Below are 42,080 nucleotides of genomic sequence, written 5' to 3'. Positions count from 1 at the left end.
TTCCGCGCGCACCGTCACGTCGACCTTGGGCGCGTCGGCCAGGGCATAGGGCTCGTGGAACCAGTTCCACCACACCCCCGCGGTGATCCCGACGACCAGCAGGCCACTGCCGAGCGAACCAACCAGCTTCCTCATATGCACCTTCCTCCAGTACCAGTTGGACTTGACGAGGTGAACGAGCAGTCGGTTCCCGCATACTGAGACGACCGGCCGGCTCCGGAGCCGCTGCGCTGATCGTGTCGGGGACCGGTATGGCGCGCGGAGGGACGGGTGTGGCTCACGGTGCGACGCCGTTGCCATGACGGCGCGGAGGGGGAGGGTGGAAGGCGTCGTGGTGAGCGGGGACCGGCCGGTGTTGTGGGCTGAGGCGGTCAGGATGGCGGCGGGGTGCGTGGTGGTGCTCGCCCTCACGTGGGCCGCTTTGGAGTTGGTCGACAGGAAGTCCAAGGTGGCCGCCGCCACGGCGGCAGGCCGCTTCCAGAACTTCAAATTTCCGTACAACCGCCCCCACCGGTGAGGGATCTGATCACGTGAGTCAAACAGACTCCACGATCATTGGGCCCTGCGCTGAGACGGACTGCGAGGAACGATCGGCGCCCGGCCCCTTTCTCCACCTGGGGAACGCATGCGTATACGAGCCACTGTGGCCGCCGTCTCCGGCGCCCTGGCCCGCACTGCCCAACTGCTCGTCGTCCTCGCCCTGTTCGCCGCAGCGGGCGGGACCCTCACTGGCTGCGGCCCGGTGGCGGAGGTCCGCGCTCGTCAGGTCGCCGACGCCTGGGACGGCTCCGAGGCCGCCCGGGCTTGGCGGAAGGGCTACCACCCGATCGGGGAGGCTGTCGACCTGCCCGAGGGCGCCTTCCATGACATATCCGACAAGCAGGCCTACGAGGCCCAGAACTTCGTCCTGCGCGGCCAACTCCCCGTCGCGCCGGGGAAGAACGGCCGGGTGAAGTGGGAGGGCGGGGGCTCGCTCGCGTTGCCGCTGATGGAGGCGCGGCAGGCGTATGAGGCAGTAGCCCGCGGCGGCAACGACGGACCACACTTGACCGTGACCGGGGCGAAGCTGGGTGAGATGACCCTGGCCACCAGCCGCGGCCCGGCGACCGTCCCGGCCTGGCTTTTCACCCTGGACGGCTACGACACTCCGCTCAAGCTGGCCGCCGTCCGTCCCTCGAAGCCTCTCACGCCGCCGGTCAAGCCGGTCGCGGAGGGGTCCGGCGACTCGTTGCAGCTGGTCAGGACCGCGAGGGGCGGCCGGTCCGTCACGGTGCTCGCCGGCCACGGGGCCTGCGACGACGGTCCTGTCGTGGACGTGCTGGAGACGGACGGGAGCGTGGTGCTGTCCGCTTCCGTCGTCGGGACGAAGGAGGGTCCCTGCACCGCAGACCTGCTGCTGGAGGAGGTGACGGTGAAGCTGAACCGGCCACTCGGCGACCGTGTCCTCCTGGACGCGTTCACCGGCCGGCCGGTGCCGTACGAGCGGGGGGATTGAGGAAGGCCCCGACCGCCACGCCGGCGAGCGCGAATGTTGGCGCGATCCAAGGTATGAGCCCGGCCAACTGGTCCCCCCGATAGTCCGAGTGCCGCAGGTGGAGGGTAGCCCAGGAGCCCCTAGCTGGGCCGTCTCTGGGCCGTCCGAGGCCGCTCGGCAGTGGCCAACAACGACCAACGATGACCGCTGAAGTGCCCGGGCTCACCGCCCGGACCAGCGGAAACGCAGGTCACCAAGATCCCCGGCAAGACCCAGGGCAAGAAGACAGGTCTTGAGTCATCCATTGAGACGGTGAGCGCGGCAGGCATCGTCAGTGGTGCTGTCTAGAGTGCGCAGCATCAGCGCTGGACCGAACACCCAGGGGTGGGACATGAAGGAGCCCGAGCGGTTCGCACTGCTGCGGATCACCGGGAAGTACGGCGGCAGTGTTGTGGTCGAGTTGAACGACTCCTATGCCCCGGGCATCCCGGACGTGAAGGGGCAACTCCTGGTCCACAACGATTTCGTGGCCGGTGTCCTCGACACCTATGTGGATCCAAGAGACCTGGCCGGCTGGGCACACGTATTGGACGAGGTCACCGCGGGGCACGACGCCGTCTGGCGTGAGGCTGCGCGAGTCGCCGAGATCGGCATCCGCCTGAATTGGCGGGAGGACGACCACGATGGGATCACGGTCACCATCGCAGACCAGCAGACCACCAGGCTGGCCCTCTCCCTCGAAGTGGACCGCGGCTGGATCGACGAGCAGCGTGCCCTGCTCAAGAGGCTCGGCACCGTCTGGGCGCACCTGATCCCGACGGACTGAGGAGCTTCAGGCGGCAGCCCGTGCCACAGGCGTGCCAGATACAAGGGTCAGCCACGGTCAACGGGGGTGTCTCGCGGTCGAGTTCTCGGTGGCCTGACCAGGTATCGAAGCTCCAGGTCAGCGCCCCCACTCCCCCGCCTCTCTCCTAAAGCGGGTGTTGCCGTCCGGATCTGTGCCGACGGTCACAGCGAACGGGATACCCGTAGGCGCATACTGGGTCATGACAAAGCCTGCTGTATCGAAGCGTCATCTGCCGACCAGCCCCTTCGAGGCCCCGGTCACGCTGGCTCCCGAGCACTTCGCCGTGGGCGACCAGGTCACACACGACATGTACGGCCTCGGCCGGGTGATCGGCATCGAGGACGGAATCGCAGCGCTCGTGGATTTCGGCTCGGCGCAAATGCGGATCTTGAGCCCGTACGCCAAGATGACCAAGCTGTAGGACCGCTGTGCCCGGTCACGGCACACCAGGCCCCGTCAGGGACCTGTAACGAAAGAGAGACCTCTCATCGATCCGACATCGCTGTTCTCCGCCCTGGAAGGGCAACCCCGCCACTCCACGACAGCATCGCCGCCTCCGGCGACCAACCCCTTCCAGGCCCCGGCCTTCGGGGAAGACGAGACCTTCCCGCTCGAGGATGCACAGGAGCCCGCCTCGGGCATGCGTGCGGCGCGACCCAAGGCGGCTTAGCTCCCACGGATGACGGTGGCTTCGACAGCCGGCCGCGGGCCGTCTCCGGTGCTGCGGTGAGGAGTGCGGCCGCCTCGGTTTCCCTCTCATTCAGCCCCGTGCACCGTCGTTCAGCCGAGACCGTGTGCCGGGCCTTTCCCGTAGGCCGGCTGCCCATGAACACGGGTGAACGCCCCTGCACACAGCCAGGCCACCCACCAACACAGTTGGAAAGCGTGCGCTTGGCCGTCTGTGCTGTTACCACGATCGATCGTGCAGTCGAGGCGGACGATCGGGTGCGAACCGAACCATCTTGGTTGCAGGGTCATCCAGCGGAGCGGAGAAGCGCACTGGCCACAGGTCCTCAGGCCCGAGGTAGCGGGTCAACTTCCGGACTGCCTTGGCCCGGTCGAGCGGCACAACCTCAGCCACGCCTTGGCATGACACAGAGAACACTGCACCCGCGGACGGGTCACATGTATCGATCACCAGCGCGACGCGCGAGTCCTCGGTGAGAAGCTGCTCCAGTCGGGAGTACGAGCCGGTGAGCCACCAGAACGCGCCGTCCTCCCAGAGGAACCACACCGGCCGGACCTCAGGGCCGTTGGTCGCTACGCGTGCGACCAAGGGTTGGGATAAGAACTCGTTCACGTCCATGCGTCAAAGGTTGCTGTACAGCAGCGAAGTACAGCAACCCCAGCAACTGGCAGCACCCCACACCGGCCCTCATGGGCCTCCCGGCAGCCTGTATGACCTTTAATGACCGATCTCTGCAGAGCCACGGATCAGACGGTCTCTGACATCCACGGCTGACATCAACGACGCCGGACGGAGGCGTACGCCAACGTCTCTGTCCGGCCGTCGCACCAGTTGCCGACAGCAGTCGGAGCGGGCCCGGATCGAACTCCTAAAGCGGTGCTCGCCGCCAGGCCGCCCCGCCCAAGACCGAACGTCGACCTCAGTCGGGATCAGCCCACGGTCCGCTGGTTTCACGTCACCAGATGAGGACTCCGCCTCCCATCGCGAGCCCTCGCCTCGCCGCATCCTCGATAATTGCCAACCGGTCGGAGATCGCGGCCCTGTAATCCGTGGTCGTCCGCACGGGTTCTATACCTGCAACGATCTTCTCCAGGTTCTCGCGAAGCAGGAGGCACTCGCGCAGGAGCGCTGGGACCTGCTCGGGATCGACCTGCAGGTCGGCGTCGGCCAGGACCGGGAAGAAGCTGGCCCCTAGCGACCGCACCATTTGCGAGCCCCACACGCGAGTGCGCCAGCTCTCGAAGCCCGCGGAGTCGGCGCATCCGTCCGGAACATCCTGTATCTGCCTCTCACCATTCGCGCCAACAACGAAGACATCTACCGACAAGCTCATGAGCGCAGTGGATCACAGCCTTGACGGGGCGGTCCAAGGGGTTCGTGGCCGTCGGGGCTGTAGTCAGCGCGACCGGAGATCAGCCGAACCGGTGAAGTGCAGAGAAGCGGCCATCACCCGCGGCACCCCCCGCTCGGGCCGTCTCTGGGCCGTGCGGGGATGCTCAACGATGGCAGAGACCCGCAACCCGGGTGTCGGTGGCTGCACGTACGGTCTGCGCATGACTGATCAGTGGTGGGCGGGCGTACGTCAGCGGGTCGAGGCGGCGGGCGCAGGGCCTGGGGGCGGCAACGTGTTCGGGGGATTGGGGCACAAGTGGGTCGTGGAGGAGCCGCTCACCAGAGGCGAGCTTGCTGAACTCGAGGCTCAGATAGGGGTGCGGCTACCGGAGGAGTACCGGGCCTTCCTGCTCCACGTTGGCGCGGGTGGCGCGGGCCCCGCGTACGGCCTGTTCCCGGTTCGGCGCGTGCAAGGCCGCTGGCGTTGGGAAGGCGACGGCGCGGACCTGGCCGACCTGACGAGGCTGGCCGAGCCGTTTCCCGACCAGGGCGCGGACCCGAAGCTGCTCGACGACCTCCTTGCCCAACGTCCCGAGGAAGAGGACTTCGACGATATCGAGGACTTCGACGACGCCATCGAGGCGTGGGACGAACGGTGGGATGCCGTCATGTTCGCTCCCGATCGCACTGCCGGTGCGATCGTGATCTGTCATCTGGGGTGTGCCCTACGGGAGTGGCTGATCATCAGTGGCAGCCACCGCGGCACGATCTGGTCCGACGGCCGGGCGGACGACGTCGACCTCGTGCCGCTCCTCGATGACGACGGGAAGCCGGTGACCTTCGCCCGTTGGTACAGCGACTGGCTGGAGAAGGCCGAGCAAACCGCCCTGTCGGCACCGTAGGCCCGTCGCCCTGTGCTGCTGAGCATTGCCGGGCCGCGGTTCGCCCGCAGCTGGTCGACGGCGGCCACCGCGGCGGGGCAGACTCGGAGCAGACTGAAAGGGGCACGCGATGACCGCACAGCCGATCCACCCGCACGAGCCGGAGCGGGTGCCGCGTAACGCCGAGGGCATCGCGGCCGCGCTGTCGGGCGAGCGCCGCATGGAGTTCTACCGCGAGCTGCTGGCCGCCGCGCCCGAGCAGGCGGAGGGCGTCCTGCGCCGCTGGTGGTGCGAGGCACAGCTCGACACCGACCCGGCAGGGGAGCGGCTGACCGCGGCCGCCCTGGACGGGACGCTGTCCACCACGGCGGTCTCCGACCTGATCGAGCGCCGCCGCGCGGCGGGCCTGCCCGTTGAGTGAGCCGTACGGCGAGGAGCCGGAGGGCCTGCCCTGCGTGCTGTCGGAGGAGGTCACCGAACTCCTCATGGACAAGGCCCTGCCCGGCGCGGTGTTCGGCGCGATCGTGGCCGCCACCGTCGTGATCAACGAGACGAGGGGCGAGGTGCCGGGCAGCACCGCGTCGGCGAAGTGGCCGCAGCAGCGGCGCATGCCGCTCGGCGCGGACGGCTCGCTCGGCATCGCCGAGTACGTCATCGTCGCCGACGCCGATCCGCCGCACATCGTCCTCACCCGCATCCAGCTCTACTGACCCGACCCGACCCGGGGCCCGGCGAGACACCCGTCCGCCGGGCCCTTCGGCGTTCACGGCGGCGCCGGCGGGCGGGGGTTCGGTGGTCGACCGATCATCGGGCCGCCTCACCTCTTAAGAGGTGAGTTCGTGATGCGGGTGGCGGCGCGGGTGCGGGTTCAGGCACGCGGGGGCTCCGCCCCCACACCCCGGGCCCTCCACAGAGGGGAGGGGGCTCCGTTTTGATCTTGCGGTCCGTGGGTGGTGCTGGGTGGGTGGGGTCGGGGGGTTCCCTCCGTGACTGGACCCCCGAGGGGACCACGGCCCGCGCCGGGCCGCCAGGCCAAGCCGCCTGCGGCGGTCGCGCGAGCGCGAGCCTGGCACCCCGACACGGCCCGCGGTCGGCTGCGCCTGCCCAGCCGCGGAGGGAACCCCCCGACCGGCCCGTCGTGCGGCGTCCGCCGGGGGCAATTCCGGGCCGATCCAGCGCCGGAAAACCCGCCGAAAAACTCTTCTGGCCTGCGGTTTTCTGCGTTTGAGAGTTGACCTACACCCAAAAACTTGAGAGTATTAGTTACGCCGGAAGGGGGCGGGAATCCCCACCCGGCACTGGCCCCGGGCCACACCGAGAACACTCAACCAACCGAAGGAATCGCCGTGTTCGACTTCTCCACGCTCGACCGCCTCGCCCTGAACGGCACCGACGTCGTGCTCCGTCCCGTCTTCGACCCCCGCCTGCGCACCTTCTCCGTCCAGCTCTGGGAGGGCGGCGAGCCCGGCGGCATCCACGGCCTGGTCGAGCACTTCCGGTACGCCGACGAGCCGGTCGACTCGATCGACGCCTTCCTCGCCGAGCACGGCGTGCGCGCCACCACCGACCAGGAGGCCGCGCTCCTGTACGCGGGACTCGTCCAGGCCAAGGGCGGCCCGGACTGGGCCCTCCTGCTGATGTCCATCGGCGCCGACGAGGCCGACGAGCAGGCCTGAGTCACCCCGCATGCGGGCGGGGGCGGGAATCCCCGCCCGCACGCGGGCCCCGAACACCGAACCACCTCAACAAGGAGCACGACCATGAGCGCCACCACCTTGAAGACCCGCATCGGAGAGCCGGACATCGAGTGCCGCTACCCCGTGATCATCGGGCAGGATCGCGTCATCGGGCAGGCCTACCGCTGGCACCGTGACTGGCTGGTCGTCACCACCGAGGGCGAGCACAACCTCCGCCGCCCGCCAACCGGCACCAAGGGCATCGACATGGCCGCCGCGTACCTCGCCGAGGAGTACGCCGCCGGTCGCGTCACCGCCGTCGCGCTGGAGCAGCTCCGCGCCGAGGCCCCGAAGCCGCTGCACGGCCCGGTGCCCCTGCTGCACCCGCGGATGCCCGCCAGCGCGCGCAATATCGCGGGCGCCCACATCGCGTTCGCCGGACTCACCGCGCACCGCTGGAGGGCCGTGCTCCACGGCTTCCCGGGGTCGGACAACCCGTGGTACCTGCGCTGCGAGCTGTGCGGCTGGTCCGGCGTCCGCTACTGGAGCCACCACCGCGGGCGCAACGGCCACCCGCCGAGCATCTACCGCCACGACGGCGGGTGCATCGGCGAGGAGAAGGTCCGCGCGCTGATCCCCGCCTACCAGAAGTAGCCCGCCGACCGCCGGGCCCGGATCTCCCTCCGGGCCCGGCGCCACCGGCCACACCAGACCGCCGGGCGCCGGCGGGGCGGGAATCCCGCCGCCGCCCGGGTCACACCGAGGAACCTCAACTCCCCTGGAGGGAAGCCGACATGACCTTCTTCGAGCCGACCGAGCAGGCCCGCGCCGCCGCCGCCCGCGCCACCGCACTCGCGGGCATCGCCCGCCGCCGCACCCTGTTCGCCTCTGCCTGGAACGGCCGCGCGCTGCACGTGCTCGCCGACCTGCTCGACACCGTCGCCCTCTCCTTCTACGAGGAGGCCCCGGCTGTCGACGGCATCCCGACCGACGCCGACCTCGCCCTTGCCACCGCGGAGGTTGTGGCCGTCCAGACTCCGGGCACCGGCTTCCCGGCCCAACTCGGGCAGTACGTCACCCACGCCGTGACCCGCCGCCCGCTCGTGGTCCGCAACCCCTTCGGTCTCGAAGACGGCGACCTCACCGCCGACGACACCCGGCTCGTGACCGCACTGGAGACCCTGCACGGCCACCTCGCCGCCGCGGCCACCGAGGAAGTCGCGCAGGCCCTGCTGGAGGCGGTGTTCGCGGTGCACGACAAGCGCGCCGACCTTGCCCAGCTCGCCCGCGGCTGACCGGCCCGAGTGACCGGCGCCAGTCCGGCGGGGGAGCGGGGCGGGAATCCCGCTCCCCCGCCGGGGCCCGGCGCGACCACACCGAACCACCTCAACGAGGAGATGACCGTGACGAAGAAGTCCTCCACCCCGCCGTGCGCCGCCGGGTGCGCCGCCGCCCAGATGGAGCTGTTCGCCGCGCCAGCCGTCGCGCCGGCCGCGCCCGCGGAGTCCGCCGAGTTCGACTTCGACGCCCACGACGTCGTCATCGTCGGCGACAGCGGCGGCAAGGACTCCGGGGCCACCGTGCACGAGGTCTGCACCCGGGCCGACAAGGCGGGCCAGCTCCACAAGGTCCGCGTGCTGCACTGCGACCTCGGGACCACCGAACGGGGCCACCTGGTCGAGTGGCCCGGTGCGCTCGAAATCGCCCGCGCGCACGCCGAGCAGTACGGCGTTCCCTTCGCCGTCCGCCGCAGCAAGCTGTGGGGCTCGCTGTGGCAGCGGATTCGCTCCCACGGCAACTGGCCGGGCCACTTCGCGCGCTACTGCACGAGCGACACCAAGACCGCGGTCGGCCGCGACTACGTGGACGAGGTCGGCGCCAAGCTGAGGCTGGGGCGCCCGGTCCGGGCCGGATACGCGATGGGCATGCGCGCCGAGGAGTCGAGGGCCCGCGCCAAGAAGCCGACCCTGGAGCGGAACCGCATGAGCGGCAAGGGGACGCTGCGGGTCGTAACGACGTGGCTCCCGGTCCACCGGCTCAGCACCGATCAGGTCTGGGAGGTCCACCGGAAGAACGGCATCGAGCACCACGAGGCCTACGACCAGGGCATGCGGCGCCTGAGCTGCCGGGCCTGCCCGCTCGCGCACACCGACGACCTGGTCCGTAGCGCGCAGCTCAACCCGGAGCTGTTCGCCGAGTACACCGAGGCCGAGGCCGACATGGGCCACCAGTTCAAGAAGTCCATCAGCCTGCGCGAGATCATCGAGCGCGCCCGGAGCTGACCGGCCCGGAGCCGGACATCGAGAGGCCCGGCGGGGCGCAAAAGCGTGGGAATCCCGCCGGGCCGTGCGGTCCGGCCACCGAGGGCCCTCAACAGGCCCAAAACCGAACCGACACCATCGTATCCACGACCGACACCACCAGGAGCACGCCAGTGAAGACCGTCGACGGCCGCCAGTGGGCGAACCGCGAGGACCTGATCGCGCACAGCGGCTACAGCCGGGACACCCTGCGCAAGCTGTGGAGCGACCGCAAGGCCAACGGCCACCCCGCGGACCGCGACATCGACGGCGTCATGCACTGGGACGTCGAGGTGTGGGACGACTGGTTCAAGGGGCACTGCAAGCGGCCCCGCGACCTGTCCGGCGTCGACCGCACCGGTGACCCGGACGAGCCGCTCCCGCCGGCGGGGCAGGCGCGCGTGCTCGGCGTCGACCCGGCCCGGATCACCCAGTACACCAAGAACCCGCCGCCGGAGTGGCCGGACCCGGTCCACACCGAGCAACTGCGCACCCGCACCCGCGAGTACCGCACCCGGGCCCAGCTCTGGGCATGGGTAGACAACCCGGTCAGCGGGTTCGGCACCAAGGGCGGGCGCCCCTCCGGCCCCGACCCCAAGAAGCGCGAGGCGAAGGCGAAGGCGCCCGACCCGCGCGTCCGCCTGGCCGCCGAGGCGCTGGCCGCGCTGCCCGGCCGGAAGGCCGGCGAGGTGGCCGCTGCCCTGGCCGAGCGGCACGGCCAGTCCGTCGACACCTGGAAGCGGCTCATCACCCAGGCCCGCAAGCTGGACCAGCAGTAGGCACCCCGCCCGGCACCGGCCAGTGCACCCCGCGACCCGGGGCGCGCTGGCCGTTGTCGTACCCGCCGCCGATCCGCCCGGCGCAATCCCACCTCTTAAGAGGTGAGTTCGTGGTGCAGCCGGTCGGCGCGCACCGGTCCAGACAGCGGGGGCTCCGCCCCCACACCCCGGGCCCTCTCTCGGAGGGGGCGGGGGAAGCGCGGTGAACTGCGGGCCGGTGGGGTGTGATCGGTGGCGGGGTCGGGTGCCTCCCTCCCCGGACGGGCCCCCGGAGGGGACCACAGCCCGCGCCGAGCCGCCAGGCCAAGCCGCCTGCGGCGGTCGCACGAGCGCGAGCCTGGCACCCCGACACGGCCCGCGGTCGGCTGCGCCTGCCCGACCGAGGAGGGAGCCCCCCGACCGGCCCGTCGTACGGCGTCCGCCGGGGGAGTGGTGGGCGGCACCTGAAACCCCCTCAAAAATGCCTCTGACCTGCGGTTTTATGGGGTGCTGGGGGTTGACCCACACTCCAAAATTTGAGAGTATTAGTTACGTCGGAAGGGGCGGGAATCCCGACCGGCACCGGCACCGGCACCAGGCCCACACCGAGAACCCTCAACGATCAAGGACGGTCATAGTGAGCACCCCTGTGCGCAACGCCGCCCCCAACTGGCTGCACGATGACGCGGCCGAGCAGGAGTCGAAGGACGCAGCCGACGTCGCTGCGGCATCCGGGCACCCCGCACTTGCCGAATGCTGGAAGGCGGCCGCCCTGCTCACCGAGTACGCCAACGGCAACCCCGGCGACGACCAGGCCGAGCTGTGGCGGTTCGAAGCCACGGAGCGGATCGTGCAGTGCGCGTCCGCCGTGGTCGAAGGCTACGACGAGCGAGTCGAGGAACTCGCCCGCGAGGCCCGTGGCGAGCGCGCCGCCATCGCTCTGGGCCGCTTGGACAACCAGGGCCCGGTCACCGCCGAGCGGATCGCCACACTGGACGACGAGACCCGCCAGCTCCTGGAGTGGTACGCGCGCCCCTTCCCAATCGAGTGGCTGTTCGCCCCGGAGCGCGACACCTTCGGCCGCATCCTCCGCAAGCGCGTGATCGTGCTGTTCCACGGCCCCGGAGGCCTCTCCCTCGGACTGCGCGACATCCTCGGCGCGGACGCCGACATCATCGGCGTCGACCTGGACGGCGGCGCCGTCGCCACCGCCACCGCCGCCGGATTCCGCGTCATCCACGCCGACGTGACCGCGCTGGACCCGGAGAACCCGGCGCTCCAGCACGTGAGCATCATCGCCCTCACCCCGCCCTGCCAGGCGTTCACTCCGAGCGGGCTGGGCAGGGGCCGCTACGCCGCCGCCATCGACGTCATCTGCCGCGTCATCTTGGAGGCCTCCGCCGCCGCCGGGTTCCTACCCTGGGAGCACTCGCCCACCGGCTACGCACCGCGCTCCGGCGACACCTGGGACGAGGTCCGCGAGCCGCTCGCGCAGCTGGAGGACCCGCGCGCCGGACTCATGGCGGAGGTCATCATCTGGCCGCTCGGGATGCTCGCCCGGCCCGGCAGCATCCTGGAGTGCGTCATGGTCGAGCAGTCGAGCGCCCTGCCCCGGCAGATCGAGGACGCGTTGTTCACCGAGCTGAAGCAGGCCGGATGGCACACCACGGAGGCCTGGACGCTGGACGCGGTCAACTACGGCGCCTCCCACCGCAAGCGCCGTTTCATGGCCGCCCACCGCGGCGCCGAGAAGCCGTTCGTTCACGTAGTCCCGGCCGAGCCGATCCCCACCCCGACCTTCGCGCAGGTGGTCGGATGGCCCACCGGCCGCACGTACCTGACGCGCGGTCACCGGCCCATCGACCCCACCACCGGCCGGGCCAAGGGCGGCGGCAGCCGCAGCGCCGACCTCCCGTCCACCTGCGTCACCGCGACCGCGTACGGATGGGCCGACTCCGAGACCGGCGAGACCATCAGCCAAGCCGACATCGGCCGCCTGGTCGGCTTCCCCCGGGACTACCCGTGGACCCACGTCGGTCGGGGCCGCGGCGTGCGCAACGTCGCCCAGCAGGCGGCGGACGCGGTCTGCCCGATGGTCTCCGCCGCGATCTTCGGACGGATCCTCGGAGACGCCAACTGGGAGACCAAGGTCCGGCACTACGTGCACCAGCTGTACGGCATCGACACCGGCACGACGATCGCCGAGCCCGAGCAGCTGCACCTGTTCACCGAGGAGCCCGCACCGACCACCAAGGCGGCGTAGAAGGAGCCGCCACCGTCAACACCGAGGCCCCGGCGGGCCGCTGGAGACCAGCGGCCCGCCGGGGCCTTCTGGCCTCCTTCGGGTACGCGACCCGGAGACCAGTGTTCCCGGTGCTCACGCACCGGTACCGTCCTGAGTGCGACGTCAGAACGGAGTCCATCATGGCGCACGACGCTGAAAATGCGCTGCGTTCGTTCGGCCAACGGGTACGAAACGAGCGCGAGCGGAAAGGGCTGACGCGACCGGTGCTCGCCGGTCTGGTCGGCCGCAGCGCGGAATGGGTCAAGGCGATCGAGATCGACCGACTCGGCATGCCACGCCTGCCGCTCCTCCTGCGCCTCGCGGAGGCGCTCGGCGTGGACGACCTTGCCACCCTCACCGGTGACGAGCGACTGGCAGCTGCCACCTACACCAAGGCCGCCCACCCCGCACTGCTGCGGGTGAAGGAGGCACTGACGACCTACGACCTACTCGCCCGTGACGAGGAGCCCGCGCCGGCCGCAGCGCTCGCCACCCGCGTACAGAACGCGTGGCAGGCCTGGCACGGATTCGGCGACCACCGCAGCCGCGTGGCCAACGTGCTGCCCGCGCTGCTGGCCGACCTCCAACACGCCACCCGTGCCCACGAGGGCAACGACCGGCGACGGGTACAGGTACTGCTCGCGCAGGCCTACCACCTCGCCCAGCTCTACCTGTCTTTCCAGCCCGCGCCGGAGCTGGTGATGCTCACCGGCGACCGGTCCATGACCATGGCCCAGGACGCCGACAGCCCGCGCGCGATGGCGGCCTCCGCGTGGTACCTCAACCACGTCTTCCGTGACGCCGGAGAGCGCCACGAGGCGCGCGTGGAACTGGCCATGAGGTCCATTCAGCTGCTCGACCCGGAGCGCGGTTCGGAGGACATCGCGCTCGGGGGCCTGCTGAACCTGGCCGCCGCCCTGTCGTACGCGAAGGTCGGGCAGAAAGGCAGCGCCGAACGGCACTGGGACCGCGCGGACGAGGCTGCCCGCCGACTCGGCGACGGGTACGCGCACCCGTGGCTCGTGTTCGGCCGGGGCATGGTCGACGCGTACGCGATCACCATGAACAACGACCTCGTGCGCGGCGGTGCGGCGGTTGACGCGGCCACGCACATCGACCTCGGCAGCATGCAGAGCGCCACACGCCGCAGCTTCCACATCATCGAGACGGCCCGCGCGTACAGCCTGGAAGGGGAGTCGGTCGCGGTCGTGCACCTGCTGAAGAAGGCCTACGAGACCAGCCCCGAGACCGCCTGCTTCAACCTGTTCGCGCGGGGCGCGGCCGCCGAACTGGCGGAGAACGGCAGCGCGATCATTCGCGACGACGCCCGAGGCCTCGCGCGTCAACTCGGGGTGGCGGCGTAGGGGTACAACTTGTACCCCTCGGAGAGGGGGTAGCGACTGTACCTGTCGCTACCCCCTCTGCCTTTTACGGTCGGTGCTCGACCATCCGCTACCCGAGGTCTGGGGATGCCCGACATGACGACCACAGCCCGCCGGTCGGGATATCCCGGCTACAGCGAGACGATGACCCGCACCCCGGAGGCAGCCAAGAAGGCGCGGCACCTGGCACGCGTCGCCCTGTGCGCGTGGCACATGAGCGAAGCCGTGGACGACGCCGAACTGCTGCTGTCCGAGCTGTTCACGAACTCGGTTCGGCACGCCCGAGGCGAGAGCGTGCGCGTCATCATTAACCGCCCCGACGAGGACCGGGTGTACGTGGCCGTGGTCGACCGCGCACCACACCGGTTACCGAAGCTACGCAACGCGAGAGTGGAGGACATCGGTGGTCGCGGGCTGGCCCTGGTAGACGGGCTGGCGGACCGGTGGGGGTACGACCTGATGGGCCCCAGACTTGAGCCGTGGGGCAAGCGCGTCTGGGCAGAGATGAAGGTGAGCCGATGACTGAGACCCACACATTGCCGTCGGTCGGCGACGAGGTGATGGACGGCAAGACCCGGGTCGTCGTGACCGATATTCGCGGCGGGGTCGTCTGGCTCCGGCCCCGCTCCGGCGGCGGTCCGGAGTGGCCGGCGGAGGACCCGCGCAGGCTCACCGTGCGGCGGACCCGAGCCGAGATGATCGAGGCAGGCGAACTCTAATGACCCGCCCCCGCAGCGGTGGGGCGTAGCCTGCACTCGCGAACCCCGTTGTCCGCGCCACCCCCGTCGCGGACAACTTCCGGAAGCGGTGCCCCGGATCCCACCCGTGAGGGTTCCGGGGCACCGCGCTGTGTGTTCCACGACGAAGGGCCCCGCGAAGCGGGGCCCTGTCTCTACGTACTCGCGCGGTCAGACGGGCGTACCGGTGGCGACCGGAGCCGGTTGCGTTGGGGGCAGGACCTGCGTGGGCACCGTGACCGCCGGTGAATCCGTCTGCGGCGCGGCCGAGGAGCTCTGGTCTGCGGGCTTCTTCGCCGCCGAGCCCTTCCGCCGGGAGCGCACCCGCGGCCGCCTTACCGGCTCATCCGCGCCCAGCTGGGCGAGTTCTTCCGGCGTCCAACCCGCGCCCTCTGCCTCCACGTAGGCCTTGCCGTACGACGCATCCAGAGCAGCCAGTTCCTCCAGCAGCGCGCTCCGCTTGGCCAGGACCTTCACCAGGGGCCCGATGGCCTGCTCGCGGTTCGCCTGGAGTGCCTTCATCCTCTGCACGATCTCATCTGCGCTTGGCATGCGGTGATCGTAGCGCGCGCCCTTCCGGCGGCAGCAGTCTGCGCAATGAAGCGCCGCAGCTCACACCGCTTTTGACCGCGCATCGCCCACCATCGTCAGCTTCATCTGGTGCAGTAACCGGCGGAAGCGAGTTAGTGCTTACTGGGCCCAGTAAGCGGAGACCAGTGGCCGAGCTGCACTAGGGTTGGCGGCCGCTGATCTTGGATCCGGGCACGGACCGGTCGGGAGGGAGGGGGGCTGTCTTGGGTGAGCCGTCGCCGGCGGGGAGCGGACCGCGTCGTCGTGTGCGACGCCGGGAGCGAGAGCCCGGAGGGGTCCGGGCGACCCGCATCAAGGTGAGCTTCAATGACCCTGAGTTGGCGATCGTGCAGGAGGCCGCCGAGCGGGACAATCAGGCACTCGCGTCCTGGGTTGGCGATGCCGCCCTGGACGTGGCGACGGAGAAGGTCGTGCCGGTGTCGGCCGACACCAAGGATGTGCTGCAGGAGCTGATCCAGTCGCGTGGCCAGTTGCGGCGCATCGGTAACAACCTCAACCAGGTTGCGCACATCCTGAACGCCGACGGCGCCGTGACCGACGCGCAGATCAAGGCGGTGCTGGAGTACGTCCAGACGGCCGTGCGGCGGGTGGACGAGGCCACTCTGCAGCTGATGCGCGAGCGGCGGCCGCGGCTGTGATGCCGAAGAAGGCCAGGGAAGGAAATGACACCTCGGGCTTGCTGCACTACCTGTACGGTCCGGGCAAGCGGGACGAGCATGTCGACCCTCACCTGGTGGCCGCATGGGACCCCTACATCGAGGACCCGGCGCGCTCGCCGGACATGGCCCTCACCGACCTTGCGCTGATTCTGGACGCGCCCGTGCACGCCCTGCTCGGGAAGAGACCCGCCAAGCACGTCTACCACGTGGCGGTGCGCAACCCGCCGGAGGACCGGCAGCTGACGGACCCGGAGTGGGCGCGGGTGGCACGCGAGCTGATGCACGCCGCCGGCATCGACCCGCACGACGACGACCAGGGCTGTAGGTGGGTGGCCGTCCGGCACGCCGACGACCACATCCACATCGTGGCGACCGTGGCCAGACAGGACGGGCGTCAGCCTAACCTGCGTCAGGACATCGTGAAGATGCACGACGTCGCCCGACGATTCGAGGTCGAGTTCGGGCTGCGCCGACTCACCCACGGCGACAAGACTGCGCGGAAGTGGTCGAAGACCGGGGAGACGGAGAAGGCGACTCGGCGCGGCCTGCAGGAGACTGCCCGCGAGACGCTGCAGCGCGCCGTGCGCGAGGCGGCCGCGGCCGCTACGAGCGACGCCGATTTCTTCACCCGGCTCGGTGCGGCCGGGGTCCGGGTGCAGCAGCGGATCGCCCCGGACGGCAACGTCACCGGCTACTCGGTGGCACTGCCGGGCGACCGCGACGGACGCCAGCAGCCGGTGTGGTTCTCCGGCTCCCGGCTGGCCGCGGACCTGTCGCTGCCACGGGTGCGCGAGCGGTGGCAGCAGGCCGCTGCCATTCGACCGATTGCGCCGGCGGAAGCCTGGAAGGTGGCGGAGACCAAGGTGAGGCAGGCGGCCGCATACCTGGGTGCCGGAGGGCTGCACCAGGGCGCCGGGGACGTCGCCGCGCTCGGCGACCTGGTCGTGGTCGCCGCGGTCATCTCACCCCGCCTGGTGCGCGACCAGATCCGCGACGCCGCGCGCGAGTACGAGCGAGCCTCCCGGGCTCCGGCGGCGCGCAGTCTGGAGGGCCAGGCGCGCGAGCTTTACCGCGAGTCGGCACAGGTGCTGTCGAGGTCGGTGGCGGCCGCGGGCCGCAGTGATACGGCGGCCGCGCTCGGTTTCCTGCTCGCCCTGGTGACGGCGGTGGAGGCCTCCCGGACGTGGCACGAAGCGCAGGAGCACCGGTCCCAGGCGCACGCCGCCGGGCGAGCCGGGAGGCTGCTGCGCGAGGCCGTTGAGGTGACGGCGGGCGCGGCCGCGGCCCGGGAGTACACGCCGCGTCAGAGGAAGGCGACCGCAGCCCGGCCGAGGAGTGGACAGCGGCTGGCGGCCGCGGGCGAGCGGCCGATGGCGGGTGTCGTCCAGCAGGCCGTTCCCTCCCACGCTCAGGCCGTTCTGGCGGACTCTGCCTGGCCCGCCCTGCGTACGCGCCTGGCGCAGATCGAGCGTGACGGCGAGGACCCTGCGGATGTGCTGGCCGCGGTCGCCGCCCGCCGGGAGTTGGGCACGGCGGATTCGGTGGCGGAGGTGCTTACATGGCGCCTGGACGGGTGGCGGAAGCAGCGCGGCGCGGCCGCGGCCGCCACCGGCAAGAACCCGTCGACCACGCCCACGGGCGGCGCCGGACGCACCGGACCGGCCCGCAAGACAGGGGCGCCCGCACCGACGCGGCGGCCGCCCGGAGACGAGCAACGCAAGGGTCCGAAGCGGACCCGCTGAACGAGGGGAGCACAGCATGGGGACACCCACGCCGGAGGGTGAGCCGTTCGCCGCGGCGGCGGGCGAAGCGGTGCAGACGTCCGTCATGGCATGGCGTCTGGTCATGGCCGTGGCGGATGCCGTGCGCAGACGGCAGCAGCGGCGGCAGAAGGGCAGGGAGGAGAATCTGCCGCCTGCCGATCAGGCGGTGCGCGAGGCGGCCACGGAGGTGACCAAACTGGTCCCGTCCGACATCTCCACGGCGCTGATGGCCGGGGCGGACTGGCCGCAGATGGCGCAGCAGCTGGTCGCGCTGCGCCGCGCGGGCGTCGACCTGGGCGAGTTCCTTCCCCGGGTCGGCGACATTGCGGTGACGGTGCGGGACGCGGTCGCCGACAACGCCGCCCGGGTCGACCGCGAGGGCACGGGGGAGTGGGAGCGGGTGCTGCGCGAGACCCTGCCGGCGGGCCCGGTGCGGGAGGCGATCCTGTCCTCAACGACGTGGCCGGACATCGCGGCGACGATGGCGCGGCTGGACGAGCGCGGGGTCGACGTCCGGCAGGTCCTCGCGTCCGCGCACAACGAGGGCGTCGGCGTCGACCAGGCCGTGGCGAGGGTGCTGGCAGCGGATGCGACACCGGCCGCGAGCCGGGACGCGGTCCGGTCGTACGGACCACTGACAACGGGGCTGGATCTGCCCAAGGATCTGGACCTGTCCGACCGGACGCGAGCGCTGCGGCAGCTGGCCATCTCCCCGGCGGAGAACGAGCGCTACGGCCGCTGGGTGATGGAAGCGATGCCGGGCCGCGAGCGGGAAGCGACGCTGATGCTCTCGAACCGCCAGTGGCCCCTGGTGGCCGCACGGATGGCGCAGATGGAGACCGAGGGCAAGCCAGTGCGCGAGCACCTGACCCGCCTCATGGGAGACACCTCGTGGGAGCAGGGGCCCACACCGCAGATGGGCTCACGGCTGGTGGAGGCCGCCCATGATGCGCTGCGCCGGCCGCTGGGTGAGGCGGTCGCGTCGCGGGCGAAGGTGAACACCACGGCGGCCCGTGCACAGTCGGCGACGCTGGACCCTACTAAGCGGCAGGCGGCGGACAAGAGCGCGGCGCCTGCAGAGGCCGGAGTCCCCCCGCACCGGCAGCAGAACGGGCCCGCCCTCAGGCGTGGCAAGACCCGCTGAGAAGCTGTTTCCCTCGTCGGCCCCGTACTCTGTGCGGGGCTGACGGTCTTTCTGGGGAGCGTGGGGCCGCCCCCTTCTGACGCTCGCCGTGACATCCGGCAATCCAGAGCGCCTGGATTGCCGTGGTGAGCTGCCTCGGGGGCGTGCTGGTGGCCGCCCGTCCGGCGGTGACCGACGGACGATCGCCCCGCCGGAGCAGGGATCAGACCTCCAGACCCAGAGCGCCTGCGATCTCCTCCAGAGACATATTGTTCCTGATCAGCTGGAGCACCATGTTTCCGTAGACGTCGACGTAGTTCTGGCACTCGGTGCGATCCATGGGCGCGGCCTCGCACAGCTGCTCCATGGCCTCGATGATCTCTTGGTCGGACGCCGCCGGAGCCGCCCCCGGCCCCTCGTCGGCCATCGCCGGGGTGGCAAAACCACCGGCCATCACGGCACCGGCAAGAACTGCAGCAACCATCGTGTACTTCACGTCAGGAATCCTCTCCGAAGCAGTGCTCTGCACGGTCATGCCACCCGAGCGCTGACCGCCCGGAACGACGTACGTGCCAGGGCCGAAGCCCTGGCACGGGAGTGCGGCGGCCCGGCACCCGCGCCGCGCCGCCTCGCAGGCGAAGCGAGTGGGCTCGGGCGCTAGAACGTCGCGGCCAGTTCCCGCACCATCCTGCGGAGCGTCTCCGGGTGGGCCCCGAGACGATGGTCGGTCTCGTATCCATGCTGGAAGGAGACGAACGTGGGCATGGCACTGATGCGGTACCGCGCGGCCAGCTCCGGATTGCGATCGACATCGATGGACAGGAACGTGACGGTCCCGTACTCCACCGAAAGGTGCTCGAATTCGGGCTTGATGTTGTGGCAGGGGCCGCACCAGACTGCCGTGAACATCGCGATGACTCTCGGATTCGTTTCGAGCAGCTCCTCCAACTGCTCGGCGCTGGTCACCTCGATCACCGCTCCCCGATACCTCCGGGCGGCGGGAGCCTCAACGCTTCCCTGCTGCGTCGCCCCGAACGCCGCTCCTTGGCCTGCGGGGCGGGGTGCGGCCGGCGATGCACTGGCATACGGGGCAGCAGCAAGGGTCATGCCCAGAACAACGGCGGCGGCCCGGCACAGTCGACGCCAACGTGGTGCTGGTGGCCGGAGGACGGTGGAAGCGGGGGTCTGGCGATCTGTGTTCATGCGGCCAACGAGTACCGGTTCACCTGGCACAACGTGAGGCAAAACGATCTTGACTCACGCGGACGGGGGGCAGCAATCGCCCCAACAGCCCAGGGCGGTCGCACGACCTGGGCAGCGTGGCGGCTGCGCTCATGGCACTTCTAGGCGCTGCGCGGCTTGCGGGCCGACTTCTTCGCCGCGGTCTTCTTCTCCGTCATCTTCTTGGCCGGCTGCTTCTTCGCAGCCTTCTTCTTCGGCGCGGGCATCTCGTGCACGTCGGCCTCCCCGCGAGAGGCCTTCGCTTTCTGCACGGACGCGTTCAGTGCGGCCATCAGGTCCAGCACCTGCCCGGGCTCGGTCTCCGGCTCCGTCGCCGCGGGCGGCTCCCGGTGCTCGCGCTTGGCCTCGATGATCTCCTGGAGCGCCTCGGTGTACGTGTCGCGGAACTCTTCGCCTTCGAGGTCGTCGCGCACCATCGTGTCCATGAGCGCCAGGGCGCCGTCGATCTCACCCTCGTCGATGTCCACGGGCGGCGGGTACAGCTCCTCCGGGGAGCGGATCTCGTCCGGCCAGCGCATGGAATGCAGCACCAGCACGTCATCCCGCACCCGCAGCAACCCCAGCCGCTCCCGACCCGACCACGCGTACTTCGCCACGGCCACCTTCGACGAGCGGCCCAGTGCCTGCACCAGCAGCTTGTACGGCTTCGCGGCCACGGCGCCGTCCGGCGCCAGGTAGTAGCCCTCTCCGATCCGGATCGGGTCGACGGACTCCAGTGGCACGAACGCATCGATCTCGATGGCGCGAACTGTCGGCAGCGGAAGGGCCCGCAGTTCCTCGTCCGTGACAGGGATGACCTGGGTCTTCGACAGCTCGTAGCCCTTGCCGATCTCGGACTGCTGGACCTCGCGGTCGTCGATCTCGCAGATCTTCCTCACCCGCACCCGGCCCATGTCCTCCAGGTGGTACTGGTGGAAGCGGACGCTGTGGTCCTCCGTGGCGCTGACCACGCGGATCGGCACCGTGACCAGGCCGAAGCTGATCGCACCGCTCCAGATGGTTCGGGGCATGGCAGACCTCCACAACGGGCCCCGAGCAGCATCAGCCTACGAGCCGCTCAGCCGGCGCGCACTCAAGGAAGCGCCCACCCCGTGAAGGGGTGGGCGTCGTCATGCCCGCTCTACGATCGGTACACGTGGCACACACCTTTGAAGAACTCGTGGGCATGCAGCGGGCGGCCGACACCGCGAACGCCCAGGTCCAACAGCTCCGCGACCAGTACGGCCCGCCGACGCAGTACGAGTGGACCGAGACGCAGACCGCGACGTACGAGACCGCTTGGCGCGCCTGGCGCGACCTCGCCCGTGACCTCCAGGCCGCGGTCACCGAGTACGCGAGGGAGCAGGGCCAGGCCCGCAACGAAGCCGAGGCGGATGTGAAGAAGCACGCTCGGCACCCGGAGTAGGCAGCGCAACGAAAAGAACGAAAAGGGGGGCTGCTCCGTCGTAGCACTGAGAGGTCGAGGGGCCTTCGGTGATGCCGGGCGGAGGGCGGGAGATGGAAGCGAAGCCGCGGGTGCGGAGATGGACGAGGACTCTGGCGGTGGCGGCGGTCCTGGTGGTCGGGGGGACCGGCTGTGAGGGTCTCAAGGCGAACGGCGCCTCCGATGCGAAGTGCGGGTCCCTCGTGAAGTACGAGGGGCGGTCCTACCTCGACGTGAGGGGGCGGTCCGTGACCGACAAGAAGTTCACAGTCGGCAAAAACCTCGGTACCGGCCTGCTGCCCGGGTGCGACGAATCGGGCGAGGTCGACGGCACGGAGAATCCGGAGAAGGTGACCGTCTACGAGGTCGAGGGCATTGATCCGGCGGTCGCCGTGGCGGCGGGGAAGACCCCGGGCGACGCCGTGCTAGTGGCGGTCCAGGACGCAGATCTCACGTCGCTGGACGCAGCTTCCTGACGGCAGTTAGGGGCGGGTGGCGCCGTAGTAGTCGCGCTCGGGCATGGCGGAGGTGAAGGGCGCGATCTCTACGTTGCGTCCCGTGCGTGGGGCGTGGATGACGTTGCCGTCACCGGCGTACAGGGCGACGTGGTAGATGGCGCCGGATCCGCCGTGGCTCCAGAACAGCAGGTCGCCGACCTTGAGGTGCTTGCGGGAGACCGGCCGGTCGGACGTGGCGCCGTACTGGGCGGCCGCGGTGCGCGGCAGTCTCAGGTCGGGCCAGTAGGAGTACTGCACGAGCGAGGAGCAGTCGAAGCCGACGGTCGAGGAGGCGGAGCACTTGCCATTGAGGTAGCCGTTGCGGCCGTCGCAGAAGCCGGTGGACGGTCCCAGCGGTCCGCCGCCGCCCCAGGAGTACGGGGTGCCCAGCCGCGTGGCTGCTTTACGCGCGGCGTCTGCGCCGTTGCCGGTGCCGGAGATCTGGACCAGGCCGGGGCCCTGGAACCGCGGCATGGAGGCCAGGATGACCTCCACGTAGTGGTACGTCTCGCCGCCCGCGAACTCCTTTGGTGGCACCCCTTCGTACCGCTGCACGGCGCCCCACCCGGCGTTGTAACCGGCCAGCGCCAGGCCCCGCACGTCCCCGCTGTACCCGCTGCCCTTGGCCTGCTTGATCAGCGAGCACATCATGCGCCCCTGCGCCATGACGGCATCGCCGACGTCCCACGGGCTGGCTTCCCCGTTCCCGTCGTCGTCACGGCCCCAGGTGGCCCAGGTGCCGGGCATGAACTGGGCCGGTCCCTGCGCGCCGGCGTGGGAGACGGTGCTCCGGTCGGTGCTGAATCCGGACTCCTGGTTCAGCTGCGCGGCGAGCAAGGCCGGGGTGAGTTCCCGTTCCTTGCAGGCGGCTGCCGCTTTGAATATCCAGGGCCGGAACTCGGCGGGTACACCCCGCAGTCCTCCCCCTCCGTCGGATATCTGCTCGGCGTGAGCGTCCTCGTCGACAAGCACCATGCCCATCAGGCCGATGATCGCTACGACGAACAAGACCGCTATCGCGGCGGTAGCTCTGATGAGCACCTTCACGCGGTATCCCCCCGGTTCCGGCGTCTATCGCCGGTGCGTCTGTGCTGCGACTTTCTGCCGGACCAGATCACGGGACGCCCGCCGGGCGTCCGTCCATTGAGCGAGCGTCAGGCCATAGGCGGCCGCCCAGCGCGATGGTGAGCGCACGCCGGTCACGCCGCGTTCGACCTGGGAGACCATCTGGCGGACGACCCCGAGGCGGGCGGCCATCTCGGACTGGCTGCGGCCGAGGCGGCAGCGTACGTCGCGTAGGGTCTGCACCGAGCTGGGCAGAGTGAGTTCTTCGACCGAGACTCCGAGAGCCCGGGCGATGCCATTGGCGACACGGGGGCGTGGCTGGTGCTTGCCGGATTCCACACTGCGAACGGTGTTGGGACTGACCCCTGCGGCGACCGCGAGGTCCTCAACCCCGATACCGGCTTCGAGGCGCAGGGCGCGAGCTCGCGCACCGTCGTACAGCGACACCTGTGACCTGACCTCCGGCTACGCACATAGCGCTACTCATGTATGACAGAGAATCACGCTAGCCTCTGTAGTCCCACGAGACCAAGATCGTGGGGGACAAACGCCTGCAGACAGGGGGGAGTTGCAGCGTGTTCACTCATTCCGAGGCGCCAATTCCACAGGCGCACGGGCCGGTTGCGCTCCGGTTCGCGCTGATTCCCGTGCATGGATACGGCATTGCAGTGGCGACCGTTGCCCGGATGCTCGACCCCGAGGGCACGGGCACCGCCCGCATGCTGCACCCCCAGGAGCCCATCCCGTATGGGGCGCGGCCGGTGCTGCTCGCCGAGACCACGGTGTACGGCGCGGTGTGCGTGGAGCACATGCTGCGCAACTGGACGTCCTCACTGCCGCGTCCATGGTTGGTGTTGATCTCCGACGCCCCTGCTCGCCCCGTACCGGCCGCTCGGTACCGCTTCAGGGCCCTGCAAGCCCGGCTGGCGGGGACGGCGACCGTGCCGTACCTGCCGGTTCTGCGGGCGGTCGAGGGGGCTGATGAGGCCCTGGAGCACAAAGACGTGATGGCCGCGGCGCAGAAGCTGCGGCAGACGATGGAAGGGAAATGACTGACATGCAGTTGGCCACGGAGCTGGTCACGCTCGCCGGCATCATTCCCGGCGCCAAGCCCACGCAGATCCCGGGCTTGTCGGGGCCCGTTTCCCAGATCTTCGGCTACGGCCTGTGGCTGCTGATCCTGGCCGGTGTCGGGGGCGTCGGCTTCGGTGTCTACAAGCTGGCCGTGGCGGACAAGAGCCGCCACGGCGGCGGCAGTGAGCCGTTCAAGTGGATGGGCGGCGGTGTGGCCGCGATCTTGTTGGCCGGTTCCCTGATCACCATCCTCAACGGGATCGCAGGCTAGGAGCGGGCGTGTCACGGACGAGGGGAACGTGGAACACCCGGGGCACGTGGCTCGCGGGCGCAGCACTCGCAGCCGTGCTCGCTCTCACGGGCTACGCAGTGATCCGTGGGGGCGACGGAGACTCGGACACGGCGGGCAAGGGCGGTTCAAGCCCGAACGTATCCAGCTCTCCCAGCGCCGTCCCGACCTACCAGGTGCCGGACGACTGGACCGAGCCGGACCGCTGGGCGGCACTTCCTCGAGGTGCGCGGACCGACAAGCACGGCAGTGAGGTCGGCTTCCCGCAGAGCACCGAGGGCGCCCTGGGGATGGCGGCGGCCGCCAACCGAATCAACATCGAGAACGGGCGCAGCACGGTCGACGAGCAGCTGCGGATCTACTACTCGTACGTCGACAAGGCAGATCAGTCGTCCAACAACGCCAAGCTGATCGAGCAACAGGCCCTGCAGACGGACAAGAACCTCGCCCAGCAGATGAGCGTGAAGCCCGGCAGTCCGCTGCCATCCGGGGCGTACATGCGCAACACCGTGATCGGCTACAAGGTCATCAAGAAGTCGAGCGATGAGGTCAGTGTGTGGCTGCTGGCCCGCGTCACCCAGAAAAACGGCGAGATGGCCAAGGAGTCGAGCTCGTACACCCGCACTCTGAACGCCGTGGTGTGGGAGGACGGCGACTGGAAGCTGTCCGGAGCGGCCACTACGCGCGCCCAGCAGGACGCCGCGATGCAGACTGAGCCGAAGATCGTCGCGCCAGGCGACGAGGACTTCAACGACGCCGGGTGGACCGCGATCCGTGAGGCGTCGTGAGGCGTCGGCTGGCGGTTCTGCTGCTGGCGCTGGTCGCGGTGTTCGGGGTCTCGGTGTCCGTTCCCCAGCCCGCGGCGGCTGCGGACGGGATCATAGGCGGAGCCATCAACGGGGCATGCCGGATCGCCACGGGTCCCATTCTCGGCACCATCACGGGAACCATCACGTCGCCCGGTCGGGCGGGCTCCATCACCGGTGACGGCCCCTTGTGTGACAAGGTCGGCCAGGTCGGCGCCAAGGCGGTCAGTAAGGCGTGGAAGGCGGTCTGGGACAGTGTTCTGGGCGACGTCATCAACTCCGCCGCGGACGTCGTCAGGTGGGTCATCAAGAAGGTCATAACGGTCGCGCTTCTTGGCCCCTCGCTGGATTTGAAGGCGACCGGGCTGTTCGGCGAGAAAGCCACGCTAGCGGGCATGCTGACCTGGCTCGGACTGGTCATCGCCACATTCGGAGCGATGTGGCAGATCGGCAAAATGGCGATCACTGGGCAGACCAAGCACGTCGGACGCGCGCTGCTCGGCTGGGTCGAGAGCACCATCCTGTCCGCCGTCGGTGTGGGCCTGATCGCCCTGCTGGTGACGGCTGGGGACGCCCTGACCAGCGGTCTGGTCAACGAGGTCTTCAAGGACGGTCAGGCCTACCAGCGCATCGCTATGGTGATGGTGCCCAAGGGCGTCAACAATCCGGTCACCATGCTTTGCATCGTCGCGGTGCTGGCGCTGATCGGCTTCGTGCAGCTGGTCCTGATCTTCCTGCGGCAGAGCGCCATCCCGATCCAGTGCCTGCTGCTGCCCGTGGCCGGCGGCGGCCGCGTCGGCGGGGACGCCACCCGGCAATGGGCCCCCCGCCTGATCACCTCCATCTGCGTGGTCATCGCCTACAAGCCCATCCTGGCTGTCATCATTTGCGTGGGATTCGCCGAGTTCGGGCAAGCCCACACTCTCGCTGAGTGGCTGCGCGGTTGCGCCACCCTGGTCCTCGCGATCGTCGCGCCGGGACCGCTCACCAGGATTTTTGCCCCGTTTGGCGAGGTCGTGGGGGCAGGACTCGCGGCCGGTGGCGTCGGCGGTGCACTGGGCAGCGCCGCGGGCTACATCGCGGGCGGTCAGGGCCGCGACGGCAAGGACGGCGGCGACGGCGGCAAGGGCGGCGACGCAGACGCCCCCACCTCCCCCGTGAAGCACGCCCAGTACGTCGAGCAGAGCATGGGCCCACAGGGGGGCCGAGAGAGCGAGGCGGGCGGTGATGCCCGGGCTCAGGCGGCCCGGAACGACTCCAACCGCGTGCCCGCCCAGGCCGCGCCCGAAGGCGCGGGGGCCGGAAGCGGAACGGGGAGCGCGGCGGCGAGCGGCGCAGGGGGCGCAGGGGCGGGAGCATCCGCCAGCCGGTCCGCAGGCGCGGGCGGTGCTGCGGCCGGCGGCGCAGGTATCGCCATCCAGGTCCTGGACGGCGTCAACAACACCGTCCAGGGCGCGAGCGGCCAGATCGGAAACGGGGGCAACCAGCAGTGACCACCCACGAGGTGCCGAAGACCTTGATGGTCGACGGTTTCCGCGTCCGCCAGTCCTTCGGCTTCGGCGGCCTGTCCAAGGGCGCCACGATGGTGGCCGCCGCGGTGCTGGTAGCGGACGGCATCATCGCCACCCAGGCGCCGATCACCCTGCTCGTGACCTTGCCGCTCACGTCTATGGTGCTCGGGCTGGCCGCTGCTCGCCGTCACGGCATGTCCGCCCTGGCCTACTACTGGGCGAAGCTGTCGTGGCGGCGGGCCTCCCGCATCGACGCCACCAACTACCGGCGCGTGCTGCTGCCGCACCCGTACGCGCTCGACCTGCCCGGCGTCGGCGCCTCCTCCACCCTGATCAAGGCCCACGATCCGACCACCGGCAAGAACGTGGGCATCGTCCACGACCGCGCGAGCGGCCGCATGACCATCACCACCCTGCTGGCCCCCGGCGGCAGCCTGATGGCCCCCACCAGCACCGTGCAGAGCAACCTGCGCACCTGGTCGAGCGTGCTGGACGCGATGAGCACCGACGACCAGATCAAGGGCGCCTCGGTGACCATCCAGATCACCCCGGGCGCCGGCGAAGCACTCGGCGACGACGTGAGGAGCCGCCAGGACCCGGGCGCCCCGCAGCTCGCCAAGACGATCATTGACGAGCTGGTGCGCACGACCCCGCACGCCACGGCCAGCGTGGCGCCGTGGATGAGCGTCACGGTGGACCCCACCGCCTCCGCGAATGCTCCCACCGAGCTGTCCGACCAGGTCGCGGAGGCGCTCAAGGTCGTCGACAGCTTGGACCTCTCCGGCACCGGCACCGACATCGAGCGTCGCTGCACCGACGTCGACCTGCGCCGCCTGGTCCGCTCCGCCTACGACCCGGACGTCTTCAACGCGAGGGACAAGGACTTCGAGGAGCTGTCCTGGTCGGAGTGCGGGCCGCAGGCCGCCGACGACGAGTGGACGGAGTACGCCCACGACGGCGGCGTCAGCATCTCCTGGGTGCTGCGCGAGATGCCGCGCCGCCCCATCCCCTACAGCGTGCTGCTGCCCCTGCTCGCGCCCGGCCGGTTCCAACGCAGGATCACCCTGGCCTACCGGGTGCTGGACCCGCATGAGGGCGAGGCGGTGCTGGAACGCGAGATCAGCCACGCCTACCAGCGCGCCCAGGCGACCGCCGAGGTCAAGGGCCGCGCCAAGTGGTCGCAGAAGGCCGACACGGCACGAGCCGAGCAGGCCGCCGCCCAGGTGGCGGGAGGCTCCCAGGTCGCGGACTGGACGCTCATGGTGACCGTCACCGCCCGTAGCACCGCCGAACTGCCCGCCGCTCGCCAGGAACTGGAGCGCGCGATCAAAGCCACGCGCGGCATCCGCATGCGCCCGGCCTACGGTGCGCAGGCCGCCGTGTTCGCGGCCGGTCTGCCGCTGGGCTACAACCCGCTGGTGAAGGACTGAGTGATGGCACGCAAGCCCAAGCCGCCGGCGGTGACCACACCCCGGCGGGTGACCCACGTTGCCGATCAGGCCCCGACCCGGGAGGAGCGGCGCGAGGAACGGCGGCTGCGGAACCGGTTCGCCCCCCGGCTCGGGTGGGGCGGCCGGTTCGGCGGCCGCGTGCCGGTCGAGGACTCCGGCACCGTCTACACCGGCCCCACCGCGCAGGCCGGGGGCATCTATCCGTGGCTGCTCGGGTCCGGCCTGCCCCCGCGCGGTGTGCCGGTCGGCCGCGATGTGCTGACCGGCGAGCTGGTGTGCATCGACCCGTCCGGCTGGACGGGCAAGCTGACGACCAACCCGGGCGTGTGGGTCATGTCCCAGCCCGGCGCGGGTAAATCCGCGCTGGTCAAGCGGCTCTGCCTGGTGTACTCCGCGTACGGGCACATGGTGTGCGTCCCCGGCGACGTCAAGGGCGAGTACAGCACGCTGATCTCCGAACTCGGCGGGTCGGTGGTGCGGATCGGCGACGGTATCGGCCGCATCAACCCCCTGGACTCCGGCCCGCTCAAGGGCCGGGTGCAGTCACTGCCCGCCGAGCGCCGGGAGGCCCTGCTCGACGTCCTCAACGGACGCCGACTGGAGACCCTGGTCGCCCTGCTGTCCACCAAGCACGGGCTGGGCCGGGCCCCGGACGAGATCGAGCGCAGCGCGCTCGACACGGCCGTCCATGTCGCCTCCGACGCGCAGGCCTCCGGCAGTGACCCCATCGTCAAGGACGTCGTCGACGTCCTGCGGGCCGCGCCGGAGGAGCTGCGCATCAAGCTGGCCGCGCAGGGTGAGCGGTACCAGGACCTGACTCGCTCGGTCATCGCCGGGCTCGACAACCTCATCGGCGGGCCGCTCAAGGGCCTCTTCGACGGCCCGACCACGACGCCGTTGGACATCAACGCCCCCGCGGTCTCCGTGGACATCTCCGCCCTGCGGGCCCGCGGCAACGACGTCGTGTCCGCAGGCATGATCGCCACCTGGGCGTACACCTACAGCTCGATCGACTCCGCCCGCAGCATCGGCCTGATGGACCGCAAACTGGTGCTGCCCATGGACGAGATGTGGCGGGCCCTGCGCTCCGGCCCGGGGCTGGTCGACGCCATGGACGCGATTTCCCGGCTCAACCGGACCACCGACGACGTCACGATCTACGTGACGCACTCCCTGCTCGACGTCGAGGCCCTGCCCACCGAGATGGACCGGGCCAAGGCCCGCGGCCTGATGGACCGCTGCGACACCTGGGTGCTGGGTGCCAGCACCACCGAAGAACTCGGGCGGGTCACCGGCAAGCGCATGCTGACCGAGCAGGAGGTCATGATGGTCAGCTCCTGGGCGTCAGCGACGTCGACCGGGCTGGACATCGACCCGACCTACGACGAGGACGACACCCGGCCAGTGGAGGAGGAGACCACCCGGCACCCCGGCCGCGGCAAGTACCTGATCAAGCTGGGCACACGGCCGGGCATCGCGGCCGCGCTCGAACTGACGTCGACCGAGCAGCGCTTGTACCGCACGGACAACAACCGGCGCCGGACGACGACCACGGGGGGCGGCAGCCGATGATGACCGAGTCCGACCGCGCGTGGGCCTTCGGGGGCATCCTGTTCGGCGGCGCGGTCACCTTGTCCGCCGCCAGCTGGGCCGGAGCCGCCGCCGGCGCGGTGCTCACCGGCGAGGACGTCGCCCCCGCCTCCCCGCTGACCGTCTACCGCATGGTCACCGACTGGTCCGGCGTGTGGGCGCACTCCCAGACCGCGTCCGCCATCGGCGCGGCCCTGGTCGACGTCGCCGTCGTCGCCCTCATCGTGTGGGGGCTGCGCTGGGCATTCCGGTGGTTCCGCAACCCGTCCAGTCTGGCCACGCTGCACCAGGTGCGCGAGCTCACGCCGCAGCCGGCGGCGCGCACCGCGACCCGCCTGCGGACCAGCCTCAAAGACACCGAGCCCAAGCAGGTCCCGCCCCGCGACAGGGGCGTCCTGCTGGGTGACCACCTGCCGTCCGGGGTGGAGCTGCGCGGCTCGGACGAGGACACCTACGTCGCCATCATGGCGCCCCGCGCGGGCAAGTCGACGTCGCTGGCCATCCCCGTCGCGGAGGAGGCCCCGGCGAGCCTGCTCATGACCTCCAACAAGGCAGACGTCTACGCCGCCACCCTCGCCTCCCGCTCGCGCGTAGGCCACGCCTGGATCCTCGACACCCAGGGCGTCGCCCAGGCCGAACGGGAGATGTGGTGGGACATGGTCGCCCAGGCGGAAACGCTGGAGGGCGCCGAACGCCTCGCCTCCCACTTCGTCACCCAAATCACCAGCGAGCAGGCCGACCCGTTCTGGTCCCAAGCGGCAGGCGACCTCCTGGTCGGACTGTTCCGCGCCGCATGGCACGACGGCGGCAGCGTCCGCGACGTCATGAAGTGGCTCTCCGACCCCAACGAAAAGGCCCCCATGCGGGTCCTCTACAACCACGAACCCGTGCTCGCCGAACAGGTCGAGAGCAGCATCAACATCGCCGAAGAGACGCAGTCGGGCATCTACCAGAACGCCCGCACCGCCGTCAGCGCGCTGCGCGACGAGAAGGTGCTCGCCTGGGTGACACCGGACAAGAGCAAGCCCCGCTTCGACCCCGAGCACTTCGCCACCAGCCGGGACACCTTGTACCTCCTGTCGAAGAAGGGCGGACCCACCTCCGCGGTCGTCGCGGCCCTGGCCGACGCGGTGTTCACGGCGGCCGCCGAGGCGGGGGAGCGCAACGGCGGCCGCCTGCCCGAGCCGATGCGCGCGGTGCTGGACGAGGCCGCCAACATCTGCCGCATCGCCGACCTGCCCGACCTGTACTCCCACCTCGGATCCCGGGGCATCACCCCGTTCGTGATCCTCCAGTCGTACAGGCAGGGGGTGAAAGCGTGGGGCGAGGTCGGCATGGACGCCATGTGGTCGGCCGCCACGAAGAAGCTGATCGGTGTCGGCCTGGACGACGCGCGCTTCGCTGGCGACGTCTCCACCCTTGTCGGCGCCCACTACGTCGACCGCGGCTCGTACTCCAAGAGCAAGGAGGGCTACTCCTACAGCGTCGGCGAGCAGCGCGAGCAGGTCCTGGACCCCGCCGAGATCCGCTCCATGCGCAAGGGCACGGCCCTGCTGATGTCCACCGGCATGCCCGTCGCCCAGATCGCCCTGCGGCCCTGGTACGAGGAGCGGGCCATGGCCCACATCGGCCCGCAGATGGCCGCCGAGGAGAAGGAGATCACCGGGCGGGCCGTCCTTGCCTACGAGCAGAGGAAGGCAGCCCGCCGTGGCCGATGAGGAAGTGCCGGACTTCGAGGTCCCGGTCGGCCTCTTCCAGGACCTGGAAGACCTCAAGGCCCAAGTGGCCCGGCTGACTGCCCAGGTCGAGACGCTCACCGAGGACAGCGACGCCGAGCCGGGCGAGGTCTCCGCCGAGGCGGAGCCGGACGCCGGCGAGGAACCCGCCGACGAGGACGAGTGGCAGTACCCGCCGTTCATCCTGCTGCTCGATCCGCCGCTGTACGACGACGAACTACGCGCCCTGATCGAGTGGGTGGAGGGCGTCCTCGTACCCGGCTACCTCGCCGAACCGTCGGCCGACGCCCGCTGGTGCCACCTGTGGTTCGAGCACACACCGGCCGTGGCCCGGCTGCACGCGCTGTGGCTCGCCTGGCAGGAACTGACCGACCCCGCCACCTGCGGCCACACAGGGCCGTCCGTGTGGCACCGCGACCACCTGGACCCGTGCATGCGCGAGCTGCGCAGCTCCAGCGGTCCCTTCGCGGGCTGCACCAAGGGCGAGCACCAGATCGACCACCGGATGCCCGGCACCGTGCCCAGCGCCTGGCGTCAGGAGACCAGTTGACGAGAGGACTGATCCCAGCGGCCGCCCCGGCGGCCCCCGGCCGGGGCGGTACTGGCATCAGATCCAGACGGCGCCGGCGACGCACGCGGCCAACGAAGCCCGTGGCGTGGACGATTGCTCTGCCAGCCAGTACCACAACAAGCACTTCCGCAAGACGGCCGACGAGTTGGGGCTCGTCCAGCGGGCCGACGTCGGCACGAAGTGGAAGAAGAAGTACGGGTTCGCCGGCACGGAGCTGGGGGAGGAGGCCGCGAAGACGTACGCCGAGCAGATCGCCGCGCTGGACAAGGCGATCCATGCCACCCGCGCCCGACATTTACGGCACTCGCACCCGCGGGGGCGGCGGCAGCAAGGGAGGCACGACGGACGGCGCGGACGCCGAGGTCGACACCGGTGAGGGCGGCGAGGCGCCCACCGGGAAGGAGAAGGAGGACCGCAACTACGTCAAGGCCGTGTGTCAGTGCACCCCGGCCGCCGTCATCCGGGTGGCTTTGTCGATGAGACAGAACACCGCATGTCGATGAGTCCTGGCAGCGGTTCCTGTTCCGTGCGGCGGAGAATGTCGATGAGTTTTGACACCGCTTGAGGGGTCCGCCAGGGCGTGTACGCCGCCAAGCCGCACGGGGGAGTCGTTGCCGAGCTGGGTGACGGCGGTGGTGAAGCGCTCGGTGTGCAGGCGGGTGGTTTCCCGCAGGGCGCCGTCCTCGTCGACCCGCTGGCGCCGGTAGGCCACGACGAGGGCTACCAGGGCGCCGGCCCCGGCGACCACCCCGAAGGACAGCTTTACCAGGTCGAACAGCGTCTTGGAGTCGTGCTCGGGTTTGAGCCCCGGGGCGCCAAGCAGGTCCCATCCGGTGTAGAACACCCCGGCGGTCACCAGCACCGCGGCGGTGAAGGTCAGCGTGAGCACCCGGCCGACCGGCCACAGGCGCAGCCGCCGTTGTTTCCGCCCGGTGTCGCAACGTAGGTACTCCCATACCCGATCGGGTGCCGTCGTGTGGACTCGGCCCCAGGGCCGGTTCGTGCCGATGCGAGATCTCGCGAATTTCGGCAGTGGCCCGCTGGCGTGCTCCCATGGACGACGACCGGCCAGTCACCCGACGCCCAGCGGTTCTTCACCAGATGACGTCATTCAGCTCCGCACAGTTGTCGATCACGCGTACGATCTTGCGACGGCCCCGGGAGGCGCCTGCAGGGCCGGTGAATGGGAGGGGAACCATGTCCAGCATGTCCAGACGATCCCTGCTCGGATACTCCGGGACGACCGCCGCGGGTGCAGTCCTGGGCGGCGCGGCGGCGGCGCAGCCGGCCCCGGCCCAGGCCGCCGAGCCCCAGGCCGTGCAGGCCCAGGCGAAGACCGCCTCGGCCGACTTCCCCGTGGGGACCCTCTTCGAAGGCAGGGTCGACAAGAGCACCGGCGCTGAAACTCCCGCCAGCCTGCAGATCAAGTTCAGCGTGAGGACCGAGGAGACGCCCGCCCAGGCCCCCTACGACATCTCCCCGCAAGAGATCGCCGACCTGCTCAACGAACTCGCCGCCCGCAAGGGCTGGCCAACGATCACCTTCTACGGCACCCCGGCACCCGCCCGGCTGAACTGACGCATCCTGTCAGCGGCCCCGCACCGTTCACCGGCACCACCACGGACCGGTCGGCGCGGGGCCGTCCCGCGTCCATGCCCCATGCGCCGACTTCGCCCACACCCGCGCCAGTTCCGCTCTTTAGCCGCCGGCGCCTGCGTGTCGACCGGGCCCGTCCTCGCCCAGGGACGTCCAACGCCTCGTTCCACAAGCTCCGCGGGCTTTGGCAGTGCGTGGGCGCGTCGCCGAGACCGTCTTCCCAGCGGTCCGTGTTCGGGTTGGCTGCGTAGGTCTTAAGCGAGAGCGCATGTTGATGGTTTCGGGCAGCACCCGGGTCCCTTCGTCGTGCAGAGCACAACCATGGTCCCGAAGCAAGCATCCAGGCGCTCTCAAAACTCGGCGACATCACTCTCCCCGTGAACGAGGGTGCTCTCGCCGCTGAGCTACAGGTGCTCTCGTAACTCACCAACAAAGCCATCCGGGTCTCCCCGAAGACCTTGGAGCGACGCAACATCATGTGCGGCGACTGCATGGAGCCCTTCGCGCTGGAGGACTAAGAAGGTGGTCTTTCTGGCCAGATAACCCGCGCGCCCCACCGCGACCGCAGAGGCGTGATCCACCGCTACCTTGCGGCTGGTGTCTGAGCCAGGACTCCGAGGCCGTGTTCGCTCTCCTGTCACTGCCGGGAGATGATGAGCCAGGGCCGCCCCTCGACGGAGGGACGGGTGGGCCGCCAGTCCTGTCTATGCTCAGGCCCATGGCACTGGAATGGGAACAGATCATCGTCGACTCCGCCGACCCCGTCGCTCTCGGGCGCTGGTGGGCCGAGGCTCTCGGCTGGGTAGTGGTCGACGAATCCGAGGAGATCATCGAGATCCGGCCTGAGCCGGACCAGATGCCGGGGCTGCTCTTCGTGCCTGTCCCCGAGGGCAAGACGTCGAAGAACCGGCTCCACCCCGACTTCCGCCCCGACGACCAGGAGGCCGAGGTCGCCCGGCTGCTCTCCCTCGGTGCCCGGCGCGCCGACACCGTGCAGGACGAGCAGCACTGGGTGACCCTCCTCGACCCGGAGGGCAACGAGTTCTGCGTCCTGAGTGAGCGGAAGAGCTGAGCAAAAGCACTGGCGGAAGCGCTGAGCGGAGGCCGGGCAGTTGTCCGGGGCCCCGACGTCCCACACAGCAACACGGACAGAATTGACACGGAAGCCGGATGGCGGTGGCGCGGCGCACCCGAGCGGGCCGGCACCGCCGGGTTCGTGCCGCGCGAGTTCCTGTTCTCCTGCCCGGACTGTCCTGCGGTTCTCTGACCTACGCGGCACGACGTCGCGACGGTCGAACTCTCCGGCCTTGATGGCATCGGCCAGCGTGGTCCACTGGGCAGGCGTCACGGTGACGATGATGTCGGGCCGCTCGCGCCATGACTGCGATCAGCGCTGCGGCGAAGCGATCAGCGAGGACTCGAACTGTGGAACCGGCGTCGCCGCCACCGGAAAAGCGGGGTGCACAGCACAGACCACGCAAATGTCACGGTCAGGAACTTGAAGGCGTTGCGCGGAACCATGTCAGTCCAACCGATGATCACCGCGAAGAAGCACCAGACGCTGAACAGCAGCCAGTTGATCAGCAGCTCCTGCCACCACGGGCGGGTACTCAGCCATTCCCTCATGGCGGCCATCATGCACGATCAGCCGCAAGGCGACTCCAGTGAGTCGCCAGCAGAGGCGGGCCGGATGGCTCACCAGCGGATCGGCTCGGCATCACCGCCGACGCACAGCGGGCACGCGCGCAGCGTTGAACGTTCCTAGCCCAACCTCGCCGCGCGTCCAACCCTGCTCCCGCGTTGACGACGCCAAACTCCTGCGCAATCTCCAGCGTGGACGGCACGCGGCTGCCCGGCGGATAGGTGCCAGCTTCAATGCGCCGGATGATCTCCGCTGCAATCTGTCGCCACAGGGCTCGCACCCTACGGTGCGAGCCCTCACGCACGCGCTACTACCTGCTGCGTCCGCGCCGCTGCTCCGGGCCGTCCGTTCCATGCCTCGGTCCAGTCCGGTCCGCGCCAGGCGCCGATGCCCCCGGCGTGGGGGGCTTCTTGCGTGTAGTGGCGCTGCGTGAACGGGCGGCCGCGGAGGATGGACGCGGCGGTCCGAGCCGTGTGCCAGCTGCGGAGGTGAGCAGCGGCCGCGCCTGGGCCTCGATCGCCGCGAGCCGGGAGGGCCACTCGCCGCCGAGGTCGCGGCCGGCGTCGCGCAGCCGCAGCTGCGTCGTCACGAACCCGTCGCTCTCGGCGTCCGTCCACGGCCGGGCCCGCTCACCCTCGAGGCTCTGCCGCAACGCCGGAGAGCTCGCCCAGGTCCCCAAGCCGTCCAGGGTGTTGCTGTAGCGAGGCTTGGCCTCGCCGCGCCGGTAGACACTGGCCAGGTCGACCAGCGCGTCTGCATCGACGCGATCGGCCAGGTCCAGGATGCCGCGGTAGGACTCATCGGCGTTGGCCTGCACGGTGAGCCGCCCCTGGCCGCGGTCGGCGAGCTGCTCGAAGTACCGGGCGACGATGCCCTGATTGCTCATCGCCTGCGGCACCCCCATGAACAGGCCCTCGACCCGTGCCCCGGCAGCCCGGTAGGCGCGCATCTTCTCCCCCACGGCCCCGGCGTTCTGAGAGGTCTCCTGGATGATCGCGTGCAGGCCGTGGTCGCGTACGTACTGCTCGGCCTGCGCCATCCAGGCCCGCCCGTCGGCGCGGGTGTAGGCGGCCATGAGGGTGTCGTCCTGGGCCATTAGCGCCGCATACGCCGGGTGGTAGGGCTTGTAGAGGTCGCTGTCGACGTCCACGAAACCGCCGTGTCGGTTGAGCTGGGTGGCCACCATCTCGGTGACCCGGCTCTTGCCGGCGCCGGGCTGGCCGACGAGGAAGACGACCGTCGGCGTGTCCTGCGGGGTGCGGCCCTGTAACAGGTCGGGGGCGATCCGCTCGCGGAAGATCCGCTCGTTCTCCTCCCGTGGCAGCCGGTGCCGCTCGACTTCTGCCGGGTCGATCATGCGATGCCCGCTAGGGTCTCGCGGGCAAGCTGCGCGTAGTGCGCCCGGGCCGCCGCGATCTGCTCGAGGTCGGACGAACGCAGGCCCTCGCGCGCCCGGGCCAGCTGGGACTGAGCGGCGCGGGCGGCCTGGATGACGTCCGGGTCCGGCGAGGGTTTGGCTTCCTCGGCGGCGATGACGGCGCTGTAGGCGCCCACGGCCCCGTTGATCGCCTCGATGGCGGCCTCGTACGCGGCCGTCTCCTCGTTGGACCACTCGTACGGATCCAGCTGGCCGGTAATGGAGATGCCGTTCGGCATGCGGTCCCCTTATCTCTCTGTGCTGGTCATTGTCTGCTGTCCCGCCCTGGCGGTGCAGGGATCAGGCCGTTCCGGAACCGCTGCTGGCCGTGTCCTTGGCGGCGAGCAACTCGGTGTGCTCACGTCGGAGGCCGCACCGGTGCACTGCGGTGCTCGTCGTTAAGTTCCGGCTCGGCACCGGTCAGTTCCCCGTACAGCTCGGCCGACTGTTCCTGCACTACGGCGGGGCGGCGCCAAGCCGGGTGGCGTGGTCGGCCGGACTGTTCGTGGTGATCATTTCGCAAACCCGCAGTTCCGGGACGGGAGTTGGCGGCAGAGATACGCAGACGCGCCATGCGCTCCCGGTGGCGCAGCCAGTCCCGCCACACATCCCGCCGGTGCTCGGATTCCTGCGGCAGCAGGGCCGGCAGGACACTGGCCATGGCACCAGCCACGGCAGCGAGCACCACGGCCCACTCAGGGACGCCGATATAGGACGTGGCGGCCAGGGCCAGGGCCCCGCCGCCGAGCGGCGGGGCGATCCGGGTGACGAGGCGGCGCGCGGCCGGGCGGGTGGTCATGTCCGTGGTCCTTCGGGCTCGGAGGGCGTACGCGCCGGGTGCGCGTGCGGGGCGGAGCGTGCAGCAGTCCCAGCCCTTGTGTCGCGGGCGGCGGATCTGACAGTGCCGAAGAGTGAGGGAAAGCAGGGTTAGCGGCGCAAGCCCCGGCGGCGAACCCCGCGTTGCCACCGGGAAATCTGAATTCAAGGCGTTGTGACCTGCGGATTTTCATCTCCGTACGGCTTGAATGGCGGTCGTTGCCCCGCTAGGGGGTTAGCGGGGCACCTTCTCCTCGTCGGCTGGATGCTGCGGGCTGTGCGCCCTCCCTGCGGCCCGGGACGGTCTCGGGCTGCAGGCCGTGTGCGTCTGCAGGGCGCGGACGCTGGGAGAGATCAAGCCGTGGTGGCGTAGACGGCGCGGTCGGGGTCGGTCTTGACGAGGAGACCGGACGCGGCCAGATCCCTAAGGATCTGACGGGCCCGCTTGTCGCTCGCCTCGTGGCCTGCATCGCTGAGCGCGGTGACGGCACGCCGGGTGTCCCAGGTGCCGCCCTGCGCCCGAACGGCCTTCTCCAGGGCGGCGACCTGCGTAAGGCGTTGTTCTGCCCACGTTTCGGGCTCGGTCTCGACGTTTTGGATCGCGGTGAAGAAGACCGGCACGAGGTCCTCGTCCATGGCGTACCCGACGACCTTGCCGAAGCCGGGTCCGTCGGGGGTGATTGGCGGGTGGATGTCCTCGGGCCACAGACCGCGCATGGCGCCTCGCTGGAGGAGCCGCTTCAGGGAGGCACTGTGCCCGCGGAGGCTGGTGGTTTCGTCGTCGCGGAGGTCTTCGGAGGCGACGTAGCCGTCGCCCGCGACGGAGAGCTTGACGATGCGGCGGGCGCGCTTGGGCAGGGACCGGTAGTACTGCTCGGCTCGTTGCACGGTCCAGGTGGCGTCCAGCTCCACGTGGGTGGCGTGTTCGGCGAGGAGGGCGAGGAGGCGATTCTGGAAGTCGCCCGTGGGCTGGTCGATGGTCACGGTGATCTTCAACAGGTCTCCCTTTGTATTGAACGTGAATGAACGCCGATCTAACGAGGCCACCGTAGCGGAGGGCGGCTCGTTCGCCAGCGTCTGTCCACGTTCAATGTAAGGAGATCGATACAGCACCACCGACGGGTGTGCCGGCCGACCGTGATCCTGAAACTGAGCGTGCGAGTTGGCCCGTGAGTGCTTGAGTTGGTCCCGATGAGCGTTGCAGATGGCCCGCAGGGCATCGGCGACCTGCCTCACCTGCGAGTTTGCTGATCTGGGAGCTGGATTCCTGGACTGCGCTGCGGGGAGACTGTGCACATGCAGCTCCCCGCCGAAGCTCTTGCCGCGACTGCGCTGATCGAGGTCGTGCGGATTTCCGCCGTTCCGGCCGAACGAGGCGTCCCTTACCCCGGGAGGACGGTTGCCCACTGGGCCGGGAACGAGGCCGACGATGCCCTGTCGTTGATCGGGAGCCTGCCCCGCAGCGAACAGCATCGCTGCGGCTTCTCTCCAGGCTGGAGCGTCCGCGCGTACGGGGAATCCCTTGACCTGGCACTGTTCGAGGCGGCGTTCTGTTTTCGCTGCCACGAGGTCCGTATGCATGGGACGGCTGTGTCTCCCGCGCTGGCCACACAGTTCTTCGACGCGGACACTGCGCCCGCCCAGTCCCTCCTCACCCTGTTCCGCGCGGCGACACCGTGACCCCCTTTGGCTAGCTGGGCAGATGAACAGGCTTGCTGCAGCCTTCCGCTGTTACTGAGGTTTTCGGCTTAGCGTCGGGTGGTGATCCCTGCGGTATGCCGTTCCTATGCGGTATGCGCAGGGTGGGGGCCTGACCGCTGAGCGGCGGGCATTTCGTGAACGGATACGGCTTGCGGCCGCGGAGCAGTTCGCAGCGGGCGTGAAGACGGCTGTGGTCGCCAAGGAGTTACGAGTCAGCGAGCGGTCGGTGGAACGGTGGCGTCGTGCCTGGCGGGAAGGAGGCACCCAGGCGCTGCGACTGTCGGACGCCCAGGTCGCGGTGCTGGAGAAGGAGTTGGGTAAGGGGCCGGCCGGCCAGGCGCACTACGAGAAGCACGTGCGGTGCTACGCCGAGCTGTGGCCGGACGTCGATGCACCGATCCCCAACGAGCTGTCCGAGGACGCCCACGCCAGCCTGGACGACCACAAGGTCCGCAAGCCCCGCGGTCTCCTCGCCCGCCCGGCCTTCCTGCTCCTGGCCGCCATCGTCCGCGCCGACATCGACAACCAGCTGTGGATCCGGAAGGAGTGGAGCGCCGTGTGGCAGAACTTCGGCCGCACCCCGCCGAAGGAACTGGCGGCCCTGCCGTCCGGGATCACCAACACGCAGGCGCGCACCGTCACCCGCAGCGCCACCGCGCCCACCAAGCTGCTCGAACACCGCGGCGGCCCGCTCGCCGCCGAGACCGAAGTCGCGCAGTGGCTGTACCCCTACCGCGACTCCGACCGCCCGTCCGGCTTGAAGGTCCTCCACCTGACCGACGCTGGCCGCGCGCACTACGCCACCCACCTGGAGTGGTACAGGACCGCGTACGACGACGTGGACGCCCCGGAGGAGTGGCACGCCCTCCCCGCGTCCCAGTGAACGCCACAGGGGCCCGTACGACGCCGTATGGGCCCCTGTTGTTGGGCGGCTACTTGGTCGGGTGCTCGTCAAGCCAGTCGGACAGGTCATGCGCAGTGCCGAACACCGCGGGCCGGTTCGAGTTGAAGCCCGCGCCCCGGTCCTCCCCCACGGCGTAACCGGCCTCCATCTTCTCGATCAGCGCGTACGCCTCGGTCCAGAACTCCGGGCTGACGTTCTTGTCGGCGTTCATCGCCTTCCGCAGCAACCGCGCCGGCTGGATGACCGCGGTCATCTGCTCCCAGCACGCCCCCGGCTCCTGCGTGCAGCTCCCCGAGGCGTTCTCCACGACCGCATCCTGAAACGCCGCGGCCGCCTTGGTGACGCTCGGCGGGGACGGCTTCTTCCCCTCGGGCCCGCAGCCGCTCACGACCGCCACAGCCACCGCCAGGACCACGCCCGCGGCCGCCTTCCCCCATGTGTGTCTCCCCATGACCGGGGATCATCGCACGAGCCGACGATCCCGCTGACGCCCACCGCGACCGCCCAGGCGCGGGCGCGGGTCCAGGTCAAACGAAGGTGGTCTTTCTGGCCAGATAACCCGCGGACCCCCAACGGGCGAGGCGCGCGGCGCCCCGGTTACGGAGCGCTACTTGTCACTTCGCGGCAGCTTCGGGAGTACTGGGCCTCGACCTGTGCCGAGAATGCGGGGCCCTCCGTCGGCATGCCCAAGGGCACCGACCTGTCCGTCCACACCCGCGAGCACCTGGACGCCGTCGCCGCCGAGCTGAACAGCCGCCCACGCAAAACGCTCGACTGGGAAACCCCAGCCGAGCGTCTCGCCAAGCTCCTGACCACAGCCAGTCGATCACTGTGTTGCGACGACCCCTGGAATTCGCTGGAGTTCGGGGCCTACACCGACGGCGGCGCCCCCTGCCCGGCCTTCGCCGTGCGGTACGCGAACCGGTCCTTCGCCCGGCGCCCCCGCTTCTCGATGGGCAGGACGCCGTGCGCGGCGCCGAGCCCAAAGGGCGGCATGTCACCGTAGATCGACTCGTACGAGCCCTCGGGCACCACATAGGTCTCGTGCCAGATCCCCACGTGCTGCCGCAACTTGCCCGCCTTCTCTTTGCGGTTGATGTCCGCCCAGGCCTTGTGATGCAACATGTCCGACGCCGACGCGTAGGCGTACAGTCGCTCCTTGGACTCCCAGTACTGCACGACGTAGTACGTCCGCGGGGACGCCGTCAGCAGGACGTGGCCGAGCAGACCTCGCCCGGGTTGCTTCTTCAGCTCGCGCAGCATGCGGGGCATCGCCAGGAACACCGGCAGCCAGTGGTGCGCCGCCCAGAAGTGGTTGATCCGCATGCCGATCAGCAGGACGACCACGTCCCCTTCGGCAGCCGCGGTGGTACGGCTTACGGCCATGGGCTTTCCGAACACGACGTCCCCCCTCGCAGCCATTGGCCAGCGACACTGTCCGACTGCTCCATGCTTGGATAGTGACGCGACCCAAAGAAGGGCGCAAGAGATGCAGTTGGCGGAGTTGAGCGAGCGGAGCGATGCCTCCACCGCGACGATCAAGTACTACCTGCAAGAAGGCTGTTGGCACCGGGCCGGCAGGTGAACACTGCGCTCGCTGTTCCGGCACGCGAAGAAGAACGGGCGGGTCTTACGCAACCCCACGATCCGCTCACCCACGGCGCCGGCCCGCTCCACCTCGCCCTCGCCCTTCGGCATCGACGAGAAGACGGCCAACCGCTATGCGGCATCGGCACGCGTGCTTCTGGATAAGGCTGCCGAGCCGTCAGTCCGTGTCCTTGGCGAGAACCCGGATCAGGCGCTTGACCTGCGCCCTTTCGGCCGTATCTCGGCTGACCCTCTTCCACGTGTTCGCGGCCCTCGCAGAGTTCATCCGCGAACTCATCGTGCAGGGCACCAACGAGGGCCTGGACGCCGCTCGCGCCCGCGGCGCCCGACTCGGCCGCCCGCCGGCGATGACGGAGGAGCAGGTACGTCACGCCCGCGACCTGCTCGCCCGCCCGGAGAACACCGTCACCTCGATCGCGAAGCTCCTCGGCGTCTCCAGGAACACGATCTACAACTACGTGCCCGAGCTGAAGGGCGGTCGCCTCGCACTCGCCGAGGCGACGAGCACGCCGGAACTGCCCCAACCCGCCAGGTGCGAGGACTGATCACCACCGTTTGCGGCTGGGTTGGGTCGGGCCGGGGGGCGGTACTGGCCTTGCGACCAGCCCGTTTCCCCGACCCGCCCGCCGCACCCGCCGTGCGTGTC

General features: G+C 70.0%; 50 protein-coding genes and 4 pseudogenes. 37 read left to right on the top strand and 17 right to left on the bottom strand.

Going from position 1 to position 42,080, the window contains the following annotated elements:
- Positions 1-319: 319 nt before the first annotated feature.
- From ABZ818_RS33110 to ABZ818_RS33095, 4 genes are all read left to right on the top strand, one after another.
- The gene (locus tag ABZ818_RS33110; protein ID WP_361422893.1) at positions 320-517 is read left to right on the top strand and encodes a hypothetical protein; all 198 of its coding nucleotides are present in this window, start codon (positions 320-322) and stop codon (positions 515-517) included.
- A 108-nt stretch (positions 518-625) separates the two neighbouring features.
- Complete coding sequence (locus tag ABZ818_RS33105; RefSeq protein ID WP_361422890.1) at positions 626-1,495, top strand: hypothetical protein; 870 nt, start codon at positions 626-628, stop codon at positions 1,493-1,495.
- A gap of 370 nt (positions 1,496-1,865) precedes the next feature.
- Positions 1,866-2,300: a DUF5959 family protein gene (locus ABZ818_RS33100; protein WP_361422887.1), complete on the top strand. Its 435-nt coding sequence runs from the start codon at positions 1,866-1,868 to the stop codon at positions 2,298-2,300.
- 220 nt (positions 2,301-2,520) lie between these two features.
- Positions 2,521-2,742: a hypothetical protein gene (locus ABZ818_RS33095; protein WP_361422884.1), complete on the top strand. Its 222-nt coding sequence runs from the start codon at positions 2,521-2,523 to the stop codon at positions 2,740-2,742.
- A gap of 486 nt (positions 2,743-3,228) precedes the next feature.
- Here the strand turns inward: ABZ818_RS33095 and ABZ818_RS33090 are convergent, their stop codons facing one another.
- Both ABZ818_RS33090 and ABZ818_RS33085 read right to left on the bottom strand, forming a co-directional pair.
- Positions 3,229-3,627, bottom strand: a complete 399-nt coding sequence (locus tag ABZ818_RS33090; protein ID WP_361422881.1) for a pyridoxamine 5'-phosphate oxidase family protein — start codon at positions 3,625-3,627, stop codon at positions 3,229-3,231.
- A 337-nt stretch (positions 3,628-3,964) separates the two neighbouring features.
- The gene (locus ABZ818_RS33085; RefSeq protein WP_361422878.1) at positions 3,965-4,342 is read right to left on the bottom strand and encodes a hypothetical protein; all 378 of its coding nucleotides are present in this window, start codon (positions 4,340-4,342) and stop codon (positions 3,965-3,967) included.
- Positions 4,343-4,562: 220 nt separating this feature from the next.
- On the opposite strand from ABZ818_RS33085, the gene ABZ818_RS33080 reads away from it, so the two are divergent.
- The 12 genes from ABZ818_RS33080 to ABZ818_RS33025 all read left to right on the top strand — a co-directional run bounded on the left by ABZ818_RS33080 (position 4,563) and on the right by ABZ818_RS33025 (position 14,341).
- Complete coding sequence (locus tag ABZ818_RS33080; protein ID WP_361422875.1) at positions 4,563-5,243, top strand: SMI1/KNR4 family protein; 681 nt, start codon at positions 4,563-4,565, stop codon at positions 5,241-5,243.
- Positions 5,244-5,352: 109 nt separating this feature from the next.
- Complete coding sequence (locus tag ABZ818_RS33075; protein WP_361422872.1) at positions 5,353-5,643, top strand: hypothetical protein; 291 nt, start codon at positions 5,353-5,355, stop codon at positions 5,641-5,643.
- Entirely contained in the window at positions 5,636-5,932 is a 297-nt protein-coding gene (locus ABZ818_RS33070) for a hypothetical protein (RefSeq protein ID WP_084906452.1), read from the top strand. The genes ABZ818_RS33075 and ABZ818_RS33070 overlap by 8 nt, the downstream gene beginning before the upstream one ends.
- Positions 5,933-6,568: 636 nt before the next feature.
- Positions 6,569-6,898, top strand: a complete 330-nt coding sequence (locus tag ABZ818_RS33065) for a hypothetical protein (RefSeq protein WP_361422870.1) — start codon at positions 6,569-6,571, stop codon at positions 6,896-6,898.
- An 84-nt stretch (positions 6,899-6,982) separates the two neighbouring features.
- Positions 6,983-7,552 carry a hypothetical protein gene (locus tag ABZ818_RS33060; protein ID WP_361422867.1) on the top strand — a complete coding sequence of 190 codons (570 nt, stop codon included), beginning with the start codon at positions 6,983-6,985 and terminating at the stop codon, positions 7,550-7,552.
- Between the two features lie 140 nt (positions 7,553-7,692).
- Positions 7,693-8,193 (top strand): hypothetical protein, encoded by a 501-nt coding sequence (locus ABZ818_RS33055; protein ID WP_361422864.1) that lies wholly within the window; start codon positions 7,693-7,695, stop codon positions 8,191-8,193.
- A gap of 108 nt (positions 8,194-8,301) precedes the next feature.
- A complete protein-coding gene (locus ABZ818_RS33050; RefSeq protein ID WP_361422861.1) occupies positions 8,302-9,180 on the top strand; it encodes a phosphoadenosine phosphosulfate reductase family protein in 879 nt (292 codons plus the stop codon).
- Positions 9,181-9,332: 152 nt separating this feature from the next.
- Positions 9,333-9,977 (top strand): hypothetical protein, encoded by a 645-nt coding sequence (locus tag ABZ818_RS33045; protein ID WP_361422858.1) that lies wholly within the window; start codon positions 9,333-9,335, stop codon positions 9,975-9,977.
- A 616-nt stretch (positions 9,978-10,593) separates the two neighbouring features.
- A complete protein-coding gene (locus tag ABZ818_RS33040) occupies positions 10,594-12,219 on the top strand; it encodes a hypothetical protein (RefSeq protein WP_361422855.1) in 1,626 nt (541 codons plus the stop codon).
- Positions 12,220-12,380: 161 nt separating this feature from the next.
- On the top strand, positions 12,381-13,604 hold the full coding sequence (locus tag ABZ818_RS33035) for a helix-turn-helix domain-containing protein (RefSeq protein ID WP_361422852.1): 1,224 nt from the start codon (positions 12,381-12,383) through the stop codon (positions 13,602-13,604).
- A gap of 114 nt (positions 13,605-13,718) precedes the next feature.
- On the top strand, positions 13,719-14,144 hold the full coding sequence (locus ABZ818_RS33030) for an ATP-binding protein (RefSeq protein ID WP_361422849.1): 426 nt from the start codon (positions 13,719-13,721) through the stop codon (positions 14,142-14,144).
- Entirely contained in the window at positions 14,141-14,341 is a 201-nt protein-coding gene (locus ABZ818_RS33025) for a hypothetical protein (protein ID WP_361422846.1), read from the top strand. The genes ABZ818_RS33030 and ABZ818_RS33025 overlap by 4 nt, the downstream gene beginning before the upstream one ends.
- Positions 14,342-14,530: 189 nt before the next feature.
- On the opposite strand, the gene ABZ818_RS33020 is transcribed toward ABZ818_RS33025, so the two are convergent.
- On the bottom strand, positions 14,531-14,911 hold the full coding sequence (locus ABZ818_RS33020) for a hypothetical protein (protein WP_361422844.1): 381 nt from the start codon (positions 14,909-14,911) through the stop codon (positions 14,531-14,533).
- A gap of 335 nt (positions 14,912-15,246) precedes the next feature.
- Here ABZ818_RS33020 and mobC point away from each other — a divergent pair, with 335 nt between their 5' ends.
- From mobC to ABZ818_RS33005, 3 genes are read left to right on the top strand one after another with little or no spacing between them, the layout of a single operon-like run.
- Positions 15,247-15,588 carry a plasmid mobilization relaxosome protein MobC gene (gene mobC, locus ABZ818_RS33015; protein WP_361422841.1) on the top strand — a complete coding sequence of 114 codons (342 nt, stop codon included), beginning with the start codon at positions 15,247-15,249 and terminating at the stop codon, positions 15,586-15,588.
- A gap of 38 nt (positions 15,589-15,626) precedes the next feature.
- A complete protein-coding gene (locus ABZ818_RS33010; protein WP_361422838.1) occupies positions 15,627-17,351 on the top strand; it encodes a mobilization protein in 1,725 nt (574 codons plus the stop codon).
- A 16-nt stretch (positions 17,352-17,367) separates the two neighbouring features.
- Positions 17,368-18,516 (top strand): hypothetical protein, encoded by a 1,149-nt coding sequence (locus ABZ818_RS33005; RefSeq protein ID WP_361422835.1) that lies wholly within the window; start codon positions 17,368-17,370, stop codon positions 18,514-18,516.
- A 202-nt stretch (positions 18,517-18,718) separates the two neighbouring features.
- Here the strand turns inward: ABZ818_RS33005 and ABZ818_RS33000 are convergent, their stop codons facing one another.
- The 3 genes from ABZ818_RS33000 to ABZ818_RS32990 all read right to left on the bottom strand — a co-directional run bounded on the left by ABZ818_RS33000 (position 18,719) and on the right by ABZ818_RS32990 (position 20,747).
- On the bottom strand, positions 18,719-18,991 hold the full coding sequence (locus ABZ818_RS33000) for a saposin domain-containing protein (RefSeq protein WP_361422832.1): 273 nt from the start codon (positions 18,989-18,991) through the stop codon (positions 18,719-18,721).
- 161 nt (positions 18,992-19,152) lie between these two features.
- The gene (locus ABZ818_RS32995) at positions 19,153-19,470 is read right to left on the bottom strand and encodes a thioredoxin family protein (RefSeq protein ID WP_361422829.1); all 318 of its coding nucleotides are present in this window, start codon (positions 19,468-19,470) and stop codon (positions 19,153-19,155) included.
- Positions 19,471-19,838: 368 nt separating this feature from the next.
- Positions 19,839-20,747, bottom strand: coding sequence for a Ku protein (locus ABZ818_RS32990; protein WP_361422826.1), 909 nt, complete (start codon positions 20,745-20,747; stop codon positions 19,839-19,841).
- A gap of 125 nt (positions 20,748-20,872) precedes the next feature.
- Here ABZ818_RS32990 and ABZ818_RS32985 point away from each other — a divergent pair, with 125 nt between their 5' ends.
- Both ABZ818_RS32985 and ABZ818_RS32980 read left to right on the top strand, forming a co-directional pair.
- On the top strand, positions 20,873-21,142 hold the full coding sequence (locus tag ABZ818_RS32985) for a hypothetical protein (RefSeq protein ID WP_361422823.1): 270 nt from the start codon (positions 20,873-20,875) through the stop codon (positions 21,140-21,142).
- A 137-nt stretch (positions 21,143-21,279) separates the two neighbouring features.
- On the top strand, positions 21,280-21,636 hold the full coding sequence (locus tag ABZ818_RS32980) for a DUF6281 family protein (RefSeq protein ID WP_361422820.1): 357 nt from the start codon (positions 21,280-21,282) through the stop codon (positions 21,634-21,636).
- Between the two features lie 6 nt (positions 21,637-21,642).
- On the opposite strand, the gene ABZ818_RS32975 is transcribed toward ABZ818_RS32980, so the two are convergent.
- Both ABZ818_RS32975 and ABZ818_RS32970 read right to left on the bottom strand, forming a co-directional pair.
- A complete protein-coding gene (locus ABZ818_RS32975; protein ID WP_361422817.1) occupies positions 21,643-22,698 on the bottom strand; it encodes a bifunctional lytic transglycosylase/C40 family peptidase in 1,056 nt (351 codons plus the stop codon).
- A gap of 30 nt (positions 22,699-22,728) precedes the next feature.
- A complete protein-coding gene (locus ABZ818_RS32970; RefSeq protein WP_361422814.1) occupies positions 22,729-23,169 on the bottom strand; it encodes a helix-turn-helix transcriptional regulator in 441 nt (146 codons plus the stop codon).
- 221 nt (positions 23,170-23,390) lie between these two features.
- Here ABZ818_RS32970 and ABZ818_RS32965 point away from each other — a divergent pair, with 221 nt between their 5' ends.
- The 9 genes from ABZ818_RS32965 to ABZ818_RS32925 all read left to right on the top strand — a co-directional run bounded on the left by ABZ818_RS32965 (position 23,391) and on the right by ABZ818_RS32925 (position 32,126).
- Positions 23,391-23,774 carry a hypothetical protein gene (locus tag ABZ818_RS32965; RefSeq protein WP_361422811.1) on the top strand — a complete coding sequence of 128 codons (384 nt, stop codon included), beginning with the start codon at positions 23,391-23,393 and terminating at the stop codon, positions 23,772-23,774.
- Positions 23,771-24,067: a hypothetical protein gene (locus ABZ818_RS32960; protein WP_281154682.1), complete on the top strand. Its 297-nt coding sequence runs from the start codon at positions 23,771-23,773 to the stop codon at positions 24,065-24,067. Before ABZ818_RS32965 ends, ABZ818_RS32960 begins: the two co-directional genes overlap by 4 nt.
- A gap of 8 nt (positions 24,068-24,075) precedes the next feature.
- Complete coding sequence (locus ABZ818_RS32955; RefSeq protein ID WP_361422808.1) at positions 24,076-24,873, top strand: hypothetical protein; 798 nt, start codon at positions 24,076-24,078, stop codon at positions 24,871-24,873.
- Positions 24,870-26,384: a hypothetical protein gene (locus ABZ818_RS32950; protein ID WP_361422805.1), complete on the top strand. Its 1,515-nt coding sequence runs from the start codon at positions 24,870-24,872 to the stop codon at positions 26,382-26,384. Before ABZ818_RS32955 ends, ABZ818_RS32950 begins: the two co-directional genes overlap by 4 nt.
- Complete coding sequence (locus ABZ818_RS32945; RefSeq protein ID WP_361422802.1) at positions 26,381-27,832, top strand: SCO6880 family protein; 1,452 nt, start codon at positions 26,381-26,383, stop codon at positions 27,830-27,832. Before ABZ818_RS32950 ends, ABZ818_RS32945 begins: the two co-directional genes overlap by 4 nt.
- A 3-nt stretch (positions 27,833-27,835) precedes the next feature.
- A complete protein-coding gene (locus tag ABZ818_RS32940) occupies positions 27,836-29,425 on the top strand; it encodes an ATP-binding protein (protein WP_361422799.1) in 1,590 nt (529 codons plus the stop codon).
- Complete coding sequence (locus ABZ818_RS32935; RefSeq protein ID WP_361422796.1) at positions 29,422-31,161, top strand: TraM recognition domain-containing protein; 1,740 nt, start codon at positions 29,422-29,424, stop codon at positions 31,159-31,161. Before ABZ818_RS32940 ends, ABZ818_RS32935 begins: the two co-directional genes overlap by 4 nt.
- A complete protein-coding gene (locus ABZ818_RS32930; protein ID WP_361422793.1) occupies positions 31,151-31,729 on the top strand; it encodes a DUF4913 domain-containing protein in 579 nt (192 codons plus the stop codon). The genes ABZ818_RS32935 and ABZ818_RS32930 overlap by 11 nt, the downstream gene beginning before the upstream one ends.
- Before the next feature lie 106 nt (positions 31,730-31,835).
- The gene (locus ABZ818_RS32925; RefSeq protein ID WP_361422790.1) at positions 31,836-32,126 is read left to right on the top strand and encodes a hypothetical protein; all 291 of its coding nucleotides are present in this window, start codon (positions 31,836-31,838) and stop codon (positions 32,124-32,126) included.
- A gap of 195 nt (positions 32,127-32,321) precedes the next feature.
- Here ABZ818_RS32925 and ABZ818_RS32920 read toward each other — a convergent pair.
- Positions 32,322-32,663: pseudogene (locus ABZ818_RS32920) on the bottom strand (pentapeptide repeat-containing protein); the annotation flags it as partial.
- A gap of 293 nt (positions 32,664-32,956) precedes the next feature.
- Between ABZ818_RS32920 and ABZ818_RS32915 the strand changes: the two are divergent.
- Positions 32,957-33,328 carry a twin-arginine translocation signal domain-containing protein gene (locus ABZ818_RS32915; protein WP_361422787.1) on the top strand — a complete coding sequence of 124 codons (372 nt, stop codon included), beginning with the start codon at positions 32,957-32,959 and terminating at the stop codon, positions 33,326-33,328.
- A gap of 736 nt (positions 33,329-34,064) precedes the next feature.
- Positions 34,065-34,418: a VOC family protein gene (locus ABZ818_RS32910; RefSeq protein WP_216372758.1), complete on the top strand. Its 354-nt coding sequence runs from the start codon at positions 34,065-34,067 to the stop codon at positions 34,416-34,418.
- Positions 34,419-34,753: 335 nt separating this feature from the next.
- Here ABZ818_RS32910 and ABZ818_RS32905 read toward each other — a convergent pair whose 3' ends face one another.
- The 6 genes and pseudogenes from ABZ818_RS32905 to ABZ818_RS32880 all read right to left on the bottom strand — a co-directional run bounded on the left by ABZ818_RS32905 (position 34,754) and on the right by ABZ818_RS32880 (position 38,217).
- Complete coding sequence (locus ABZ818_RS32905) at positions 34,754-34,972, bottom strand: hypothetical protein (RefSeq protein ID WP_361422783.1); 219 nt, start codon at positions 34,970-34,972, stop codon at positions 34,754-34,756.
- Positions 34,973-35,063: 91 nt separating this feature from the next.
- Positions 35,064-35,292: pseudogene (locus tag ABZ818_RS32900) on the bottom strand (GntR family transcriptional regulator).
- Between the two features lie 6 nt (positions 35,293-35,298).
- Positions 35,299-36,345 (bottom strand): zeta toxin family protein, encoded by a 1,047-nt coding sequence (locus ABZ818_RS32895; RefSeq protein WP_361422780.1) that lies wholly within the window; start codon positions 36,343-36,345, stop codon positions 35,299-35,301.
- On the bottom strand, positions 36,342-36,644 hold the full coding sequence (locus ABZ818_RS32890) for a hypothetical protein (RefSeq protein WP_361422777.1): 303 nt from the start codon (positions 36,642-36,644) through the stop codon (positions 36,342-36,344). Before ABZ818_RS32890 ends, ABZ818_RS32895 begins: the two co-directional genes overlap by 4 nt.
- Before the next feature lie 119 nt (positions 36,645-36,763).
- The gene (locus ABZ818_RS32885) at positions 36,764-37,204 is read right to left on the bottom strand and encodes a hypothetical protein (protein ID WP_361422774.1); all 441 of its coding nucleotides are present in this window, start codon (positions 37,202-37,204) and stop codon (positions 36,764-36,766) included.
- Between the two features lie 371 nt (positions 37,205-37,575).
- Positions 37,576-38,217, bottom strand: a complete 642-nt coding sequence (locus tag ABZ818_RS32880; RefSeq protein ID WP_361422772.1) for a hypothetical protein — start codon at positions 38,215-38,217, stop codon at positions 37,576-37,578.
- A 300-nt stretch (positions 38,218-38,517) separates the two neighbouring features.
- Between ABZ818_RS32880 and ABZ818_RS32875 the strand changes: the two genes are divergently transcribed.
- Both ABZ818_RS32875 and ABZ818_RS32870 read left to right on the top strand, forming a co-directional pair.
- Complete coding sequence (locus ABZ818_RS32875; RefSeq protein WP_361422770.1) at positions 38,518-38,901, top strand: hypothetical protein; 384 nt, start codon at positions 38,518-38,520, stop codon at positions 38,899-38,901.
- Between the two features lie 106 nt (positions 38,902-39,007).
- Positions 39,008-39,805: a helix-turn-helix domain-containing protein gene (locus ABZ818_RS32870; protein ID WP_361422767.1), complete on the top strand. Its 798-nt coding sequence runs from the start codon at positions 39,008-39,010 to the stop codon at positions 39,803-39,805.
- Between the two features lie 49 nt (positions 39,806-39,854).
- Here the strand turns inward: ABZ818_RS32870 and ABZ818_RS32865 are convergent, their stop codons facing one another.
- On the bottom strand, positions 39,855-40,277 hold the full coding sequence (locus tag ABZ818_RS32865; protein ID WP_361422764.1) for a hypothetical protein: 423 nt from the start codon (positions 40,275-40,277) through the stop codon (positions 39,855-39,857).
- Between the two features lie 234 nt (positions 40,278-40,511).
- On the opposite strand from ABZ818_RS32865, the pseudogene ABZ818_RS32860 reads away from it, so the two are divergent.
- Positions 40,512-40,643: pseudogene (locus ABZ818_RS32860) on the top strand (IS30 family transposase); the annotation flags it as partial.
- A gap of 53 nt (positions 40,644-40,696) precedes the next feature.
- On the opposite strand, the gene ABZ818_RS32855 reads toward ABZ818_RS32860, so the two are convergent.
- The gene (locus tag ABZ818_RS32855) at positions 40,697-41,212 is read right to left on the bottom strand and encodes a DUF4188 domain-containing protein (RefSeq protein ID WP_361422761.1); all 516 of its coding nucleotides are present in this window, start codon (positions 41,210-41,212) and stop codon (positions 40,697-40,699) included.
- Positions 41,213-41,315: 103 nt separating this feature from the next.
- Here ABZ818_RS32855 and ABZ818_RS32850 point away from each other — a divergent pair.
- A pseudogene (locus ABZ818_RS32850) lies at positions 41,316-41,413 on the top strand (MerR family transcriptional regulator); the annotation flags it as partial.
- 260 nt (positions 41,414-41,673) lie between these two features.
- On the top strand, positions 41,674-41,979 hold the full coding sequence (locus tag ABZ818_RS32845; protein WP_361422758.1) for a recombinase family protein: 306 nt from the start codon (positions 41,674-41,676) through the stop codon (positions 41,977-41,979).
- Positions 41,980-42,080: the final 101 nt, after the last annotated feature.

The sequence above is a fragment of the Streptomyces sp. NPDC047453 genome, from assembly GCF_040643155.1.
Classification (GTDB): domain Bacteria; phylum Actinomycetota; class Actinomycetes; order Streptomycetales; family Streptomycetaceae; genus Streptomyces.
This window is presented reverse-complemented; position numbering and strand designations above follow the sequence as displayed.

Excerpts from the sequence above, each read along its gene's own strand:
- ABZ818_RS33105 (WP_361422890.1), top strand. The coding sequence starts at position 626 with ATGCGTATACGAGCCACTGTGGCCGCCGTCTCCGGCGCCCTGGCCCGC.
- ABZ818_RS33100 (WP_361422887.1), top strand. The coding sequence starts at position 1,866 with ATGAAGGAGCCCGAGCGGTTCGCACTGCTGCGGATCACCGGGAAGTAC.
- ABZ818_RS33095 (WP_361422884.1), top strand. The coding sequence starts at position 2,521 with ATGACAAAGCCTGCTGTATCGAAGCGTCATCTGCCGACCAGCCCCTTC.
- ABZ818_RS33090 (WP_361422881.1), bottom strand. The coding sequence starts at position 3,627 with ATGGACGTGAACGAGTTCTTATCCCAACCCTTGGTCGCACGCGTAGCG.
- ABZ818_RS33085 (WP_361422878.1), bottom strand. The coding sequence starts at position 4,342 with ATGAGCTTGTCGGTAGATGTCTTCGTTGTTGGCGCGAATGGTGAGAGG.
- ABZ818_RS33080 (WP_361422875.1), top strand. The coding sequence starts at position 4,563 with ATGACTGATCAGTGGTGGGCGGGCGTACGTCAGCGGGTCGAGGCGGCG.
- ABZ818_RS33075 (WP_361422872.1), top strand. The coding sequence starts at position 5,353 with ATGACCGCACAGCCGATCCACCCGCACGAGCCGGAGCGGGTGCCGCGT.
- ABZ818_RS33060 (WP_361422867.1), top strand. The coding sequence starts at position 6,983 with ATGAGCGCCACCACCTTGAAGACCCGCATCGGAGAGCCGGACATCGAG.
- ABZ818_RS33055 (WP_361422864.1), top strand. The coding sequence starts at position 7,693 with ATGACCTTCTTCGAGCCGACCGAGCAGGCCCGCGCCGCCGCCGCCCGC.
- ABZ818_RS33035 (WP_361422852.1), top strand. The coding sequence starts at position 12,381 with ATGGCGCACGACGCTGAAAATGCGCTGCGTTCGTTCGGCCAACGGGTA.
- ABZ818_RS33030 (WP_361422849.1), top strand. The coding sequence starts at position 13,719 with ATGACGACCACAGCCCGCCGGTCGGGATATCCCGGCTACAGCGAGACG.
- ABZ818_RS33025 (WP_361422846.1), top strand. The coding sequence starts at position 14,141 with ATGACTGAGACCCACACATTGCCGTCGGTCGGCGACGAGGTGATGGAC.
- ABZ818_RS33020 (WP_361422844.1), bottom strand. The coding sequence starts at position 14,911 with ATGCCAAGCGCAGATGAGATCGTGCAGAGGATGAAGGCACTCCAGGCG.
- ABZ818_RS33005 (WP_361422835.1), top strand. The coding sequence starts at position 17,368 with ATGGGGACACCCACGCCGGAGGGTGAGCCGTTCGCCGCGGCGGCGGGC.
- ABZ818_RS32990 (WP_361422826.1), bottom strand. The coding sequence starts at position 20,747 with ATGCCCCGAACCATCTGGAGCGGTGCGATCAGCTTCGGCCTGGTCACG.
- ABZ818_RS32960 (WP_281154682.1), top strand. The coding sequence starts at position 23,771 with ATGACTGACATGCAGTTGGCCACGGAGCTGGTCACGCTCGCCGGCATC.
- ABZ818_RS32940 (WP_361422799.1), top strand. The coding sequence starts at position 27,836 with ATGGCACGCAAGCCCAAGCCGCCGGCGGTGACCACACCCCGGCGGGTG.
- ABZ818_RS32935 (WP_361422796.1), top strand. The coding sequence starts at position 29,422 with ATGATGACCGAGTCCGACCGCGCGTGGGCCTTCGGGGGCATCCTGTTC.
- ABZ818_RS32915 (WP_361422787.1), top strand. The coding sequence starts at position 32,957 with ATGTCCAGACGATCCCTGCTCGGATACTCCGGGACGACCGCCGCGGGT.
- ABZ818_RS32910 (WP_216372758.1), top strand. The coding sequence starts at position 34,065 with ATGGCACTGGAATGGGAACAGATCATCGTCGACTCCGCCGACCCCGTC.
- ABZ818_RS32905 (WP_361422783.1), bottom strand. The coding sequence starts at position 34,972 with ATGAGGGAATGGCTGAGTACCCGCCCGTGGTGGCAGGAGCTGCTGATC.
- ABZ818_RS32895 (WP_361422780.1), bottom strand. The coding sequence starts at position 36,345 with ATGATCGACCCGGCAGAAGTCGAGCGGCACCGGCTGCCACGGGAGGAG.
- ABZ818_RS32890 (WP_361422777.1), bottom strand. The coding sequence starts at position 36,644 with ATGCCGAACGGCATCTCCATTACCGGCCAGCTGGATCCGTACGAGTGG.
- ABZ818_RS32885 (WP_361422774.1), bottom strand. The coding sequence starts at position 37,204 with ATGACCACCCGCCCGGCCGCGCGCCGCCTCGTCACCCGGATCGCCCCG.
- ABZ818_RS32875 (WP_361422770.1), top strand. The coding sequence starts at position 38,518 with ATGCAGCTCCCCGCCGAAGCTCTTGCCGCGACTGCGCTGATCGAGGTC.
- ABZ818_RS32870 (WP_361422767.1), top strand. The coding sequence starts at position 39,008 with ATGCGGTATGCGCAGGGTGGGGGCCTGACCGCTGAGCGGCGGGCATTT.
- ABZ818_RS32865 (WP_361422764.1), bottom strand. The coding sequence starts at position 40,277 with ATGGGGAGACACACATGGGGGAAGGCGGCCGCGGGCGTGGTCCTGGCG.
- ABZ818_RS32855 (WP_361422761.1), bottom strand. The coding sequence starts at position 41,212 with ATGGCCGTAAGCCGTACCACCGCGGCTGCCGAAGGGGACGTGGTCGTC.